Below are 57183 nucleotides of genomic sequence, written 5' to 3' on the forward strand. Positions count from 1 at the left end.
CGAAATCGTCGCATACCTCATCGTTCCGGTGAATGTCCGGTGGAAAACAACCTTGATCTCACCGATTTTGGGGAGTTTGATCCGGTTGCGCTCAAAATCCACGGCGTAGTGTTGCGGTACCTGAAAGGACTGTACCGGGTTCTTCTTAGATTTGAATCGCGGAAATCCTTTCTTCTCGCGGAAGAACCGGGTGAAGGCATTGTCGAGATTCTTGTTTGCACTCTGGAGCGACTGCGAGTTGACTTCCTTGAGCCACGGATATTCTTCCTTGAGAGCGGGAAGTTGATTGTTCAAGTCATAGCAGGAAAGTTTGCGTCCTTCTTGCTCGTATGCCCGGATCTTCTGCTCCAGAGAATGGTTATACACAAACCGACAGGCATGGATGTGCTTCATAAGGAGCGTAACCTGCTCTCTCGATGGATAGATCCGATACCTGTAGGCTTGAAGCATATAAGGATTGCGTCTTCTTATAATAATATATAGTCTCTGGTAATTGTGTGACGAGGGGCGGCTCTGCTTTCATCCCCACCCTGAAGGGTTGGGGTCTTCCAGCTCCGCCCCCTTCACCCCCGCAAGATAAATGCACCACCATTTCCGGTAGTATGGGCGAGAGACGATCAAACTTTTTCATCGGTGCTCTCGAGTCATTCGCATTAAACGTCCTTCATCGACCACCACCACCCCCCAGGGTGGCGGGCATTGCGTGACGATAGACCCTGAAGGCCATGGGAGTGGACTGGAATAAGACTGGCCGGAGACGTCCCCCCATGGCACTCTACCGGGTGAGAACCCCAGATCGGTGGAGGGACTGAGGGGGTTCGGGCTGAACGTCCCTCTCTCCCCTCCCCTCAACCGTCTCTTGCAAAAACCCCGGTTGCATCGGAAGCGTTTCATCAAACCAGGGCAAAGCAGCCAGACGGTGTTGTTCGATTGTCCCCTGTTAAGCCGCGTCTGGTTCGGAACGATCAAATTAAATAGATCTAACACCAAAAAACTTGTATTAACCCCCTCCGGCCTACTGCGACTCCGGAGGGGAATGCTCCGGCGTTCAGGGGGACCCGTGCGACCGTGGAATCTGTAACATCACCGGCAAAGACACAACCGCAGGTAAGGTGAAGAATGGCACGTTATTATGGATACTCCCCTAAAGGCACCGTAAAGAGTGCCGTGGAATCGTTTGAATCGAGAACCCAGATACTGGGCGCTGGCGGAATGCTGCTCGGGACAGTCTACGTGGACATCAGCGACGAAGAATGGGCTGTTGCGATCGCTTACGGCCGGGCGCACCACCCCGGACTGAGGGGTCCTGAACCGGTCTATGAAGTCAGATACGCCTATCGGCCGGAGGGAGAAGGCGGGATAAAGAGGCTCGACACGCGGGAGGAGACTCCGTGCGCCGTTTCGACCGACACTATCCCTTCAGCGGACGAGTTTGTGATTCGGGCTCTTAGCGACGAGAAAAAGCGGATTGGCGGCACCGGTTTGTAGGGGTATCTTCGGGATGGTCCAGGCCCCGACTTCCTCGCGGGTCAGGACGATCTCCCTGCCATCCTCTTTATCCTGGCAAGAGGCGATGCGCGGTCCAGGAACCGTGAGAGAAAGACGGCAAACTCCTCGTCCCAGCACTCAGCGCCGCTCCTCACGTTCCAGCCCTCTTCCATAGACCGCCGGACGTGCTTCCCGAGCGCGGTATCAAGGAGGGTGTTTGACCGCAGCAGGTCGACGGCGCGGGTAAACCTACGGGCTACCTCAACCACGTAGCGCCCTTCCTCGATGTATGGCCCGGCAAAGACCTCTTTCCTGACATACTTCTCCAGGAACTTCCGGGAGTTCTCACTCGACCAGAGCGGTGGGCCGATATGCCTGCGCATCACCGGCACGGTTTCGGCCATCAATTCAAAGAGCAGCATGCACCGCTTCTCCCCCATGAAGACGTCGCTCCGGTTCACCGGAAATCCGCTTCTCTCCAGGAGGTCGCGTATTGACTCGGCGGATTTCCGTAGTTGAGGCACCACCGTATCGGGGGTGAGATCGGGTGTTTTGAAGGTTATAGAATATAGGTACGTCCCCCTTGCAGAGAGGAGGCGGGAGAAGACCTCCGGGGTTAGCGCCGGTGCGGGCGGGCGGCAGAAGAACACCTCCGAGGGCTCCTCAAGGTAACCGCGTGCAAGTTCCACGAACTCAAACATCCGCGAGAGCGATAGCGCCGCCGCGACGTTCCTCTCTGGATCGACCGGATCGATCACCACAAGCGGGTCGTCGAACTCCTTCGTCCCGTGTCCCTCGATATCTATCACCTCCCCCGGTTTCCAGCGGGCTGCAGCCTCAAGGAGAGGGTGGAACCCGCCGTAGTAGATAGTCAGGACCTCGCAGAGATAACCGGAGAACCCGCAGGTCATATGGTCCGAACCATAGACGCCGCCGGACTTTGCGAACTGCTTTAATAAGAGGACGTCGTCGACGTATCCGTCGATATGAGCAAGGACATAACGGGTATGAAAAGGCGTCCGGTCAACGGCGCTCTTGATCTCGGTGGCGCTCGCCACCGCGTAACATGGGACGAGATCGATATCCAGAGAATCTATTGTGGCATTGACATATGGGTGCTCTGCGTACTTCTCGCGCCAGGTTGCGCCAAATTCATCGGCGATCCGGCGTGCGAGCGATAACCCCTCCTCCTGAAGTTCCTGGCGGGAGAGGGAGGTGTCAAAGAGAATGAAGATATCCAGGTCACGGTCACCCCGAACGAAGGTATCACGGGCGACCGAGCCAACCATCATCGCTTTCGCCTTCCCCGACCGCTCAACTGCCTCGATAAGGCGCTCTCCCATCGTCCGGATGTAAGTCCGCTCCTCAGGTGTTGGACGGATCCTCCTGAGCACCTCCTCTTCGCAGGGGAACCGCGTCAAAGCGCGACCTCCGCAAGATCCTCGTAGATCGGACCGCCGGGTGTCAGCGTGCTCTTCTTTAGTTTGATGGCGCTCACCAGACACCTTCCGAGCGGTTCGCGGCGTATACGACGCTCCACCTCCTTTATTAGTGCGGGGTGGAGATCTTTTACACGTGCAAGTGTAACATGGGGGTGGAACGGACGCTTCTCCCTCGGGAACCCGAGCGGTTCCAGGAGACCGTCCACCTGCCGGGCCAGGGCGGCGCTCTCTCCCGAGTCGGTGACGTCACACCAGATCACCCGCGGTCTCCGTGGGTGGTCGCAGACAGGATAACCGACCGTTATCTCAAAGGGTTCGGCTTTCGTCGCCTCGAGCGTCATGACGATCCCCTCGATCGCCGCCGGGTCGACCTCCCCAAGGAACTTGAGCGTGATATGCATATTTTCGGGCTCGACGATGGCGAGTCGGCCGGGCGCCTCTCTCAGGATCTCCTGTGACTCGCGGGCGCGCTCGCGGATCTCTTCCGTCAGATCGATTGCAACAAACGTCCTGACCATACTATATCGTATTATCTTGCCTCACCATACAAAAGGTGATTGTCTACTACGGAAAACCGGCTTGAAGGGGCGGGGGCTGCGAGTTCCCGGGCGTATCGCAACGATGGTTTGGTGTCCCTCCTGCTCTGCTCAGAAATGAATGATACCTGTTATAACGCCACAGAACGAGATCATAATAACCGAATGATCCGGGGGTATTGCCATTTCCGATACAACGCAATTCATCGTATATACGCTGGAATCCTGCCCGAATTGCGAGATCCTGAAAGAGTTTCTGGCCTCCAGGAGCGTGCCCTTCATCGAGTGCGACATGGCATCCGCTGAAGCGCTGACCGAGCTTCGCATGAACGGGGTATTCGTTCAGGAGGCGCCGGTGTTGCAGAAGGGCGACATATTCTATACGTCAGCCGACCTCTTTCCCGGGGGCGTCTTCCGGGAAGACCTGGTTGCCTGTCTGATCGTGGAGGCGTGAGGTTGAGCCGTAAGTCAACACAGACGACGCTGTTCGGGGAGTTTGTCCCCACATTTCCAAAGGTCAGGACTTCGCGGGGCTACCTCCTTGACTGGGACAGAAATCGGATCATCAGGCAGATCGTGGAGGAGACCCGGCTTGTTGAGGTCTTCTACGGCTACGAGGGGGCAGACGAGGAGACGGCAAAAGAGATTGCCAGGCTTGTCGAGAGAAAGATCCAGATGCTGGGGCTTCAGTCCCTTTCAGGGCCCCTGATCCGCGAGATCGTCAACATGACGCTCCTTGAGCGAGGGCTGATCCCGTACCGTAACGTCTGCACCAGGGTTGGAACCCCGGTCTTCGATGCCCATCTCATCGATGTGGGGCGGGGGTTTGAAGCGCACGACAACGCCAACCTCCAGGAGAATGCCGAGACCTCACACAAGAAGAAGGCCGACAAGATAAGCAAGGAGCAGTACCTCCTGCAGCTCCCCCCTGACCTTGCAGACCACCACCTCCGCGGGGATCTCCATATCCACGACCTGGAGTACTTCGGGACCCGTCCGTTTTGTATCGACGGGAGCACGGCCATACCCGTTCGGATGGGTAACCGGATCCGGAGCATCCGTCCAGACGAACTCCCGATCGATGGTGATGCGTGGCGACCGCTGGACCTCTCCGCGCTCACGCCAAAAGGCTGGAGACGTGTCCTAAAGGTGACCCGCCGGACGGTGAACCCGGGCGAGATGCTCAGGATCCGGACATCAGGCGGACGAACGCTGATGGTCACCCGGGAGCACCGTATCCCGGTGCGGACCGGCGAGGGGATGGCCATCCGCCGTGCCGACGAAGTACGCGCCGGGGACGCCCTCTACAGGATCAGCGGGGCCGGTGCCGTGCGCGGGGAGACGATCGAGGCGATCGATCTCGTCCGGGAACTGCCTGCATCGGTCCCGGCCCACCTCCTTGAGAACGTCTACGTCCGCGGTGCAGGAGAGATCTTTGCCCAAGTGGTCCGGAGCGGCCGGGCTTCTTCATACTCCGACATATCGCGGGCCCTCGGCATTGAGCACCAGAAGCAGTGGTATACGCGCGGAATTATGCCGGTCGCACTCTTCAGCACGTTCTGCAGTCGTTACGGCATCGAGGATTACGCCGGGGTCACCATCGGGGTCACGGGGAGCGAGCACGAGCTGCCTGCTCTATTGACGCTCACCCCCGAACTCATCCGCCTCCTCGGGCTCTTCGTTGCGGAAGGCAACTACAACGTTTCTCTAGAGGCCGGGCAGTACAACCTCGCGATCATCGAGAACCGCCAGGCACCCGCCATCCTGGCCCCGGCACGCACCGCCCTGAACACCTATGCAACGATCGCCGGCGGCGCTCCCGACACCACGACCATCTACGGGGCCGAGGTGGGGCGCAACCGGGCGCCGCAGGTCTACTTCGGCGGGAAGCCGGCATACCTGCTCTTCCGCTATGTCTTCGGCATCCCTGAGGGGGCAGCAAGGAAGCGCCTCCCCTGGATAGCCTACCATCTTGACGATGTGCTCCTCCACGAGTTTCTTTCCGCTCTCTTCACCGGAGACGGCTCGGCATACTACTGCCCGGAAAAATCGGACTGCATCGTCAACTACACCACCGAGTCACCGACCCTCCGGCAGGAACTCTCGCTCCTGCTCACATCGCTTGGGATGACACCCCACATCGTCGAACTCTACGGAGATAACGAAGAGCGGCGGACACTCTACCGCCTCCAGATCAACGGGCGGAAGGATATTGAGACATTTGCCCGGTACGCCACGTTCCTCGATGAGCGGCAGGACCACATCGACGGTTTCCTTTCTGCGGTGAAGGAGATGCAGGTTGGAGAGCAGGAGGAGACCGTCGTCGAGGTCTCTGTGGCAGAACCGACCGGAGCGTACGTCTACGACCTCTTCCTCGACGGCGACGGGAGCGAGGAGAGCCACACGTTCTTCGCCTCCGACGGCCTCCTCATCCACAACTGCCAGGATTGGGACCTTCGCTACTTCTTCTACTATGGTCTGATGCCCGACGGCAACGGTACAAAAGCCTCTGTTGCCGGCCCGGCGAAGCGGGCGGAGGTGGCGGTTCTCCATGCGGTCAAGGCGCTCGGTTCCGCCCAGACAAACTTTGCCGGTGGCCAGGGCTACTACAACTTCCTGACATTCATGGCACCATACTTTGAGGGGATGGACTATGACGGGATCAAGCAGTTGATGCAGATGTTCGTCTACGAGATGACCCAGATGATGGTCGCCAGAGGAGGTCAGGTAGTCTTCTCGTCGGTCCAGCTCTCACCCGGCGTCCCCACCCTCTGGAAGGACAAGCCCTGCGTCTTCCGCGGCAAGGTCTGGGACGGAAACCAGGCGCCGCTCCGGACATACGGCGAGTTCGAGCGGGAGGTCAGACTCCTTTTCAAGGCGCTGATGGAGGTGATGCTCGAGGGGGACTACTGGGGCAAACCATTCTCCTTCCCGAAACCCGAGATCAGCATCGAGCCCGATTTCCTCACCGAGGACGAGGAGTTCAACCGCAACCACCCAGACCTCCCGACCTACCACGACCTCTACCTGATGACGTTTGAACTCGCGTCCAAGTACGGCACCCCCTACTACGACAACCAGATACCGGCCTACCGTGGTGCCGGGGAGGGTATATCGTGTTACCAGTGCCTGGCAGGGGACGAACTGGTTCCGGTGGCCGATGATGAGGGCCGGATCAGTGTAAGGCATATCCAGGAGATATTCGATACTGCGGCAAAGAACGGGAGACGGATAGATACTTTCGGAACTGAGCTCGCCTACTATGATGGGAGAACACCGAGCGTCGATTTTGAAACCCAGGAAGCGTCACTCCGACCGTTCCACGGTGTTATGCGTAGACGGTATACTGGCCAACTCCTCCGGATCACCCTGGAGTCGGGTCGTGAGATCACGGTCACCCCCGATCATCCGGTCTACGTCCTCGATGGGGATGTGTTTGTCCGTGATGTTGCAGGCGAACTCGCCGTGGGTGACTGTCTCCCGGTGCTTAAAGCGACGGGGTTCTGCGAGCGGCCGGTTGAGGAGATCGAGGTTGCAGAGACCCTGGCTAAGGTTGGTTACGGCAGTTCGATCCGCGTCACCGGAGATGTTGTAACCCTCAGGACATCCGGGCGCGTCAGTCTGCCCCGTCTTCTGCCGGTCAGCAGCGAACTCGTCAGACTCCTTGGCTACTATCTTGCAGCAGGGCGCAGCGAGCGTTTGGCGCGGCGTTATACCGTCAGATTCACGTTTGAGGGAGGGGATGCGGACCTCGCGACGGATACCGCCACCTGCATCCGTGCGGTCCTGGGGGTCGAGCCGCAGGTCTGTGAGACGGCATCGGGAACGGCGGTGATCATCAGCAGCAAGCTCATCTACCTCCTCTTTGTCGCCCTGGGCTGCGCTTCAGCCGATGCCGATAAGTCTGTTCCGGATCTCGTCTTCAACCTCGATCGCTCTCTGGTGGCGGATTACCTTGGTGCGGTCTTCAGCGCAACCGATAAGAAGGCCTCCGGCCGCCCTGCCAGGAGCATCAGGCTGAATGTAGCCTCCAGGGAAGTCGCCCAGAAACTTGTCTGGCTGAGCGGCAGGATCGGTGTCCAGATGAGTTACGCCGAAAGGGACAGGCTTTTTGGTCTACCGCCAGACAGCGTCCCCCACAGGGTCTACACCTGCAGGATAACGGACAACGACCAGATAGAGAGGTTCCAGGCGGAGACCGGTTACCCTCCAATGATGCCCCGAGGACGGCAGAACGGCTGCCCGTTCGCGCTGATCCCCGAGACTCAGGTCACACCCGGATGCACCGGTCTTGCCTGTGCAAGCAGGTACAGTGGTGATGGGGTTGAGAAGGTCCAGGTGACCATCGTAATCCCACCAATCGCAGAAGAAGAGGAAGAAGTGTTTGCCGGTCTTCTTGAGTATGGGGATGTGCACCCGCTCCGTATTCGATCGATCGAGACGGTGGACCACGATGGTTACGTCTACGACCTTGTCGACGTCGCAGGCACCCACACCTTTGCAAACGCGCTCGGGATAGTGACCGGGAACTGCTGCGCCTACCAGTTCTCATCGCTTGCCGACGAAGACGACGAGTTTGAGGACAAACTCTACTTCCGCGAGGGGAAACACTTCTCGATGGGTTCATGGCAGGTTATGTCGATCAACTGTCCGCGGGCGGCTTACAAGGCCGATGGCGATCAGGAACGACTCTTTGCCGAGCTCAGGTCTCTCATGGATATCGCAGTCGACCTCTTCCGGATCAAGCGCCGGTGGATGTCCCTGATCCGGGGGAGCGGTCGGATGCCGTTTGCGATGCAGCGCCCGAAGGACCCGTACACTGGCGAACGCGGCGCGGTGGCCGTGGATCTGGAAGGTCTCGTCTATACCATAGGCGTCGTCGGTGTCAACGAGATGGTGCAGCACTTCACCGGCTACCAGCTCCACGAGTCGAAGGAAGCCTTCCGCCTGGCTGTCCGTGCGATGACCGAGCTCGAGTTCTACGCCCGTGAACTCTCAAAGAAACACAACATGACGATCGCCCTCGCTCGCACCCCTGCGGAGACGACCGGCCAGCGGTTTGCGGTTGCCGATCTCCTGGACGAACGGTTCCGCGATAATGCGATCAGGGTGGCCAAGGGCGATGTCGAACGAGCGCTCGATATGCTTGGCACGACGCTTGACCTCCCCATCTACTACACCAACGGGACACACGTAACGCCGGGAGCGGCAGTCCCGCTCACGAAACGGATCGAGATCGAGCATGTCTTCTTCCCTATAGTGGACGGCGGGAACATCTTTCACATATGGCTCGGGGAGGCCCGCCCTGACCCCCGTGGGCTGATGGAGATGGCGCTGAACCTCTGCCGGACAACCCAGATCGGTTACTTTGCATTCACCCGCGATCTGACGGTCTCCCTCAAAGAGTTCCGCGAATACAGGCCGGTGAGATCCGGGCAGATGGCTGAGCACCCGGTGACGACCCTGGAGGTTGACCGGGTGGATGCCTGAAGAAGGTTCATCCTTTTTTGGATACGGGAGGCGATTCTTATATAAATGGATCGTCGCGCTGGAGACAAACTGATTAGAATACGAGGCCATGCATGATCGATCTGATTAATCCACTCATCGCGATCGATGTCGGTCGGGGCACCCAGGATATCCTGGTCTACGAACCCGGCAGGGCGATCGAGAACAGCATCAAACTGGTTCTTCCCTCGCCGACCGTGATCGTTGCGGAGAAGGTCCGTGAGGCGACCAGGGCCGGTCGCCCTGTCTTCCTGGAGGGGTTTCTGATGGGCGGTGGTGCAAACGTCGGCGCTTTACGGGAGCACCTCTCACGCGGTTTCCCCGTCTATGTCACACCGGACGCGGGAGCGACCATCCACGACAACCCGGAGCGGGTGCGGGCGCTGGGCTTTGAGATCCGAAGTGATCCCCCCTCAGATGCGATGACCGTCCGCACCACCGATTACATGGAGCAGGAGATCGGACAGGCTCTCGCCCTTTTTGGTGTAGATTACCCCGATAACGTTGCGATAGCAGTCCAGGACCACGGTTACTCACCGCACCGGAGCAACCGCATACACAGGTTCGAATTTATGCGGGAACGGCTTGACGCCGGTGGATGGGAGATCCTCTCTCTAATCTCCGATCCCCCGCCTGAAGATATGACCCGGATGCAGGCCGTCCGACGTCAGGCGCCGGGGGCCCTTGTCACCGATACCGGCCCCGTCGCCCTCATCGGGGCGCTATGCGATCCCGTGGTCAGGCGGATGGCCCGGACCGGGGTGACTCTGGTCAATGTCGGGAACGGCCACACGCTCTGCTTTACCCTGAAGGGGGGCGAGATCCACGGCCTCTTCGAGCACCACACTGGCGCACTCAACCCGGGGAAACTTCGCCACTACATCCGGCGACTCGCTGACGGGACGCTGACATCGGAGGAGGTTTTTGAGGATGGCGGTCACGGGGCTGCTGTCAGGAAACCCCTTACAACCGATGCCGTTGTGGTAACCGGGCCAAACCGTCTCCGACTGCTGTCGGAGGCTTACCAGGCGGCGCCGTTTGGGGATATGATGCTCTCGGGATGCTTCGGGCTCGCCTATATCTGGAAGGTGTTTCGGGAGAGAAGTGAGGGGTAACGGCGTAAAAAAAGATGTTCAGGCGGTCTCGCTCTGCATCAGCACAACATCGTCGATGTCGTGCTGGCGCTGCGCGAGAACCTTCGCCTTGAAGATGTTCTTACCCGCCTTGCCGATGGCAAGGCCGCGGTCATCGTCCATGACCTCAATACGGGCGATCCGCCGACTCTCTTCGTCTGTATCGAACTCGATATCGGTGACCCTTGCAGGAAGGAAACAGTTCCGGATGAACTGTGCGGGGTCGGTGGAGTACTCCACAACCTCGATGCGTTTCCCCATTACCTCGGAAGCCTTTTTGATGCTCGATCCACCCTTGCCGATGGCAAGTCCCATATCCCCGGGATTGATCACGAAGATGAGCCGCTCGTTGCGGTTATCAACCACGCAATCGCGGCTACCTGCGCCGGTGAGGCTTTCAAACTGGGAGATCAGGCGCATACACTCCTCAGTCAGCGTGACCTGCGACATCATCTACACTCTCACGGCGTTCAGGATATCGGACTCGCCCGGTTCGACCACGGCAAGAGCACTGACAACATACGGCATGCCGCAGGCCTTTCCGAGCTGGATACTCGATCCTTCATAGACGTAGACAGGGATATCGATCCCATTCACCATATTTTTGACAGATTCGGGGCTGTTCTTGGCCACAACAACCAGTCTGGCCCTGCCCTCCTCGATGCATTCCTGGGTCTTGTTCCGGCCCAGGAACACTGTACCAGTCTTCACGGCTTTGCGGAGTGAAGCATTAAAGTCCATTACGATTTCTCCTAGGTTTTCAGGTTTAATGGTTTTGCGATTAGTTTGACATCACCGGTACCAAGCTGGATGGGCTGGCCCACGATAACGTTCTCGGTAACGCCGTTCAGTTCGTCCACCTCGTTCGCGATTGCCGCATCCAGCAGATGGTTGACTGTCACTTCGAATGCAGCCCGGGAAAGGACACTCTCCTTCTCACCGGCGATACCATGGCGGCCGATCTGCTTGACCTCGCCGTCCATGCACATCATATCCGCAACGAGCATGATATGACGGACATCGACGCTGATACCCTGTTCGTTCAGTGTTGCCAGGGCCTCCTGGATGATTGCATTCCGGCCGGCCTCGATGCCGAGAACATCTGCGATCTCGCTGATGTTATTGCTCCGGGTGCGGGAGGTGTCAACTCCTTCGACTTCGAAGACATCCTTTAGGTTGGAGCCCTCGGTATAAAGGATATACTCTCCCCCCTCCTTTCTGACAACGACTCTCTCGATATCATCGATGCCCTGGACAATGACGTTCCTGACGTGCTCTGCGAGCTGGAAGAGGTTCTGGTAACTCTCCTGGTTTTTCGGGGAGAACGTGATCGAAGGCTTTTTCGGGTCGGCATCAACCTCAAAGTCACGGTAATGCCGTCTTTCCCGGATCTTTCGCGGCGCTGCCTCGAGGATCTCATCCACCGTGATCTTTCGCCGATCACAGACCGCCCTGTTCAGCAGAACAAGAACCTGCATATTCTCCATATCGATGGTGATATCCCCGAACTCGTGGAGCGGCGCGGCCTCAATCTGCCAGCTCACCTCGCGGGCGCGGTCGCGATCGAACGCCCAGTCATCCAGCAGGTAGACCGCCATCGTCGGGGTGCTCGGTTCGCGCCTGGCGTCCATGATCTCGATGAGGCGGGGGAGACCGAGGGTGACGTTGATCTCGGCCACACCCGCGTAGTGGAATGTCCGCATCGTCATCTGGGTGCCAGGCTCGCCGATCGACTGCGCTGCCACAACACCTACCGCCTCGCAGGGCTCTATCCGGCTCTTCTGGTACTCTTTGGAGACCATCTCCACAATCCGCTCGAACTGTTCCCTTGTGATCTCCCGCCCCGCAAGACTTGCTTTCAGGTCCTCCCGCGTCCGGTATGGCAGATCAAGGGCGTCTATCTCCTGTTCCATCTCACTGTTCACTTGACCTCCTCCTTCAACACGCTCTCCACGATACCTTTCACGTCCACCGGAGCACCGTAACTGCTCCTTGCAGGGTCGGTACCGTCCTCGCCGTAGCGGAACTGTATGATTCGGCCGCCTGTAGTCCGAACAGTGCCGTCGTAGGCTACCTTGAGGTCCTGCAGCGCGTTGATCATCCGCCGCTGGAGATAACCGCTCTGTGAAGTCCTGACCGCGGTATCCACAAGACCTTCACGCCCTCCTATGGCGTGGAAGAAGAACTCGGTTGGGGAGAGACCGCTCTTGTAACTGTTGATGATGAACCCGTGCGCCTCTGCACCGCGCTCGCCGCGCCGGAAATGGGGCAGCGTCCGATCCTCGTAACCACGCATGATCCGCTCACCACGAACTGACTGCTGCCCGAGGCACCCGGCCATCTGGGTCAGGTTAAGCATCGACCCGCGTGCCCCGGAGACCGCCATCACGACGGCGCTGTTATCCATCCCCAGGTGCTGGCCGGCGATCTCACCGGTGCGGTCACGGGCCTTGCCGAGCACCTGCATGATCTGCATCTCAAGCGTCTCTTCAAGCGTCCGGCCTGGCATCGGTTCAAGTTGCCCCTCGTTGTAGATCCGTATCCGGCGCTCGACATCGGTGATGGCGTTGTTAAGCACCTCCGTGATCTGCCCGGTTTCTGTCTTGGAGAGGTCTTCATCATCGATGCCGAACGAGAACCCCACCAGCATGATCGCCTGGATCGAGAGTTTGGTCACGTCGTCAATGAACCTGGCCGCCCTTTTCATTCCGTGCTGCCTTATGATCCGGTGCAGGATCTGGCCGTCAAACGCGCCGATCGCCTTCTTATCGATGGTTCCTGAGAGCAGGTTACCATCGACGATCCGGACGTATGCATCATTCTCACAGAGTTCCCTCCGGCATGTCTCGCAGTTCTGGCATGACGAAGCCCGAAAGACCATGTTCAGATCGTCGGGAAGGATTAGCGAGAAGACCTGTTTGTTTGTCCAGAGTGCGTTCCCGTCCCCGTCCTTATCTGCAGGTTCGGGCAGGTGATCGAGGGGAAGGTTCCTTGTGAGGTAGAGCGTCGTTGCCCTGTCGAAGTGGCGGATTGTGTGGGTTAAGAGGAAGATGCCCGATATGTGGTCATGTATACCGCCGATGATCGGGCCGCCTGTTCGCGGTGAGAGAATGTTTGCCTGCACTGCGATCAGGATCTCGGCCTCGGCCCGCGCTTCTTCGGTCTGCGGTATATGCAGGTTCATCTCGTCGCCGTCGAAGTCGGCGTTGTATGGTGGGCAGACGGCCGGGTTAAGCCTGAACGTCTTCCCATCCATCACGACAACCCGGTGCGCCATGATGCTCATCCTGTGCAGCGAAGGCTGTCGATTGAAGAGGACTATATCTCCGTCCTTGATCTGCCGCTCCACTGTCCAGCCTGGCTCGAGCATCTCTGCGACCGTCTCCAGATTTGCCTCTGAGAGTCGTAGCCGCCGGTTGTCCGGTCTTATGACGTAGTTTGCGCCACATGGCGACCCGATTTTTGGGCGCTCTGGCCCGTTCAGGACATACTGCCGCATCTCCTCGATGTTGAACGGTGTTACCCGGACAGGGATGGTCATCTCGTTTGCGATGGCAAGCGGGATTCCGACCTCGGTGATCGATAGGTTCGGATCAGGTGAGATCACGGTACGGGCCGAGAAGTTGACACGTTTTCCTGAGAGGGACCCGCGGAACCGCCCTTCTTTTCCCTTGAGTCGCTGCGAAAGGGTCTTTAAGGGCCGGCCGCTCCGGTGCCGTGCAGGCGGGCAACCAGCCACCTCGTTGTCGAGGTAGGTGGTGACATGGTACTGCAGGAGTTCCCAGAGGTCCTCGATGATCAGCTGGGGTGCGCCGGCATCCTGGTTCTCTTTGAACCGCTGGTTGATCCTTATGATATCCACGAGTTTGTGGGTCAGGTCATCCTCCGACCGCTGTCCGTTCTCAAGAATGATCGAGGGACGCATTGTTACTGGCGGAACGGGGAGAACGGTAAGGATAGTCCACTCAGGCCGCGCGACGTCCGGGTTGATCCCGAGAGCGCGCAGGTCTTCGTCCGGGATCTTCTCCAGGCGTGCGCGGATGTCGGCCGGGGTCAGTTTGTGCTCGATCTTTCTGCCGTCTTCCACAAAGACCTCGGAGAAGGTGGTGGGTTTCTCAAAGTTGATCTTGAGCTGCTGTTCGCCGCAGTGGGGACAGACCCGCTCTTTCTTGATGTCTTTCTCGGAGACTACCTCTGATGTGAGGTCGCTCTCCTCGGTGCCGACGATCTTCTCGACATCTTCGGCGGTCATCAGCAGCCTTGAACACGACCTGCAGGTCACACGGAGTAGTTTACGGATCAACCGGGTGTAGCCTACATGAATAACGGGTTTTGCAAGCTCGATATGACCGAAATGGCCCGGACAGTCGGCTGCCTTCTGGTCGCAGGTCTTGCAACGGAGACCCGGGTCGATGACACCAAGGCTGAGGTCCATAAGCCCCTGCGGATAGGGAAACCCATCATCGTCATAGGTGTCTGCCCAGATGATCTTTCGCACGCTCATCTTTCGGATCTCCTTCGGCGAGAGGAGCCCGAACTCGATCTTTCCAACACGTTTAGGACTGGTCATTTTTTGAAACTGCCCCCTCTCTCATACCATATCTTCGAGCCTCAGGCGGGGAGCGATGCCCATGCTCTTCATCTCATCGAGGAGTAACTTGAACGCGTAACTCATCTCGACAGGGTATATGTCGGTCTCGCTACCGCAGGTAAGGCAACGGGTAACTTTCCTCTTCCGGTCGACCATAGCCACCATACCACATTTCGCACAGACCCACTGTGTCACCTTATCCGACTCATCGAGGAGTCTTTCTTTTAGCGCCATGGCCGCACCGTGGCCGATCATCACATCGCGCTCCATCTCACCGAACCTGAGCCCTCCCTCACGGGCACGGCCTTCGGTAGGCTGGCGGGTGAGGACCTGCACCGGGCCGCGCGAACGTGCATGCATCTTGCTCGAGACCATGTGATAGAGTTTCTGGTAGTAGATGACACCTATGTAGATATCGGCCGCAAACTGCCGTCCGCTGACACCGTCATACATAACTTCGCGACCGTTGTGCGCAAACCCGAGTTCCTGGAGGGATTTCCGAAGTTCTGTCTCCCGCTCACCCCGAAACGCCGTCGCGTCGATGCGGCGCCCTTCGAGCGAACCCACCTTTCCACCCAGCATCTCGAGCATGTGTCCGATGGTCATACGGCTCGGAATGGCGTGGGGGTTGATGATAAGATCAGGCGTCATGCCAGACTCGGTGAACGGCATATCCGCTGCGGGCTGGATGAGCCCTATGACACCCTTCTGCCCGTGCCGGGACGCAAACTTGTCGCCGACCTCCGGTATCCGGAGGTCGCGAGTCCTGACCTTTACCAGGCGTGAGGAGTTCTCCCCTTCCGTGATGATGACCGTATCCACGATCCCGTGCTCGTTGCTCCGCATAGTGACCGATGTATCGCGCCGTTTTTCGACGGCGATCAGCTCGCTCGTAGGCTCCTCCAGGAATCTGGGGGGGGATGTCTTGCCGATCAGGACATCTTTCTCGCGCACAACTGTCTCGGGGTTGATTATACCATCGATGTCCAGATTCGCGTAGTACTCCGAACCGTGTGCTCCTGAGACCTCTTCGTCCGGGATCTCGATCCGGTCCACCTGACCACCGGGGTAACGCCGTTCTTCACCCTCGTAAGTGCGGAAGAAGTGCGAGCGCCCCAGACCACGGTCGATGGATGCCTGGTTGATGATCAGGGCGTCCTCAATGTTGAACCCCTCGTAGGAGATGATGGCGACGACGAAGTTCTGGCCAGCCGGCCGATCGTCGGATCCGATGACATCGGAGGTCTGGGTGTAGATGAGCGGTTTCTGGGCGTAGTGAAGCATGTGCCCCCGGGTGTCGGGACGAAGTTTCATGTTTGCTGCGCCGAACCCGAGCGCCTGTTTGACCATCCCAGCTCCCATTGTGACACGGGGACTGGCGTTGTGCTCAGGGAACGGAACGTGCGCCGCACCTATGCCCAGGATTAGCGAGGGGTCGATCTCCAGGTGCGTGTGCTCCGGGGTGAGATCCGTTTCGTTTATGGCGATGAAGAGATCCTCCTCCTCTTCGGCATCGACAAACTCGATCGCGCCCTTCTGCACAAGGTAGTCAAAGGCGATCTCACCGTTCCGAAGGTTTTCGATATCCTCTTCAGTTACCTGGGGAACACTTTCTCGAACCACGATCAGCGGCCGGCGTGCCCTGCCCCGGTCGGTGTGGACGATGACGTCGTTGTTGAACTCTTTGTAGGATATGTTTATCTCAGACGGGATCTTGCCGCAGCGGCGCATCTCGCGCAACCGGTTGACAAGATCCGCCGGATCGTTGATAAGTCCGATCAGGGCCCCGTCAACAAAGACACGCGACTGTCTCATACTGTCTCTCTCCTGAGGGGGATAACGCCCATTTCGTATAGAATGTTCTTCACGTCCACTTCGTTGCTGACGCCGTTACTGATCTCGACCATCTGGGCGAAGTTCTTCACCAGCCCACAGTTTGGCCCTTCTGGCGTCTCGCTAGGACAGATCCGTCCCCACTGGGTAGGGTGCAGGTCACGGGCCTCAAAATGGGGCTGTGAACGTGAGAGCGGGGAGATCACACGGCGGAGGTGCGAAAGAACTGCCATGTGGTCGACCCTGTCCAGGAGTTGGGATACGCCGGTTCGGCCCCCCACCCAGTTGCCGGTGGCAAGCGGGTGGAGCAGCCTCTCGGTCAGGACGTCCGCGCGCACCGCGGTGCCGATCGAGAGGTCGCGGTGGCGCATGCTGGCCCTTTCAAGCTGGTACTTAACATCTCGCGTCAGGCGGTTGAGCGAGATCCTGAATAGGTCTTCCATAAGGTCGCCCGCAAGTTTCAGCCGCTTGTTAGCGTAGTGGTCCTTATCATCTATTCTGCGTCGCTCAAGTACGAGATCGAAACAGGCCTCGGCCATCCTCCCCAGGAAATGTGCTTTTGCCAGACGGACACTCTCTACCGCCGGTCTGTAACCCGGGTCATCCTCTTTCAAGCCAGCCGGCATCAGGTGGTTTAAGTGGGGAAGCAGGTAGTTATCAAGAACAAACTCGGCTCGTTTGCGCTGGTAGTCACGGGTCTGGTTTGGCGCGAGTTTCTTGCCGACGTACATGATCCCTTCGTCGACGGTGTCGCACTCGCTCTCCTCCAGGTTCTGCATCATGAAGGTCAGGATATCCTCATCGGTTGAGACCGCCTCGACGATGTCATGGTCACCCTGGAGCCCCAGCGCCCGCATCAGGTCAACGAACCGGAGGTGCCCGGCGACTGAGGGGAACGAGACTTCCAGCAGGTTTTTGCGGTTCCGCTCAACGATCACCAGCGCGCGGTAGCCCCGGTACTGCGAGAAGACCTTCGCAACGTATATCCGTTCGTTGTAGCGTTCGGTAAATTCGGTCATGATCTTGTTTGAGGCAAGATCCTCGAGCGTCATCAGCACCCGCTCTGTGCCGTTGACGATGAAGTAGCCGCCTGGATCGAGGGGGTCTTCGCCATGCTCGATCCTTTCGGTATCTTTCATGTCGTAGAGGTTGCAGGCGGCCGAACCCACCATCACCGGCAGCTGCCCGATGGTGGTGACGATCGGATCCTGCGCTTCTCCTCCCTGGATAAGCTTCATCTCGAGTTGTATGGGCGCGGCGTAGGTGAGGTTCCGTAGGCGTGCCTCGCTCGGGAAGAGCTCGGACTGAGATCCGTCCGCTTCACGGACGAGGGGTTTCTTCACCTCTATCCTTCCCAGTTCAACCCATACCGCCTCTTTTCCTTTACCGCGGGACTCGATATCGGTCTCGATGACTCTCTGTTCATCGACAACTTCCTGAAGGTTGTGCAGGAGAAAGTTGTTATAAGAGTCTAACTGGTGGCGCGCAACATGTTCCCGCGCAAAATATGCCCTGGACAAAACACTTCTGTCTAACAGATGGATCAGCTCCCGGCCTCTGAATTTATTTCTTTGGTCTTTTCACGACTATTCGGTAGGCTTCGGCCCTGCCAGCGGTTCGGCTTTCACGAATGATGCGGATGACGTTTCCTACCTCGCCATTGATGGTCTTCACTGCAGGATCGTCGTGGTAGATTTTCGGTAATTGTTCTAAGGATATTCGGTAAGTTGCAAGAAGTTCCGCAACCTCATCCTCGCTCATGATCTGATGGTCAGGTACCATCTCGTGTTTGAGTACGTTCAATGAAGTGCCCATCTCCTTACACCTCATCAACGAAAAAGTTGCATATCAGATGAATCACCTTGCTAAAACCCATAGACATCGCCCATGGCAACGGGCCCAAGGGGATTTGAACCCCCGACCACCTGGTTAAAAGCCAGGCGCTCTACCTAACTGAGCTATAGGCCCCACGCGTACTGCCATCTAGCATTATTACAATGCGAGAAGAGTATAAATAATTTACCTGGAGACGTAGAACATGGTTAGCGGTCTGATGTTATAAACCTTTCAATCTTCTTCCGGCTCCACGAGTCATATCGGAATATTTTAATGTTCCCGGGCATCTGTTTTGTACATACGTCGCCGAACCGGGTGAATCCATGATTCCTTCACGATACTATGCCGAAAATGCAGTACCCGCTATATCGTGGGTTGCCCAGGGCATCTACCTTCTCATTGCTGTCGCACTATCCGCGCTTGCGCTCGTCTCGTTGTATGATGTTGCTCTCCAGATGGTGGCGCTTATCCACGTTGACGAGATGACACAGGGTGTCCTGCAGGTGCTGCATGCGATCCTTTTGACCCTCATCCTGGTGGAGATCCTGGAGACGGTGACAGCGTATTTCAGGACAAAAAAGGTGCTGGTAACGCCGATCCTGATTGCGGGTATCACCGCGATGGTGCGACGGGTGTTGGTCTTCGGGATAGAGGTCCACGAACCCACCGAGATTGGCGTGACACTCGCGGCGATTCTCGTGCTGACGATCGCGGTTGTCTTTATCGGGAGGCAGGAACGTCAGGAAACATACCTGGATGCAGTTTAGTTCTGTACGTGAGAGAGGAGAAATCTCTACCGCAAAGGAGGATGGAGAGTGACCACGTTTCAGGCTTCCTGGCTCCCGGATAGTGACTCTATCCGGGTGCGTATCTGATTCAGTCGTTCTTCCTGGATCTTGATGCTTGTGGCCATACTCTTTATGGCTCTTGTTATCTCCTCGCTCATTCCGGCACGATCATCTTTGATGTTGTAGGTTGTCTCCAGGATCTTTAAGAGGCGGCGGTTGATATCGACGCTCTTTGAGAGGCGTTCGTACTCCTCAATGAGCTTCGGATCCGCACCGGCATTGCGTGCTCGTTCGATATCGGCGGAGATCGAATGCCGGCGTGTCAGCACGCGCTCGATGGCCTCGTAGAGTTGATGGTGGGTGGTGGGTTTGAGTATGTAGTCCTCGATGTAGGGGCCGTACTCGTTTGCCTCTTCAGGGGTAAGGGGTTTTGCGGTCAGCATGAGAACCGGGATGTTACTTGTCGCAGGGCTGGCTTTGATCTTCTCAAGTGTCTCCCACCCGTCCATCGGTTCCATCATGATATCAAGGAGGATCAGATCCGGTTGGTCTGTCTTCAGAACCTCAAGACACTCTTCGCCGCTCAAGGCGGTTATCGGCCGATAACCCCCACGCTCAAGCATGGTAGCGAAAACGTCGACGATCATTGGACTGTCGTCGACTATCAGTATCGTATACATCATGCCACCTCCTCTCTGATCCTGGCCGCTATATCAAGCAGTTGTCTCTCCAATCCCTGGAGGTCTCCAGGCTTATCGATCACTGCTGCTATCAGAGCGACCTCCCCGATACTCACGATGAGGATTGCAGCTCCGTTTGAGGAGATGGTAATCAGGGAGGGCCGATCTATAGCCACAGTTGCGCAGACCGCTTCCGCCGATGCAAGGACTGTTGCACTCATTGCTGCAAAAATGGAAGACGTAATGCTCCCATCGGGGAAGTGCTTGCCAATAATAGTTCCCTCGCAGGACACAAGAGCGAACGCGGCAACGCCGGTGACTGACCGGATCTCATCGATATACCTTTGAACGTTCCCCTCTGCAAAGGGATGACTGCTCATCTGATTTTACCCCTGCTATTAACGCATTGAAATATCTGCGTCGCACCATATATGAATATCGAATCACCACAGCACCTGGTTTTATCTGTCATGGTCGATTTTAACTTACGGGGGTGGGGGGCGGAGCTGGAAGTCCCCGGTCAACCGGTGCGGGGATGAAAGCAGAGTCCCCTCCCTGCGGTAGATAATATCCTGTTTGGTATGCTAATGTGATGCACCGAACGTACTGGTCTCGGCGTGGCGGTACAAATCGCATCAACAACTTGGGATGGAACAGCCCTTTGGGCCTGTGGAGACAACACCCCTACATCACACCTCTGTGATGCAAGCGTTGTCCATGATAGCAGGAAGGTCCCGTCCGAGAGGCGCGGGGTAGTTCACAAGAGTGTTTGGTGAGACCGAAAAGTGACGGCCTACTCCCGGGGCATTGTGTCAATGGAGCGTTGCAAGCAGGGGATGATGTTGAATGGGCAGAACCTACCTCCCCCCTCTCGCTCTCCGGAAAGAATTGCCTCTTGCAGAAAATCAGGCCCCCCGCGCTCCAGGACAGGCAGGCGGTCTGCGAAGATGCAGATCGGGCGGGGCATCCGCGCATGCAGGGTTTCAGCGGGGATCCGGGCACAGCCTGAAGGAACAGGAAGAAACTGCTATATGGTAGCGTGCAATTTACATTTAAGTTCTTCGGCGCGAAGACTCAAACAAATAGGTTTAAGTCTGGCAATTACTATTTTTATCCCTGGGACGGTTTTGGATGATCAGGGCCTATACAATCACCTCCGGAAAAGGTGGAACTGGAAAGACGATCGTCACCGCCAACCTGGGCGTGGCGCTGGCCCAGCATGGGAGGGAGACATGTGTCGTCGATACAGATATAGGTCTGGCAAACCTGGGGCTTGTGCTGGGTCTCTCCGAGGCTCCGGTCACACTGAATGATGTCCTGGCGGGGGAGGCACCGATCCTGGACGCAATCTACGAGGGGCCCTACGGCCTCAGGGTCGTACCGGGTGGTCTCTCGCTCGAGGGGTTCCGGAACGTGGATCCAGAACGGCTCATCGACGTAGTCCGGGATCTCACCGACCGCTGTGACTACCTGCTACTTGATGCTCCAGCCGGAATCGGCCCTGATGCGGTTGTAACTCTCACTGTGGCGGATGAGGTCCTGCTGGTTGTGAACCCTGAGATTGCCTCGATCGTGGATGCCGTCAAGGTCAGGGTTCTGGCAGAGACCATTGGAGGCACGGTAGGTTGGGCCATCCTGAACCGGGCGACACCGGAGAAGAACGACAGAATCAGGCAAAGGGTCGAGAGAGCGCTCGGCGTCTCGATCATAGGTAGCATCCCGGAAGATCCCTGCGTCCGAGAGGCCTCGGCGGCCAGAATGCCGGTTGTCGTCAGATCTCCAGCGTCAAAATCATCAAAAGCTTTCAGAAGGATTGCAGCATCACTGGCGGGTATACCTATTGAGGAAAACCCTGAAGAGGTGCAGGAAAGATTCGTTGAGCGGCTTGCCCGCGTATTATTCAGGAGAGAAACTTGAATGACTGTGGACACTAATGCAATCATGATAGTCCTGCTCTCGGCGATCATCATATGCCTGCTGTTTATAATGTACGTGATGTACGTGCGTATTCAGCAGCTCCTCAAAGAGGTAGAGGATCTGGCCGGCAGGATGGAGATAACCGGGAGCGAACTGGAACAACTGACACGAAGCGTGGAGGAGTACACGAAAATCCGGAGATAGAGATCTCCCCTTTATTCAGGGGTATGAGATTGAAGTCTCAGGGGCGAGGTGACGGTCTGAAAGCGAAGATATATCTGTAATTTAACCCTATATTCTTGGGAAGGGGCCATAGGGTAGCCTGGCCATCCTAGGAGACTGGGGGTCTTCTGACCTGCGTTCAAATCGCAGTGGCCCCATTACACTACTATTTTCAGTCCGCCCGTCTAATTATCCTGCAGCATGAGGTTCTATCCGGGCTGTACGGACTGTCTGATCAGCCGGGTCGAGTACGAGAGCCGGCTATGCATCGATGATCCGGCGCATGTCGCTGAGATTGTCGGTGCCTGCCGCGATCTTCTCCGGCGCATCGCCACGGTGCCCCTACCCGCCCCGGTAATCGCGAGCCAGGTGCACAGGCTCGCCTACCGGTTGATCGGCGACGATGATCCCTATCGCTCGCTCAAGAAGGAGAACTATACGGTGGCCCTGGCCGTCTGCAGGGTGGTGAGAGATAATCTTGTGACGTTCCGCGATCTGGTACTTGCGTCGGTGATCGCCAACACGCTTGACTACGGTTCGATGGCGCACAGCGTCACCGAGAACTTCGTTGAGTTTTTCGGTGATGAGTTTGCGGCCGGGTTGACCGTTGATGATACCGATGCCATGAAGCCTCTCACATCCCGTGTGGTTTACCTTGCTGACAACTGCGGCGAGATCGTCTTTGACTCTCTATTTGTCGATCACCTCAAGAAGAGCGGGTCGCACGTCACATTTGCCGTCCGCGGTGCGCCTATCTTGAACGACGCAACCCTTGAGGATGCTCTGGCGCTCGGGCTTGACCGCCGGGTTGACCTGCTAACCCCCACAACAGAGGGGGTTGCCGAACTCGGTCTCAACCGGGACCTCATCCCGGCGGTGCTCGCCGATGCTCTCGACCGTGCGACGCTTGTTATCGCCAAGGGCATGGCCAACTATGAGTCTCTCTCAGAAGATCGCGATCTTCCGGCAGTAGCCTATCTGATGTCGGTCAAGTGCGGTCCAATCGGGGCCGATGTAGGCATCCCGGTCGGTTCCAGGGTCGCTCTCCTTCGTGATTGAGGGGGTAAGGGGACGCCACTGACGAATGGTCGGCGTGTTATCTGCAAGCCACATCTACTTGGTGCGCCGGAAAAATAGATCGGGGCGTTCGTCCCGGGTCTGCCTCCATCACCAGAAGATCTTCCGGGACATCTCCAGTGCTTCGATTGCGGGCAGTTTCTTCCCTGTCAGAAACTCTATCGCCGCCCCACCACCGGTGGAGATGTGAGTGAACCGATCTTCGATCCCGAGTCGCTCTACGGCCGCGCCGGAGTGCCCCCCACCAACAATCGAGAACTCCACACCGGATGCTGCCCTCAAGATCTCGTATGTCCCGAGGGCGAACGGTTCCTCCTCAAATAACCCGGCCGGGCCGTTAACAACAACTGTCCCTGAAGTGGCTATTACCTCTGCAACCCTCTGGATAGCCTCTGTTCCGATGTCAAGCACCTGGGCGTCTTCGGGGATGGCGTTCAGCGGGTAATCGACCCGCTCTCCATCTTCGCGCACAGCGACTGAATCGGGTAGAACTATTCTGTCTCCGTAGACTTCAAGGAGCGTTTTAGCCCTCTCGATCTCGGCCATGTAACCCAGGTCTTCGATCAGCCGCTCAGACGGCCGTCCTATACGGTAACCCGCGGCGAGCAGAAAGACGTTTCCGACCACGCCGACCATGACCACCCTGTCGGCAGGCCCATGTGCAAGGACGTTCTGTGCGACCGCAATCGAGTCGTCCACCTTGGTTCCGCCGAGCACAAACGTCACCGGCCTTGGAGCATCTGAAAAGACGCGCGAGAGGTTTGTGATCTCTTTCTCCATCAGGAGGCCGGCCACCGAGGGGAGCGCAAGCGGCAGCCCCACTATCGATGGTTGCGAACGGTGAGCCGTTCCGAAAGCGTCGTTGACGTAGAACTCTGCCATTGACGCCAGTCTCCTGACAAGGACTGTCTTCTTTGCCTCCTCCGGTTTCAGGGTCAGGTTTTCCTCGGCGGCAAACCGCAGGTTCTCAAGCATAAGGACATCCCCCCGCTTTGCACCTCTGATCGCCTCCCGGGCACATCTGCCGAAGATATCGTCGACATAGGTCACGGGGCGGCCGAGCAGTCGCTCCAGTTTTGCGGCGTGGGCCTCAAGCGTCGTGAAGTCCTTCTTACCGGGCCTGCTCTGGTGCGTGATGACGACAAGTCGTGTGTCCTCGAGTGCCTGTACCGTCGGCAGGTGTTCCCGAAACCGTTTGTCGTCCAGGATCTGGTTCGTTGAAGGATCGATGGGTGAGTTAAAGTCAACCCTCAGCATCACCGTTCCCGTCAACTTTCCAGCATCTGCAAGGGTAGCGATCTCCACCGGGTATCACCACTCTCCCTGATCAGGCGCTCCGTGCCTTAATCTTTTTCAGGCGGAAGAGTTCCTCACGCTCCATCTCATCGAGTCGCATCTTGATGAAGTTCCGGGCCTCGGTGAGTTCCGGGATCACCTTGAACTCGAGGGCGTTCACCCGGCGCTTGGTGCTCTCGATCTCGTCGAGCAGTCGTTTCATCGTCGTCTCTATCTCTGCGGCCTCGATGATCGCCTCGAGAAGTTCCTCGAACGCCTCTGCGGCCTCGTCGATGACGGCGGAAGTCCCGAGAACTCCGTAGCCGCGATCGAGCACGCTCTTTCGAACGGATGATGCCTCGATCTCCGGGACGACCACGCCCATGATGTTCTTGCTCTTGAGCGAGATCTCCGGGACATCTGCTACTGAGAAGGCCGCGGCCTTCACTCCGATCGCGCCCTCGACGGTCTCTGCGAGGGCGATCATCTCCATAGCATGTGTATACCTCTCTGTCACGACCCCCCGGGTATCTTTTGCCTGCTGCAGCACCTTGAAGAACTCCAGGATCAGCCCATCGCGCTTCATCTTAAGGATGTTATAGCCGCGCTCCGAGAGTTTGATCCGCCGCTTGATGCTGATCAGTTCAGAACGGGTCGGCTTGATATCTCGCAGCGCCATGGATGCTTACCCCTCTGCCTTCTTCCGGTATTTCGGGTGGTACTTCTGGATCAGTGCGCGGTCGATACGCACGAGCTGCTCTTCGGGCAGTGTTGCGAGGAGTTCCCAGCCGAGATCGAGTGTCTCCTCGATCGAGCGGTCTTCGTAGAGACCCTGCCGGACGAACCGGTCCTCAAAGAGATCTGCAAACTCAAGGAACATCCTATCGCGCTCCGAGAGTGCGTCTTTTCCGACGATGGCAACAAGCCCGCGGAGATCGTTACCTTCAGCATACGCGGCATACAGCTGGTCAGAGACCTTCTTGTGGTCCTCGCGCGTGTGGCCCTCGCCAATGCCAAGGTTCATCAGACGGGATAGCGAAGGCAGGACGTTGATCGGCGGGTAGATGCCCTTCCGGTGCAGGTCACGGCTGACCACGATCTGACCTTCAGTGATGTAGCCGGTCAGATCCGGGATCGGGTGGGTGATATCGTCGCCAGGCATCGTCAGGATCGGGATCTGGGTCACCGAGCCCCTGACACCCTTGATGATACCGGCACGCTCGTAGATGCTCGCAAGGTCGGTGTACATGTAGCCGGGGTAACCGCGTCGGCCAGGCACCTCCTCACGGGCTGCACCGATCTGGCGGAGCGCCTCGCAGTAATTGGTCATATCCGTCAGTATGACAAGCACATGATAACCGAGATCGAAGGCGAGGTACTCGGCGGTTGTGAGCGCAAGGCGCGGCGTGATAGTCCGCTCGACGGCCGGGTCGTCGGCGAGGTTCAGGAAGACGACCGAACGCTCGAGAGCGCCGGTCTTCTCGAAATCGGCCATGAAGTAGTTTGCCTCTTCCCGGGTGATTCCCATGGCCGCAAAGACCACGGCGAACTCTTCCTTCGATCCGGGCACCTTTGCCTGTCTGGCGATCTGGAGCGCCACATCGTTGTGGGGCAGACCGGATGCCGAGAAGATCGGGAGTTTCTGACCACGGACAAGGGTATTCATACCGTCGATGGTCGAGATACCTGTCTGGATGAAGTCCTCGGGTGACGAGCGGGCGTAGGGGTTGATGGCCGCGCCGGTGATATCGAGCCTCTTCTCTGGCACGATCTCGGGGCCGCCGTCGATGGGTTTGCCGCCACCGGAGAGGATACGCCCGAGCATATCCCTGCCGACCGGCATCTTGATGGTCTCACCGGTAAAGCGGATGCCCGAATCCCTGCCAATCCCGGCCGTGGCCTCGAAGACCTGGACAACAACGATCTCATCGCTTGTATCCAGTACCTGGCCACGCTTGATCGTGCCATCAGCGGTGATGATGTTGACGAGTTCGCCGTAACCCACAGGTTCTGTCTTCTCGACAAAGACCAGGGGGCCTGCAATCTGCGTAACCGTTCTGTACTCCTTCATTCTCACACCGCCCTCAGCGCTTCAAATTCAGCTTCCATATCCTTCAAGATCTTCTCAAGTTCAGGCTTGTAGTCCCTGATGAACTTGATCTGGGGAAGTTCGTTCTTGCTCTTCATGCTGATGATCTGCTGGGGGGTCGCGCCGGCTGCCTGTGCACTACGAGCAAGGTCAGCGTAGTGCTTGATCGCCCTCATCATGTCGTACTGCTTGTCCATCGGACAGAACGTATCCACCGGGTCGTAGGCGTTCTGCTGCAGGAAGACCTCGCGGATCATCCTGGCCACCTCGATCGTGATCTGTTCTTCGTCCGGCAGCGCATCTGAACCTACCAGCTGTACAATCTCCTGGAGTTCGGCCTCCTTCTGGAGGATGCCCATCGCCCAGGTTCTGAGCGGGTTCCATTCGGGTGAGACCTCCTGGTCATACCACTCGCTGAGTCTGTCCAGGTAGAGCGAGTAAGAGTCCAGCCAGTTGATCGCCGGGAAGTGCCGGCGCTGGGAGAGTTTCGCGTCCAGCGCCCAGAAGACCTTGACGATACGCAGGGTGTTCTGAGTGACCGGTTCGGAGAAATCTCCACCGGGCGGTGAGACTGCTCCGATGACAGAGACAGAACCATCTGTCCCGTTCAGGTTGATGACGCGGCCTGCGCGCTCATAGAACTCAGAGAGGCGTGCCGCAAGGTAGGCAGGATACCCCTCTTCGCCCGGCATCTCCTCGAGACGGCTTGAGATCTCACGCATAGCCTCTGCCCATCGGGATGTGGAGTCGGCCATCAGGGAGACATCGTAGCCCATGTCACGGAAGTACTCGGCGATCGTGATGCCTGTATACACGGATGCTTCACGGGCCGCAACGGGCATGTTTGAGGTGTTCGCGATGAGCACCGTCCGCTCCATCAACGGTTTACCGGTCTTTGGGTCTTCAAGCTCAGGGAACTCGGTCAGAACTTCGGTCATCTCATTGCCGCGTTCGCCGCAACCGATGTAGACGACGATCTCGGCATCCGACCACTTAGCCAGTTGCTGCTGCGTGACAGTCTTGCCGCTCCCAAATGGCCCAGGGATGGCCGCCGTTCCGCCTTTTGCGATCGGGAAGAGACCGTCCAGGATCCGCTGGCCGGTGATCAGTGGAACGTCCGGGTTCAGTTTCTCTTTCACGGGGCGGGGCACACGAACCGGCCAGCGCTGGAGCATCGTGATCTCGCTACCGTCCTCCAGGACACAGATGGTCTCATCGATCGTGAATTTTCCGGCCCTTATCTCCCTGACCTTGCCGCCCTTCATGGTTGGCGGGACCATGACCTTGTGGACGATGTTCGTCTCCTGAACGGTGCCGATGATGTCACCGCCTCTGACCTCGTCGCCCTTCTTCACCGTGGGCGCAAACTCCCATTTCTTCTCGTGTGATAGGCCGGGAGCCGAGACGCCGCGCTCGATAAAGTTGCCCATCGTGTTCACGAGCACCTCAAGCGGCCGCTGGATCCCATCGTAGATACTGGTCAGCAATCCGGGGCCGAGTTCAACCGAGAGTGAGAGACCGGTGTTCTCCACCGGTTCACCCGGCCTGATGCCGGCGGTATCCTCGTAGACCTGGATGATGACGTTCTCACCCTGGATCTTGATGACCTCCCCCATCAGTTCCTCATTGCCGACCTTCACCACGTCGTACATGTGTGCATCAAGACCGACAGCGGTTACGACCGGCCCAGAAATCCGTTTCAGGGCTCCGCGAGTCCTGTTTTCTTTTCTTTTCTCCATTACTTCCACAGATCAACACCCACCGATCTCTTGATTCTCTCTCTCATCGAGAGGCCACTCTCTTCTCCGCCGATCGCGATCACCGTCGGCCTGACAGAATTCTCCAGGGTGATGCGAAGCCGCAGGGGAATTCGTTCCATGTCGCTGCCCTTCAGCACGAGGATGCCGACGTCCCTGTCGTCCAGCACCTGGTTGATCCGTTCGACCAACCGCGCGTCGGTATCGGCCACATAGGTCTTCCTGACACCAGCAAGCCGGAAACCCAGGATGAATTCCTCACTACCTATAACTGCGATCTCCATTCTACATCACCAGGTAGCCCTTCAACCGCTCACCGGGAATGCCAGCCTCTTTGCCCCGGGCGAGGGCGCGAAGGTTCGCGACCTCGTACTTCTTCTCCTCCAGATAGACTATGACAGGCAGAACAGAAAACGGATAACGCTTTGATATCCGCTCCATCTGGTCGAGTTGAACCCGGGTAAGTGCAACCTCGATCTCGTGGAGAGCACTCAGTCTCCGGATCTCTTCGAGCGCGTTCAGGAGCGGAACCATCTTTACCCGCCTCTTTAAGGCGTCGATAAACTCGTCCCTGTCATCAAGCCCGAAGATCTGCTGAAGTTCGTCCACACTGAAGGTACCGCCCGGGATCATCATATCCCGAACGTCCTCCTGGACATGCCCGGTTCTGAGACGGAAGAGAGTCTGAATGTTCCGCATATCTATCTCGAGCTGGATGTACTTTAGAAAGATATTCCCTCCCTTCACACCCCCTTTTGCATCCTCGATGAGTCGAGCGTAGTAACCCTTGTAGAGCTCGTTCTCCATGTGAGCAAACGATCCAGTCTCCATTGCACCGCCAATCTCCTTCTCCAGGGTCGGATAAAATCTTTCGCTCTTCAGCGCCTCAACAACCCTTTCTGGCGATTCCTCGGTGAGAAGACGATCGAGGGCAACCTTGTCCAGTTTGCCTGCCGGGACCTGAACCTCTTTGATCTTGCCTGGATATACCCCCTGCATCTTGCCGCGCAGGATGGCGACAACGTTCTGGATATCCCACCGCCGGAGGTAACTCAAGCTGAAGTATTTCAGATCCCCGGGCACAAGTTCCAGAATCTTCTGGTATTCCTTGGCTAGGTTCCAGCTTAAGGCCTCCTCGACCAGGTCGATACCGGAAAAGGAGGTTCCAAGTTCATCAATCTCTGGGCGGTAGCTGGTATCGCCGATGAACCGGATGATCTCAGGAAGACTCATATTCAGCATCCGGAGATAATCCTCTCGCGGAATCAACCGCGATCTACGGACCCGCATGCGGGTGCAGGCGTAGATATAGTTGGTTGCAAATCCGCTGCTTAACCCTGCCATATACGGATCCTCCTTCATTTGAACAGTATCTCTGACACGTCCTTCAGGCAGGATTCCCAGACCTCTTCAAGGAGTGTGCGGTAACTGTAATCGATCTGCAGATCGCCGTCTTTGCTCTCGACGATGATGCCGCCGGGGATCTCGACCGGGCTACCTACAGTGTAGCCCGAGAAGTCCTTGTGCCTGGAGATGATCTCCCTGACAAGCTGCAGATCCCGTTCGTTTGCGTGGACGACACCCTCCCTGACCTCTTTTGCCGCTCTCTTCAGCAGAGATGTGAGCGCCTTCTCCTGGAACTCGGCTGGCAGTTCACCGACAGCGGCAAGCGAGGTCGAGTAGACCTGATCGAGGACATCCTTCTGGGCGTTTAAGAGCAGCCGCTTGACTGCCAGGTTTGCCGCGGAGGTCTCCTGGTTGACGATGTGGCTGGCCGTCCGTTCCACTTCTTCCTGTGCTGCGATCTTGATCGCAGCAGCGTGGTCCTGTGCCTCTTTCAGGATCTTCTCTACTTCAACCCGTGTCTCTGCCCGGATTGATTCGACCTCCCTTCGCCCTTTCTCCCGGATCTCGTTCACAACCGCTTCGAGTCCCATGGTTCACTCCATCAGAACATAAGCAGCAGTGCAACCACAAGACCAAAGATAACAATGGTTTCGGGAATAACCGTCAATAGCAGTACCAGACCGAATACGTCACGATTCTCTGCCGTTGCGCCGACGGCTGCAGAGCCGATCGTCATCTCCGCAATAGCGGATGCGAGGCCGGTCAGACCGACTGCAAGAGCTGCGCTGAACGCCTTCATTCCCAACTGCGATGCCTGAACCATTTCAAGAGTTACTTCAGCTGTGCCAAAATCTACCATTTCTTTATTCCTCCGTAAACTTTGATCTCTTTCCAAAGGGTTTGTACTTTATGCCTCCACCTTTGTAGAACTTGGTGAAGAACTCGACATAATGGAGACGAAGCGAGTGCAGGCCGCCTCCAAGGATACCAAGTGCTGTGTTCAACAGGTGACCCAGCACGAATAGAAGAACGCCAAAGATGATGGCAATCACACCGATTGGTGTGATCGCTTCAAGCTGGGGTTCTATAATCATTCCAATCGCGAGGTAATTGACCATCATCGCGATTGCGACTGACGATAAGCCCACCGCCACAAGACGGGCGTAGGAGAGTACATGACTGATGATCGTTGGAAGTTCGACGATCTCGAGTATGTTCTCCTGCGCGATCCCGATGACGCCCATCAGTATGAGAATAGCCCCCACCACCGCGCTGGTGTTCAATCCCATGAAAAGAACTGGAAGCCCTGTAAGGTTGGGCATCAGCGGTATGGGAAAGAGCGACCAGATCATGAGCAGGATACCCCACATCACTCCAATCCAACCGGCGTTTGCGATGACCGCCTTTGTTGCGTGTTTGCCGTGGTAAAGTCTACGCGCGTTGGCCATGCCAAGAACACGCCCGAGTGTGACGTGCAGGATACCGATCCAGATCGCAAGGAGCAACAGTTCGACTACCTGGGGTCCATGAGCTGTTGCATGCCCCCCTATGTTGAGGTGCCGGGAGAAGATAAGCGCCTCCCACGGGAGCGAGTAGCCCAGAAATTCGCTGTAGAGTACGCCAAAGACGATGCTTGAGACGCTTGCATAGGAGAGTACCTTGAGCAGACTCCTCATCCCCTCGCCCTTCAGGAACTTGCGAAGGCCAAGACTCATCGCAAGCAGGATCGCTCCGTAACCCACGTCACCCAGGATCAGCCCGAAGAAGATGGGAAAAACGATGGTCACCAGCAGCGTAGGGTCAAGTTCAGAGTAGCGAGGTCTTGCATAGAGGTCCACGAGCAACTGCGTGGGTGTGGCGAACGAGGGGTTATCGTACTCCACCGGTACCCTTGAGTCGTCCTCGATCTCCAGTTCCTCGATGTAGATCCTGCCGTTGGTCACCCTCTCCAGTGCCTCCCGGATCTCGTCAGCCCGGTCATCGGGCACCCATCCTTCGCTTATGAAGGTCTCCTCCGTGGTAGCAAACCGCAACGGGGCCTCGGCCCGCTCTACGTCAGCCGTGAGTAGTTCATCGCATGCTACCAGGAGTTCGGCGTGCTTCTCCCGGATCTCCGCAAGTTTTTGGTTGATCGCAGCAATCTCATCATCGATCCGCCTGATCTCATCCAGGTGGGCCTGGAGACGGTCGGTAGGTGCTCCGTTCTCCTCAGGGATTGCAAGCGCCTGGAACCCGGCGTTGAGGAGAATCCGCTCGACCTCTTCCTGGTGTTCGTTCTGAACCACAACAACGATCATATTGCCGGTAACTTTGTCGGAGAAGTACTTCTCATGAGGAACGTCGATCTTGACATCATGTGAAATGTGCCCGGCAAAGACGGTAAAACCTCTGTAACCCCGATAAAATTCAAGGTCCAGGGGGATCGCAGTAAATGGTTCAAGTTCTCGTGCGCGCTGTTCGTGCTCTTTCTTCAGGGTCTCAAGTTTTGAGCGTGAATTGACGAGATCTTCCACCTCCTTCTGGATGGCAGATAGATCCGTCCGGATTATCTCCCTGACCCTGGATGCAGGGATCTTCATCCTGGCCTCAAATCTGGCCGGGTCTATCCCGCATGCATTCTCGATTGCTCTGACCTTGATTAGCGTCTCAGCCGCACTGCTTGCCTCCGGGAGCGGATGGCCGATCGATAGTCCCCCTGATTCACTCTCCGGCACAAAATCCTCGATGTGATAGACCTTGTGGCGGTAGAGTTCCTTGATGATAGTCTCGATCTCGCTTTTCGGGGCCGCGATGAGCAGCCGGCGCATCCGTTCAGGCCACAACATGCAGCTGCTCCTTGAACCGTGTAACCACGAAATCTACAGCTTTGGTGAGGTTCTTGCTCCCGGATGCTTTCAGTGCTTCTGCGCGCGCTTCACCCTCTCTAACGATCTCCGCATACCTCCTCCGTGCTTCGGCCTTTGCCTCAGCAAGGCGCTGATTCCTGTAATCTTCGGCATCCTTCTGTGCCTTCGTGATCAGGTTTTCAGCCTCAAGCTGAGCATCGGAGAGGCTTTTCTTCCTCTCAGCCTGCGCATCACGGATCATTGCCTGATACTCTTCTTCTGCTTCCCTGATGCTTTTCAGGACATCGGTCTTCATCAAACCCTCCTTCTCACGGCGTATGAATATTTGATGAAAATGAGCATATATTTATTGTTGTTTGTTTTCTGCGGATTTTTTCGCATCCAGACGCACCAACTCCACGCTGGAAGGGAGGTTCTTTATCACAACGCCGCCGGGAATCCCGGTAAGCGAAACTCCGGAGAACTCTTCTGACGAGCAGAGGAGGTGCTGCTCCGGGTGTGTCCCGCGCTGAATGCTACATGATAGATGAATCTGTGGGCCAACCGAGACGACCATCGAGAGGCGCTTTGACCCTGGATGGTCTTTAGGGAGGACTACGAGGGGGATATGGTAGCGCCTGACAAGTTCGAGCATCATCTCTGCCTGCTCGATGGGGCCGCCTTCCGGCATTGAGATAGCGACAAGGTCATCCGCGTCGACCGCCTGGCAGTACTCGTCGTCCGGCGTCTCGATGCAGAGCACAAACCTGGAGGCGGCCTTCGCCACCAGAAGAAGGGAGCGCTCACCTTGCAGAAGGAGGGTCTCGCCGTCGAGGGGTAGTACAATTATCTCCTCCCGCCTGGCGGGCAACCCCCTCGAAAAGTCTTTTTCAGACTTCTTCGACATTTTCAGACTGGCAGCTCGGGCACATGGGCCGCTTCCCTATGCCCTTGAACCGCTCACCACAATCTTTGCAGCGGTAGTTCTTGCCCTTCACCCGATCATTGAACTCTATATCTACAGGTCCACCAACCGTACACATCTCTCATCACCAGGAATGGAGAGGAAGTCAAAGCATAAAACTCTATCGCGCGGGGTTGCATCGATCCTACAGGATGACCGCGAAGACCAGAAGTGCGATTATAAGCATCACGGCTGCGTGTTTGACGCCCGCCCTGATCGACGCCTCCCCCATCTGCCCCGCGATAAGACCGGAGAATAGGGCCTGGATGATTACACCGTGGAAGAGGAGACGTTCAAACGTTGCGAGGGGTGTGGTGCCGACGGAGATCGTGCTCATGGCTGCTCCGGCGGTAGAGACCGTCTCGACACCGGCCAGAACGGTGAGGAACTGGGAGTCGATGACGGCCACGACAAAGAGGAAGACGATAAAGACCAGGTAGACGATGACGGTGTAGATGGACATCTCGGCACCTCTCTCCCGCTTGAGGTTCTCTGAGATCGCTGCGTCTCTGGCCGCAATGTTGAGTACCTCACCTATGCTGCCAGTCATCCGGCTTGCCGTTGTGATCAGGGTGACCGCCCTGGCGATGGCCGGGGTGCGTATCCGCACCTCAAACCTGATAAGCGCCTCCTGAACGCTCGCTCCCCATTCGATATCACGCTGGATCTTTCTGATCTCGTACGTTAGAATGCCGAGATCTGCGGATGCCAGGATCGAGATCGCCTGTGCAAGCGTCAGTCCCACCTGGTTGATCCCTGAGAGGCGACTCAAGAACTCCGGGATGCTCGCCTCGATCCTCATAACCTTCGTTCGCCAGACCTGGTAGCAGATGCCGAAAGGAATGAGTATGATCAGCAGTGCCACGATCAGGTGGTCGTCCAGGACATCGATCAGGACCTCGATATCGGGGTAGGCGGGCGTCATCATGAGTACAAGAAGGACATAGACCATCGCAATCGGGACGGTAAGGTAAAACGTCCTGTTTGGATCGATGAGAAACTCGCGGAGCGGATGTCTGAGGAATGACCGGATATTACGGATCCTGTCGTAGTGGCGCAGTTTCTGGAAGAATGACTCTTCGCCGGCGCGCTTCTCGACCCGGACGTCTTCGAACTCGTGGAGCCATTTTTCGGAGGTGTACCTCTCCACAGTTTCGGTCTTGATCGAGATGATATCTATAAAGAGGATGAAGAAGAGCGAACCGACCGGGATGAGGAGGTAGATAACGACCGAGAGCTGCATAATCGGTGTGCTGCTCATAAACCCCATCACGATCATAACGATGATCAGAAAGAGCGGCCCGGCGACAAAGAGCGCCACATAGGATTCGGCGGCCATCTGAAGCGTGGAGAGGAAGTTCTGCTGCTCGAACTTTGCATCCTCCTGGTAGAGTCTAACCCGCGTCTCCAGGTATTCAAGGACATCCCCACCGCTCTCGATCACCGAGATCAGGTCCTGGATGAAATCCTGTAGTTTATCCGATGGAGTTGTCTCCTGCAGATTCTGGAGCGCCGTTATGAGGTCGCAGCCGAAGTAGTCCGTGTCCCGGACGACCCGGCGGAACTCGTGTGCAACTTCACCGTAAATCCCTGTGTTCTCGCTGAGGGAACGGAATATATCCACCATCTCCGCACCGCCCTGTCGCATGGCATACATGTAAGAGACGGCGTTATGGAGCAGGAGGTTGATCCGGGTTGCCCGGTTCGTCTTATGGATGGCAGGGTAACGCAGGGCAAGCGTCCATGACGCATAGGCTGTGAGAACTAATATGACCGCACTGATGACAAGGTGCAGTGCCGTAAAAACCTGTTCCCTCAGGACATAGTCCGGCAGGCCGATTTGAAAGACGTTGTAGATTCCAAGGCTGAACTGAGGAAGAGAGAGGAGATGCATCGCAAGGAATGCCGCTGTGGCACAGGTGACGCCGATGAGCAGCGAGACCAGGAGTGCCAGCAGGAGGTAGTGCTCCATCGTCACGCCGATGCATGCCGCAACCAGGTCTTTACGGAGGTCGCGGTAGCGCACGGGGTTGCGCTCCACCCTCCTGTGGATGAAACGGCGGAGGCGCACGCGCAGAGATGACATCAGCGGATCAACTCACCAAGGTTGTCGATTGAGGAGAGCACCGCCTCAGGGCTGATCGCCCAGGCCTGAATGATCCTGGCGACCGACCTGTAATCCTTTATGCCCTGATCGAGCATAGCAAGGAGGATGTTCCGCCGGGTCTGCAGTTCTTCTTCAAGCTGTTTAAGCCCCCAGCCGCGGTACTCCATGATCTCGTTAAATATCTTCGATCTTCCGGTGTAGGAGAAGGTGTCAGCCACGGGATTGTACTCGAATACGGTGTTTACCTGAACGTTCCCCGTGATCGGGTCAACCCCGGCGATCTCGACGATCTCGCGGCACCTTCTCACGCGGTCGCCTCCACGGTGGGTGAGAGCCTGGACGGCTATGATGTCAAGAGCTTGGAGCATGTTCCTCGGTACATTGAGTGGCGCGCTCTCCAGACGGTGGATCGCTGCATCGACGTCGCTTGCGTGCATTGTGGAAAACGTCGTGTGGCCGGTGTTCATCGCCTGAAATAGAGTCTGCGCCTCACTCCCTCTGACCTCTCCGACCAGGATGTACTCGGGCCTCTGCCGCATCGCGGCTTTCAGGAGTTCAAACATCCCTATGGGGGTTGCGCCAGGCCCACCCGCGACCGTCTCGCGTGTGACGGTCGCAACCCAGTTCTCGTGATATAGTGTGATCTCACGTGTGTCCTCGATGGAGACGATCTTTGAGAGTGGCGGGATGAAGAGGGCGACCGCGTTTAATGATGTGGTCTTACCCGACGCCGTCCCACCGACGAAGAGAAGGCTTTTGTTGTTCTCGATCGCCAGCCAGATGTAGACGAGCTGGTTTATGTCGAAGGTGTTCGTCTCTATCAGTTCTACTGGCGTAAACGGCGACTCGCGGAACTTGCGGATGGTAAACGATGTCCCACGACTGGTAACCTCCCGGCCGAGTGTAACCTGTAGCCGTGAACCGTCAGGGAGGGTTGCGTCAACGAGCGGGCTACCTATGGAAACGTGCTTTCCGGAACGTTGGGCAAGCGTGATAGCAAGCGAGTTCAACGCGGGTTCATCGAACATGATCTGCGTCTTGATGTTCTGGTGTTTGCGGTGGTAGAGGAATATTGGGATGTTTGTGCCGTTGCAGGAGATGTCCTCGATTCCGGGGTCCTTCATCAACGCGTCGATCCGCGACCAGCCCAGGTAGTTTCGTTCAAGGTAGTAGCGGATCCGGTAGAAAGAGTCGTCAGGTAAGGATATGCCGTACTCCGCGAGCAGGTCATCTGTTCTTCGCGCGAGAACAATCCTTCTGTCGGTGACGAGGTCACGGTCTTCCAGGATCAGGACATCTCGTAGGTCTGTATATAACCTTTCCAGGAGTTCGTACTCAAATTCGGAGAGCACCGGTTCGAACAGGAGGTACTCGTTCTGGTTCGTCTGGAGGTTTCGGGCTATAACGACGAGTGCAAGACCTTCAGTGACCCAGTAACGGTCTATCTCTCTGTAGCCGGGCGGGATCACAGCATCGGTGAGGGGGCCGAATTTTACTGGATCATACCCGGCAGTTCTCCGAATCTCTTCTCCTGACCGGAGAAAGCGGTTGATGAGGCGGTGCTGTTTGGGGGATCCCGCGCCAGGTATTGCGGCGCCCACGGTGGGATCTTGTTCCTTTACACTTCCAGTATCATGTGATTCCTGCATATCCTCTGACCCGCCTCACCTGGCTCTCCGATTCCCCGGTGCACCACCCCTGGTTCAATAGGGGATGTGGAGCAGCATGCATATATATTTGCGGGTTTTCTAGCCAGAGTATTACTTTTGTAGCAGCAATGTTTGTCGTAACCGACCAACCAGAACGTTTTAATGTTCCACATGTAAGGAATGTACCATGGAAGACCGCCTCCTGATGCGGATGCCGACTGGAATCCCGTCTCTCGATCCCGTCCTGGACGGAGGTGTTCCGCCTGGCTCTGTGGTGCTCCTCCTCGGGGAGCACGGTGCCGGCAACGTCGAGTTCGTGCAGACCTCTCTCATGCATCTGACCCGGATGAAAAGAGCGGGTCAGGCGAGAGGTAAGGGGGTGCTCATTCCGGAGAGTATCTCCTATGTGACGATCACCCGGATGCGGGAGGATATACTGAGAGAGGTGGCTCTCTCCTTTAACCCGGATCTCTATGACCAGCTCGGGGAGGGTATCCGCTTTTATGACCTCTCGGAGTTCTACTTCGATGCCAGTCTCGTCCCGACGGGCTGGTATGGTGCAGGCAGCGTCATGGAACGCCTGCAGAAGAAACAGCGGAGGGAGGGTGACGGTATCCTTTCAGAGATTGCGGGTGTGCTCAAAGTGCTTCCTCAGGATGGCCTGGTAGTCCTGGACTCCCTGACCGATATTGCGCCGTCGCTTGAGGTGGGAGAACCGTGGCATGCGTTCATAGCTTTCATGCGCGGACTGCAGCGTGCGGCGAAACAGTGGAACTGCACGATCTTCCTTTTGCTCGCTTCCGGTATACTTGGTAGGTCGCAGGAACTTGAGATTGCCGATTGCGTTGACGCTACATTTCTTTTCCACTGGGAGGAGAGCGGCGCACAGCGCCGGCAGCGGGTCATGTATTTCGGGAAGTTTCGGGGGGTCATGACCTGGCTTGAGGATAAGAACCTGGTAAAGTTTGCGGTCTCTATCTCGGCGAAGGGGGGCTTTGAGGTCAGAAACATCAGGATGGTGGTATAGTGGCCAGGGCGAAGTTCGGGGTTGTTGGGCTCGACACGATGCTCTCGGGAGGGCTTATCGAGAAGAGCATATGTGCGCTTGTCGGGACATACGGCACCGGAAAGACAATGCTTGCACTTCAGTTCGCCTACGAGGGTCTATCCCGGGGCGAGAAGGTTATCTACATAAGTCTTGAAGAGCGGGAGGAACTCCTCCGCACCACGATGACACAGAAAGGCTGGGATCTGGCTGTGTTCGGCGACCGGTTCTACCTTCTCAAACTAGATCCGACTGACTTCAACCTTGCGATCAACAGCATCAAGAGCGAGCTTCCCGCTCTCATCGAGAGCACAGGGGCCTCAAGAGTGGTCATCGACCCGATCTCTCTCTTTGAGGGGCTTTTTGAGGATGAATCTGACCGGCGGCGGGAGATGTTCAGGTTTGTGGAGGTGATGCGGGATGAGGCCTGCACCCTGGTGCTGGCGAGCGAGACCTGTCCGGGAAACCCGGAGGAGAGCAGGTACGGTATAATTGAGTACCTGGCCGATACGGTGATCCTTCTGCGCTACATCCGCTCTCCGGGACTCACCGAGGTGCACCTGGCCCTCGAGGTCGTGAAGATGCGCCGGTCAGCCCATTCGCGTGAGATCAAACCGTTTGAGATCTTCCAGGACGGCATCATGGTCCACTCGGAGGCAAGCCTGTTTTAACTTGCGGTGTGGAGGGTCGTAGAAAAGCCGACCTCAGATCGTGATCCCGATCAGGTGCAGGAGCACCAGGATTAGGGCGCCTGGTAGCCCTCCAAGGGCACATATGAGGATTGTGACAAGCGAGATCTGGATATCGGGCGCACCGAACCAGGCGAGGACGCTAAAGTAGTTCAGAACCCAGAGCGTGACGAGTCCGGCGATGGCGTTGATGACAAGTGTCAGTGCCTTCTTCATCAGGTAGTAAATGGCTGCGGCTATCGCAACTGCAAGAAGGATGGCGAGGATCTCTTCCATCATCTATTTACCAATGATCTGCTGGTTATTTAACCGTATTGATGGAACAGTGAGCCGTCCGACGCGTCTTACGTCGTTCCCGAACCCCCCGATCTCACCGAGCATCTCAAAGACGTTCCCTGAAAGCATCGCTGCCCGGATCGGTTCGACCAGTTCTCCATCCTCCATCCAGAATGGGTTTGCGACCTCAACCGAGAAGTCGCCGGAGAAGGGGTTTGCGGTGTGGGCCCCGACAACATCGTGGACCCAGACTGCACGCCCGTAACCAGGTTCTTTCTCGGGGGTTCCGTCGATGAAGAGGTTGTGCACCCCGATCACCGGGGGTTCGCTTCCGGTTCGAACAGCGCTTCCGGTGCTCTCCTCCCCGTAGCGGTAGCCGGTCTTGAGGTCGTAGGCAAACCTGCGGACCACCCCCTGATCGATGAAGACCAGACGTCGGGTGGGAACGCCTTCAGCGTCCCAGGCGGTGCTTCCCGGCCCCGGCGCAAAGGGGTCGTCGTAGATGGATAGCGATTCATCAAAGACCTGCTCTTCGACACTGTCTGCGAGGGGCGATCGACCGGCCTTCACGTTCCGCCCGGAGAGTGCCGGTATGAGAACCTGGCCGATGAGGCTTGCGACCGCAACCGGGGAGAGGACTATGTCGTATCGCCCGGTCTCTATATCGCGCCCACCAAGAGAGCGGGCGGCAAGCATCGCAGCCCGTTCCCCGACTGCGTGGGGGTTGATATCGTTACGGAACGGTGAGACGTCGAACTCGTAGCCGGTGGACTGCTCCCGGATCGTCTCCATAGAAACTCCCACAACCGTCCGTTCTATCTCGTAGGTGATGCCATTTGAGTTCGAGATCGAGAGGTGAGACCGCCCGAGGTCCGCAGACCCGCCGATGACCTCCACAGGGTACTCCGCGGCGCCGGCGAGGAGGTCGTCGACCAGTCTTGCTGCGTCTTCGACCGCGACTGTAAGGCTTTCGTCTGCGGTTAGAGGGGCGCCTGTGAGAGCAGCCGGCCCAGGGAACCCGCCCCATCGCTGTGGTGTGGCGAGCCTGCCACTTGCGAGCGCTGCATCCAGACAGTCCTTCCAGCGGTCAGGGTCGCCTGTGGACGAAAACCCGATCTGCCCGTTCCTGACCGTCCGGATAGCCATGCTCCAGGCCTCTGATTCCTCGGCGACCCCGATGATCCCTTTCTTGATCTCGGTGATGACGCTCCGCCCACGGGCGGAGAAGACCTCAACCTCGTCTGCCAGGCGCTCCCCTTCCCGGAGAACCTTTTCGATCAGGTCTTCGCCGTTCATGTTCATTCGCCACGCCCCCCGATGATCGCGTCTTTCAGCAGGAGGTGGGGCGCACCATCACTCACGGGTACAACCTGCCCGCCTTTGCCGCAGTAGCCTGGATTCATCCTTCGGTCATCCCCGATCAGGGCGATGTTGTGGAGCGTTGTGAGGATCTCGCCCGAAAGCGAGACGTCACGGAGCATACCGGTCGTCTCACCACCCTCGATAAGGTATCCGTACTCCGCGTTGAACTGGAATACCCCACGACCCGGGTCGACCTGGCCGCCCCTGGATCCTATCAGCAGGATACCCTGCCGGCACTCCGCCAGGATCTCCTCTCGCGTGGCGTCGCCGTTCTCGATGAAGGTGTTGCTCATCCTGACGATCGGCGGCGCCCCGTGCTCGGCACGTGCGTGCCCGGCTATGCCGTCCCCGACCGCTGCCAGGGTCTCGCGGTTGTGGAGATAGGAGGTGAGGATACCGTCACGGATTATCTCTGTCCGATGCACCGCCACCCCCTCGGCGTCAACCGGCATGAACCCGAACTCGTGCAGCGTCGGATCGTCGACTATCACAAGCCCTTTGCAACCTATACGCTCGCCGATCCTCCCACCGAGAACCGATGCCCCTTCACGGACAAGGTCACCCTCGCTCGCGTGACCGACAGCCTCGTGGGTGAAGACCCCGGCAAGTTCAGGGTCGAGGACGGCACGTTGCATTCCGCCTTTCGGGATTTTCGCATCGAGCAGCGAGACCGCAACCTCGCCAGCCTTTCTACCGAGGTCATGCCTCCCCCGGAGGTTAAACCCCCTGATGGTGTGCTCGCGTTCACTGCCCATCTGCATCACCCCATTTCTGGATGCTATCGCGACGACCGAGAACCCGGAGCGGATGGATTCGTAGGTGTTTTCATTCCCTTCAGAGTCCAGGAACCTGACCGTGTCGACCCCTTCGGTGTAGTTCGCCCGTGTGTTCGTCACCCCCGGTATCCGTGCCGCTCCCTCGATCTCAGCAAGCAATCGCGTCTTCTCCTCGAGGTCGATCTCCCGTGGATCCTCCCCCGGTGGTGGAACGGGGAGCGTGCCACGCGGGGCGTCGGCAAGGTCGAGGTGATCTTTAGTGACGGCGGCAAGACGGGCTGCCTCCCTGACGAGGGTATCGATCTCATGCTTTGAGTCGAGGTCGACGTGATCCCGGATGAGGATGCCCCAGCCATTCGAGGCAAGCGCCCTGACAACCGTTCTGTCAAAAAAAGAGGTACCTGCGGACTCGACCACCCTGTTTTCGATATCGATCCGGGTGACCTCGCCCCGTACGCACCGTATATCGTAGTAGCGCACTTCAGACATGGGGTATCAGGCCGCCGGGTGTCCGAGGTTCGGGTCAAAGATGCCGCCTGTCGAGCTGGCCGCCAGTTTTCGTAGTTTCGAGAGGAACCCCTCGCGGTTCTCGGGCACGAGCGCGTTCTGGAGAACCTCCTCTATGTGATCAACCGGCACGATCTCGATCATCGAGCGGTATCGGTCCTCAATAAGAACATCGTCCAGGTTCGACCGCGGTATGATCACCTTCTTGATCCCGGCCTTTGCGGCCGCCTCGATCTTGTAGGTGACGCCTCCTATAGGGAGGACGTCGCCCCTGACCGAGAGCGAACCTGTCATCGCGACGTCCTGGCGCACCGGGATGTTCTCTATCGCGCTGATCACCGCTGTCGCCACGGTTACGGAGGCCGAATCCCCCTCGACACCGCCGTAGGTGCCGATGAACTGGATGTGGATATCCATGTTCCGGATATCCCTGCCGGTGAACTTCTTGATCAGGGCACTGACGTTCTTGATAGACTCCTGAGCGATCTCCTTGAGCATCCCGGTTGCGATGACCGTCCCGTTCGCCCCCTGACTTGTCGTCACCTCGGCCATCACAGGGAGCACGGTGCCGGAGTCGCTTCCCATCACCGCAAGCCCGTTCACGCGGCCAACCCGTGTACCCTCAACGACCGTGATATCGTAATCACGGCTTCTTCGGATGTATTCGTCGGAGATCTGGTCCTCGATTGAGCGAGCGGCCGCTTTCGCTGCGAGGACGTGTTTTGCCGTGGTGAACTCTACCCCCTCCTGCCGGGCGAGGTCACCCGCGACGCGGATGAGACCGCCCATATCCCGGAGTTTAAGGGTCAGGTGCCCCTTCCGGTTCGAGCGACGGCGGGCCTCGCGGAGAACCTCAAGCATGGCGCTCCGGTCAAAGTGAGGGATCTTGCCGTCGTTCTTTACCTCCTGGGCGATGAACCGGAGGAACTTCTTCCGGTTCTCGGTGGTATCTTCCATCGTCTCGCGCATGTAGACCTCGTAGCCGTAACCACGTATACGTGACCGGAGTGCGGGGTGCATTCCCTGGATGGCATCGACGTTTCCTGCTGCAACCATCACAAACCGGCATGGGACAGGCTCGGTTCTGACCATAGCACCGCTTGAGCGCTCACTCTGACCGGTGATCGGGAAGGATCCCTCCTGGAGCGCGGTCAACAGGTTCTGCTGCGAGTGAGGGGTAAGGGTGTTGATCTCGTCTATGAAGAGAACGCCGCCATGTGCCCGGTGGATTGCCCCGGCCTCGACACGGTCGTGTGCTGGTGTCTCAAGCCCCCCGCTCTGGAAAGGGTCATGCCGGACGTCGCCGAGCAGAGCGCCAGCGTGTGACCCGGTGGCATCGACGAATGGCGCCGTGTTATTCGAGTCATGAGATACCAGGAGTTTTGGGACCATCGCATCTTCGCGAGGCATCGAGTATCTCAACGCCATGAAGATGAATGCGGCGGCTATTATGCCCATAAGCCACTGGTAGGTGATTATCGCGTAGCCGATGATCCCGATGATCAGAAGCATGATCAGAGTGCTCCGCATCTGGATCTTCTTCCTGGCCTCGGCCTTGTGGGCGTTGACTATCTGCTTACCGCGGCCAGCGGGCACGGTTCGTATGATCGGGTTGTTGCTGTCTTCGGAGTTAGGGTAGACCAGTATGTCCTGGAGTTCCTCTTTTGGGAGGAGTTCGGCCATCGCCTTTGCCAGCATCGATTTGCCGGTTCCTGGTGTACCGATCATCATAACGTGTCTGCGCTGAACCGCAGCCTTCCGGATCACCTCAACGGCGTGTTCCTGGCCGATGACCTGATCTATCAGTTTCGGGGGTACATCGATATCTGAAGATGTGCTCACCTCAAGACCGGAGAAGAGATCCGTCTCTTCAATCTCCTCGTCGGTGAGGTCTATGTCTGGAATTTCTGTTAGTCCTGTTGAATCCATTGCCGAGTTTACCTCTTTGATGCAGTGGTAGTTATATAATTTATTCATCCTCGTTCAAATACTTTCTAGCAAAGGTGACCCATGAGAATCATCAGCACAGAGCGGTCCCAGGTTCTCGCAGCCCGCGTTGCCGAAAAACTGGGGGTACCGCTGGTCGAGACTATATTTCGCCGGTTTCCCGATGGGGAACTGTATATGAGGTGTGGAGAGCTGGACGATGAGACCCTGATCATCAGCAGCATCGTCGACAACGATATGTTTGTGCAGACCCTCCTTGCGATCGATGCCGCCGACAGGTCAGCGAACACACTGGTGATACCTTACATGGGGTATTCCAGACAGGATAAGCGTTTCTCTCCGGGCGAACCGATCAGTGCCCGGGCGGTCGCGCGGGCTCTCTCTACCGGTATCGGGCGTGTCTATGTGATCAACATCCATGATCGAAGCGTGCTGGAACACTTCAGCGTCCCGGCGAAGGAGATCACAATCACCCCGGCCATCGGGAGTTATGTTGGCGATCTGCGCCTGAAAAACCCCCTGATCCTCGCCCCGGATGAGGGTGCGATCGATCTCGCCTCTGGGGTTGCAGCGGTTGGGGGATGGGACTGCGATCACCTTGTGAAGACCCGATTCTCCGGCGAGGAGGTCAGGATTGCTCCAAAGACCATAGATGCGGCAGGACGGGACGTCGTGATTGTGGACGATATCATATCGACCGGCGGGACTCTGGCAACCGCTGCCCGGATGCTCAGGGATCAGGGGGCTATATCCATCCATGCCGCCTGTGTCCACGGGGTGCTCACGAGCGGTGCCTATACCCGTCTGCGGGCGGCAGGGCTCTCATCGGTGGTCTCCAGTGATACCTGCGAGAGCGCTTCCAGTCTCATATCGGCCGCCAATGCCATCGCCACCACTATCAGGGAAGATGCTCACTGTTGACGGATCCCGCCTTGAAGGAGGTGGAGGAACAGTCCGCATGGCCGTGGCCCTCTCGGCCATATCCGCCACGCCGGTTAGAGTGACCGGGATACGTCAGAACCGGCCGAATCACGGGCTTGCCCCGCAACATATCGCTGCGGTAATGGCGGTTGCTGGAACCTGCGATGCTGAGTGCACGGGTCTCTCTCCGGGGAGTGGCGAGATCACATTCACCCCACAGCGGGTCAGGCGGACGGATCTCTTGATAAAGACCGGGACTGCCGGGAGCATCCCGCTGGTCATCCAGGCATGGCTCCCGGCCGCTCTTATCTGCGGCGGAAGCATCAGGGTCTCCGGTGGGACAGAGGTGGCCTGGAGCCCGACCATCGATTATCTCGATCGTGTCTTTGCGCCGGTGCTACGCCGGGCAGGTGTCTCTCTGGAGGTTGAGGTGCTGGAGCGGGGTTACTATCCGGAGGGAGGAGGAATGGCGCGCGTACGGGTGGATGCATCCCACCCACGTCCGATTGCGATCCCGGAAGAGGAGTCCTGCGGGCTGGTTTCCTGTTCGGTGGGTCTTCCTTCACACGTTGCGGAGCGCCAGGCTGCATCCGCCCGGGAACTCCTGGAGGCCCGGGAGGGTCTATCCTGCACGGCGGAGATCGATTCTCGTGGGCGCGGGGCAAGCGTCGGGAGTTCTATAACAGTATGGAAGGGTGCTAAAGGCGGTATCGCTCTTGGGAGACGGGGTCTTCCCGCTGAGGAGGTTGGTCGGGCGGCTGCCTGCGCCCTCATGGAGGAGTGCGGCAGGCCGGGTGTTGTTGACGCCCACCTGGCCGACCAGCTCCTGATCTACCTTGCCTGCTACGGGGGTGAGTATACGACGCACACCCTATCGATGCATGCGAAGACTGCCTGCTGGTTGCTTGAATCGTTCGGCTACCCTGTCCGTTGCCGGGAGAACGAGGTATTGGAGCTCTCGGCATGACGCTCGTGCTCGATGCATCGGCCTTCTTTGCGGATCTGCCTGTAGACGGCCCCGCCTGGACAACGCCCACGGTGGTAGATGAACTTGTCGATTTTCATGCGAAGTGCCGCTTCACGGCTCTCTCTGCCGCCGGGCTCAGGGTCAGGGAGCCGCGCAGGGATGACCTGATACGGGTGGATGAGGCTGCACGTCTGACGGGGGATGCAGGAGAGCTCTCCTTAACCGATCGCGAGATCCTGGCACTTGCACTGGAACTCGGCGCAGTCCTCGTCACAGACGATTTTGCGGTCCAGAATGTTGCTCATCATCTCGGCATCGAAACGCGGAGCATACTGCAACGCCCGGCCAGGCCACGCCGGTGGCGCTACCGCTGTACAGGGTGCGGGCGTTACTGGCGAGAACCGGGGGACTGCCCTGTCTGTGGCGCGCCTGTCAAAAGAAAACTTAAATAAATCGCCCGGAGATCTATTCTCCATGTCCGCGCTCGAAGACCTGATCACGAAGGCAAAGGCGCTCCAGGCAGAAGGACACACACCCGGCCAGATCTCCGACGAGCTTGGTCTCTCGATGGAGACGGTCACCTGGTTGCTCACCCAGCAGAAAGGTGCTGAAGCCCCAAAGGATGTTCACATTGACTGGACGGCGGTGGCAAGTCACGGCACGCTTCTCTCCGATATGGCGAGGATGATGCTCGAACGCTTCCTTTACCTGACAGACGATGGAAGCCTGGACCGCGAAGAGGAGAGAGCCGGGACGGTCGTGGGTATCGCTCAGTCAGGTGTCCCGCTTGCAACCCTTATTGCTGCGGAGGAGGGGCTGAGACTTGCAATCTACCTCCCTGCGAAACACAGTCGCGGTGAGACGCCCACAGGGTCCATCTGGGGTACCTTCTCCACTATTGCCGGACAGCGCTGTATCGTCGTCGACGATGTCGTCACGACCGGGGCGACACTCTCCGAGACGATCACATTCCTCCGGCGTCATGGAGCCACCCCTGTGGCGGTCTGGTCGCTCTTTGATAAACGGGGTATCAGAGAGGTTGAAGGCGTTCCGGTACACTCGCTATTTGTTATATCCAGGCTCGGTTGAGGTGACCTGGAGACCGGTTGAATAGACCCCTTCTGCGGGTGTCCGGCCAGTTATGATCTGCGTCATACGCAGAGACCTCTATCGACTAATTTATATAGAACTTCTGAACAAACCTAACGGACAAAGGAGGATTATACAATGCTTTCTGGACAGCCCATCATTATTTTGCGGGAAAACGTTGAGCGCACCCAGGGATTTGAGGCGCAAAGATCGAATATCATGGCCGCAAAGGCAATTGCTGCCGCAGTTCGGACAACGCTTGGTCCCCGTGGGATGGATAAGATGCTGGTCAGCTCAACCGGGGACGTCGTGATAACAAACGACGGCGCAACCATCCTGCACGAGATGTCCGTACAGCATCCCGGTGCCAAGCTGGCCGTCGAGGTTGCCGAGGCCCAGGACGACGAGGTCGGCGACGGTACCACGACCGCAACCGTGCTCCTCGGATCCCTTATGGAAGAGGCGGAGGATCTGCTGGCTCAGGACGTCCATCCCACCACCATCGCACAGGGTTACAGGCTTGGTATGGAGAAGGCGAGTGAGATCCTGGATGAACTGGCAATCCCCGTTGGCGCTGACGATCGGGAGGATCTTCTCAAGCTTGCCGGGACGGCCATGACCGGTAAGTCAATTGAGGGGATAAAGGACAAGGTATCCGCGATAGTGGTGGACGCGGTGCGGCAGGTCGCCACCAGGACGGAACAGGGCACCTACGTCGTGGATGAGGATGACATCAAGATAAAGAAACAGGTCGGGGATTCGATGGACGACATCCAGCTGGTTCGGGGTGTCGTCATCGACAAGAAGCGTGTCTTTGAGCAGATGCCTGAGAAGGTCACGAACGTGAAGGTAGCCCTCCTTGCCCAACCGCTTGAGATCACAAAGACCCAGGTGAAGTCCAAGATCAAGATCACCTCCTCCGATCAGGTCAGGGCGTTCTCCGAGCAGGAGCGCGAGTCGCTCAAGAAACTTGCTGACCAGATCGTTGCCGCCGGCGCAAACGTTGTACTCTGCCAGAAGGGGATCGCCGACGCGGTTCAGTATTACCTGGCAAAGCACGGTGTCTACGCTGTAGAGGACGTGAAAGAGGAAGATATGAAGTTCGCCGCAAGGGCGCTCGGAGGGAACATCGTCAACAAGCCCGATGAACTCACCGAAGAGGCGCTCGGCCACGCTGAGATGGTCGAGGAGGTTCCCGATGCCGACCTGACGATCATTTCTGGCTGTGAGAACCCGAAAGCGGTCACGATCCTCCTGCACGGCACCTCTCAGCTGCTTCTGGACGAACTTGAGCGCGGGGTCTATGACGGCACCCGGGTCATTCAGGACGCAATCGAGGATGGCAAGTTTGTTACCGGCGGGGGGTCGGTTGAGACCGAGCTCCAGCTGCGCATCCGTGACTACGCCTCAACCATCGGCGGGCGCGTCCAGCTTGCTATCGAGGCGTTTGCAAACGCGTTTGAGGTCATACCGAGGACACTTGCGGAGAACTCCGGGTTTGATACGATCGATAAGGTCGTTGCCCTGAGGAAGGCACACGCCGAGGGCGCCAGGCACGCCGGACTGGATGTCTACACCGGTGAGGTTGTCGACATGCTGGAGGTCGGAGTACTCGAGCCTCTCAGGGTGAAGGCCCAGGCGATCAAGAGCGCGACGGAGACGGCAGTCCTCCTCATACGTGTTGACGACATGATGATCACCCGGTCCGAGAAACCGGGCGGAGCGGGCGCTGAGTAACTCAACCCCTTGAGGAGGTCTGGAACAGCACTACCTCCTCCTCCTCGATCTTTTTGTCCTGTGGAAGGCTTCTTTTGTTGTGGAACAGCAGTGCGGTGTCGGGGTTGATCCCGAAATACAGGAGGGAGGTCTCATAAGTATCTCCGGGCCTGCCGCTGTAAATCAGCACACCGCCGTCGGGGATTGTGGTGAACCGGCAGAGCATATCTCGATAATATTATAGTAAAAGAACCTAAATACTATGCGCCATCTCTGTGCCGAGGTAGTCTAGTCCGGGAAGGCGGTGGCCTCGAAAGCCACTGGTGCCTGGCACCTCGGGAGTTCAAATCTCCCCCTCGGCGTTTTTGCTGTAAAACCTGGCGCAACACGTGGACATCTCCCCGTCCGGTGTTGCTACATCTCAGGAAATCTTGTCTGCCCATGCCGGGTTTTCATACGCAGGATCCATCCGAACGGCAGAGCCTGATTTATGCAATTGATGCATACCTCTACTGCAGTAGTTATGCCTGGCAGAATGACTGAAGTTTCATCCAGACGTCCTGTGGATGGCGGGATCCCTGCCGGGATGCTCGCCGCCGTGCGCCAAGAGCGGCCGCTAATCCACCACATCACAAACAGTGTCACAATCAACGACTGCGCGAACATAACCGTCTGCGCTGGGGCCGCCCCTGTGATGGCAGATGCGCCTGAGGAGGTGGCCGATATGGTTGAAGCCGCCTCCGCGCTCGTCCTGAATATCGGCACACTCTCTGTCGCGCAGGTCGAGGCGATGTTGATTGCCGGTCGCCGGGCAAACGATCTCGGGATTCCGGTCGTCCTTGACCCTGTTGGCGCCGGGGCAACAGAGTTTCGGACCGCATCCGCAAGACGACTCCTGGAGGCTCTTGATATCGCTGTCCTGAAAGGTAACGCCGGGGAGATCGGGGTCATCGCCGGAACCGGTGGAAGCGTCAGAGGAGTAGATTCGGCCGGTATCGCGGCCGACCCTCTGGCGACGGTCCGGGAGTGCGCCCGCTCGACCGGGGCGGTGGTGGCGATGACAGGGGAGACAGATCTGGTCACTGATGGGGGGAGGGTATACGCCGTCAGAAACGGCAGTCCCCTGATGGAGAGGTTATCCGGGACCGGGTGCATGGCCGCATCGGTCACCGGGGCGTTTGCGGCGGTTGCGGACGATCTTCTTGCTTCGTCGGCGGCAGCACTCGCGGCTTTTGGGCTGGCCGGTGAGCGGGCAGAGGCGGGGGCACGAGGGCCTTACTCGTTTCGGACGGGGCTCTTTGACGAATTTGCCGCGCTCACTCCTGATGACCTTGCCAGGTATGCACGGATAGAGGAGTTGTGATGGGATATGACCTCTATGTGATCACGGACGAGACGGTCGGGCGCGGGCGTTCACATGCCGAACTCGCCGCTCAGGCAGTTGCCGGGGGTGCGGACGTGATCCAGCTACGTGAGAAACGGTTGCCGGCGCGGGACCTCCTCCATGTTGCTACTGCCGTCCGAAAGATCACCCGCGATTTCGGTGCCCTCTTCATCGTGAATGACCACCTTGATCTGGCGCTCAGGGCCGGTGCCGACGGTGTCCATCTCGGCGCAACCGACCTCCCCGTATCTGAGGCACGGAGCCTCGCCCCTCCCGGTTTCATCATCGGCGCGTCGGTGGACTCGGCTGCCGGGGCGGTAAGGGCAGAAGCGGCTGGTGCCGATTATGTGGCACTCAGCCCGACGTTTGCTACCGGTTCAAAGGCTGATGCGGGGCCTGGCCTCGGGCTTTCCCTGCTCTCGGTGGTCAGGGCAGCCGTCTCCATCCCGCTAATCGCGATCGGTGGGATCAACGCCGGGAACGTTGCTGATGTCATCGCTGCAGGGGCTGACGGTGTTGCGGTGATCTCGGCGGTCGTCGGGGCGGATGATGTCACGGCCGCTGCCCGTGACCTCCGCGCCCGGATCGCCGCCGTGAAACAGGATCGTTGAGATCTCTTATCCATGGCCCACACCGTCTCGTTCTAGAGATCCTGCATGACCACCTGGAGGTCATCTGTGGGTATTGTTAAAGGAGAAGACGTGCCGACACACAAAACCTCATCGTCCTGATTGTAGAACCGTTTCTGTGTGATCACCCATGACCCGGATCGAGTTCACTCCAATCGGCACCGTCCACTCCCCATTCCACGACCCGCGTGATATGCCCATCCAGCCAGTCGGAGCCAGGGGTGTCCGGGGAACGGTTGAACTCAACCCCGGTTGCACCCAGGGTTTAAAGGACATTGAGGGTTTCTCCCGGATCATCCTCCTCTATCACTTCCACCGCTCTGAGGGCTATTCGCTTGAGGTGGTGCCATTCCTGGATACAAGGCCTCATGGTGTCTTTTCGACCAGGGCACCCCGTCGCCCGAACGCGATCGGTCTCTCGATCCTGCGGCTTGTTGCCGTCGATGGCGCGACGCTCATCGTCGAGGATGTCGATATCCTGGACGGCACCCCGGTTCTGGACATAAAGCCTTACGTCCCGGAGTTTGATGCCTACCCTGACGAGCGTTCCGGATGGATGGAAGAGATTACAAAAGATCCACGCAATGTACGCTCGGATGATAGGTTTTGTTGAGTGCAGGGATCAAAACGTTTAATATGGCAGGTGTAAAGTAAACTAACTTGATATAATCATAAAGTAAATGATACATCTTTAATATCCGGAACGCCGGTACTGAATGGTATCATGTCAAAAAAACGCATTGCATTGATTACGGCTTTTCTACTTGCCATCTTTCTCTGCACGGCAGGGTGCAGTAACACAGTCAGCGAGAATGAGACTCACACCGCGGGCAACACGACGCTGTTCGTCTACTCCGGCGCCGGGCTAAAGGCGGCGATGACCGAGGTGGGGGAGGTCTTTACCGAGAAATACGGCATCGGCATCGATTACAACTTTGCCGGTTCCGGCACGCTCATCACGCAGATGGAGTTAACCCGGAAAGGCGACGTCTTCATCCCTGGTGGAACGCCAGACTATCGGATCGCCCAGGATAAGGGGCTGGTCGGAGTTCCCGGATACGTTGCCTATCATGTCCCGGTGATCGTTGTTGCCCCTGGAAACCCGAAGAATATCACCTCGATTGAGGACTTTGCCCGGCCTGGACTGAAGATCGCCCTCGGCGACGCGAAGACCACCGCAATCGGCAGGGCCGGCGATAACCTCTTCCAGCAGCACGGCATCCTTGACGCCGTTGAGGCAAACGTCGTCCTCCGGGCGCCGACGGTCAACGAGGTGGCCGTGGCGATGAACATGGGCACCGCTGACGCCGCCCTCATCACGCTTGATATGGTCAACCCCGAGACCATGGAGGTCATCGAACTACCGCCAGAAAATGGTGTGGTCCTGATAGTGCCGATAGGGGTGACCACGTTCACAGAGCATCCGGATGCCGCCCGTCTCTTCGTTGAGTTTGTCACCTCCGATGAGGGGAAGGCTATCTTTGTAAAGCACGGGTTCCCGGCATATCCTGATCCGGCTTACGCCGGTATAGAACCGTGATCGGCATGGAGTACTCCTGCAGGGCGATCGGCGTTGCCCGGACAGCCTTCACCGATCCGGCCGCCACCCCCATTCAGGCGGCCTTCTCCGCCGCCCGCGGGACGGTGGAGGTCTACCCCGCCTACAGGGAGGGGTTGTCGATGCTCGCCGGGTTCTCCCACATCATCCTCATCTACCGGTTCCACCGGGCTCCCGCCGAAGAACTTGCCGAACGGCCGCTTATCGATGGCGCTGAGCCGCACGGCATCTTCGCCACCCGGCACTTCAACCGCCCGAACCAGCTTGGTATATCTGTAGTCAGGCTCGCCGGGATCGAGGAGGGGAGCATCGTCATTGAGGGTGTCGACCTCCTGGACGGTACTCCGATCCTCGATATCAAGCCGTATATACCGGCATTTGACTGCATTGAGAGCGCGAACTCTGGTTGGGTTACGCCTCAGCACATCGAGCAGATCCGGAGACAGTGTGCATCATTCAGGTCAGGTTAAACGTGTTCCAGGATCGGGCCACTCTCCCACGCCCCACACCCTTCAGGGTGATCTTTCTTGCCGTATCGTTCTGTCTGATTGCGTATTTTCTCGTGGTCATTGTTGGCCTGGTGTTCTATCCGCCTTTTCCGGCTCTGGTTGAGAGCCTGCGATCCCGGGAGATCCTGTTTGCTGTTGAACTCTCGCTCGTTACGTCGGTGGTCTCCACCGCCCTTTGCGTTGTCGCCGCCGTGCCTGTCGCCTATTCGTTAGCCCGGTTCTCGTTCCCTGGCAGAGGGTTAGTAAACACCCTCTTTAACGTCCCGCTTGCCCTGCCGCCGCTCGTCGCGGGTGTGGCGTTGCTCATCTTCTACGGCCCATCGACGTTCGGCAAGACGCTCTCGGCTTTCGGTCTCGATATAGTCTACACCCCGGTCGGGATCGTTGTTGCCCAGTTCTTTGTCAATCTCCCCTACTTGGTCAGGGTCGCTCGTTCGGCCTTCGAGACGATCAACCCGCGTTTCGAGCACGTTGCCCGGACGCTCGGGTGCACCGAGTGGGGCGCGTTCTGTCAGGTAACTCTCCCCCTCGCCAGAAACGGTCTGATCGCCGGGCTGGTCATTACCTGGTCGAAGGCTATCGGTGAGTTTGGAGCTGTCATGATGCTTGGGGGAGCTACCCGGATGAAGACCGAGACCCTGCCCATCGCGCTCTTCCTGAACATGTCAACGGGCGACCTCGATCTTGCCATAGCCGCGTCTGTCATCCTGATAATCATATCGGTGATCTCGTTTGCGGTCTTCGAACACTACAGCGGTGGACGGGGGTTGTTCTAGGTGCTCAGGATCACGGGGCTCACCAAACGTCTTGGGGACTTTGTCCTCGACGGTGTGGACCTGACAGTTGCCGACGGAGAATACTTCATCATCCTTGGGCCTACCGGCGCAGGAAAGACCATACTCCTCGAGACGCTGGCGGGGATATACACAGCGGACGACGGAACGATAGCGCTGGATGGCCGTGACATCACCCGCACCGACCCGAAAGATCGGGGGATTGGCATGGTTTACCAGGATTATATGCTCTTTCCCCACCTTACCGTCGGGGAGAATATCGGGTTTGGTCTCCGGCAGCGGAAGGTCGATCCCGCCCGTATAAGGGGGAAGGTGCAGGAGATCGCCGCCCTTCTCGGGATCGAGCATCTCATTTCCCGCGCTCCGGGGACGCTCTCAGGCGGGGAGCAGCAGCGGGCGGCGATCGCCCGGGCGCTCGTTCTCAGGCCTCACGTTCTCCTCCTGGATGAACCACTCTCGGCGCTCGATACCTCCACCCGGGACAGACTCCGGAGGGAACTGAGGTCGATCTGCCGGGCGACGAGAACAACGGTCATCCACATAACCCATCACTTTGAGGATATATTCGCCCTCGCCGACCGCGTGGCGGTGATGGAGGAGGGGAGGGTTGTCCAGGTTGGTACCCCCGATGAGGTATTCCGGAAACCTGCCACCGAATTTGTTGCCGCCTTCACCGGGATGGAGAACGTATATTGCGGGGTTTCAAAAGTTCTGAACGGCGAGGCGACGATCGATCTCGGCGGGATCACCGTCCGGACGGTCAGCGAGATCGAGGGTGAAGTCTGTGTCGGTATCCGGCCGGAGGAGGTGATCTTATCCCGTGAACCCTTTGAGTCAAGCGCCTCAAACACCTTCCCCGGCACGGTGACCGAGATCCAGAGAAACGGCACTTTTTCAAGGGTCTTCGTCGATGCAGGGGTTCCTTTCGTTGCCGTCCTGGCACCGCAGAGCGTCGAGCGTCTGCGACTGGCCGAGCGGGGACTGGTTCATGTCACATTCAAGGCCTCGGCTGTTCATGTATTTCTGCGGTAAGAGCAGATGTCCCGTCCCGACCACAGGAGTGACCAAATGGAAAAATCCGATGAGATAACCGATGAACTACCCTGTCGCGTGAGGAGCCATAGGAGGTATCCGCCGGGATTATGCCTGGCATCCCGGTGGACGGCGTCGAGATGCTATCACCTCCCATGCGGCCGTCCGTGATGAAGCCCCTGGCCAGGGTGCACAGGGTGAAAAAGCAGAGTGAAGGCGGGATGAGCCCGCCACACTTATAACTTCTTGAACCGGCTCTTTGGCGCGCCGCACCTGGGACATTTCCAGGTCTCGGGCAGGTCTTCAAAGGCTGTGCCGGGTTTAACACCGTGTTCAGGGTCGCCGAGAGCGGGGTTGTAGACGTAGCCGCACTGTGTGCACTTGTATGAATCCATCGCTTCATCACCTCACTCCCCGCCGACCGGCCGGACGGCAGGGTATAAGATCTCGTTTACTTCCGCATCAGGATAAGTGCTCCGGTCATGATAGTGGGAAGGGAAGTTCCTTTCCCGTGCAGCCGTCGAGGACGATCGAACGCTCACCGCGCTCTGATGCAAATCTGATCACGTAGACCGGGTAATAGATCGTCTCAAACTCGATGATCTCGGCCGTTGGTTCAAGCCCTTTCAGGATCGTCCGGAGCGACGACTCCGTGACTCTTGCCTCCAGGCTCTCACCCCGTAGAGGCTCCATAGGGAGGTTACAGGCTCCGGCCTGGAGGGATGAGAGTAGTGGGACGTCCTCTGCCAGCAGTGGTACGTAGACCGTGGTCTCGCCAACTGTCTTCACCTCTGTTATGAGTTTCGCATCCGAAAGGCTCTTTATCGCTTTCTTCACTGCGGCTGGCGGAAGATGGGTCTCGGCCTCGATCTCGACGAGCGTCGAGCCTCCGTTTGCAAGCCCGGTAACAACCCTGACTGCGGCCTCATCGAGCCCCAGGAGTTCTGAGAACCCTCGCCTGACCTTCAATCCGCGGTCAATCTCGACGATGCAGCCGGTGTAGCCATCGATGACAAAAGACGCTGTCTTTGTGGTCTTCCGCAGAAGTCCACCGATGTAGCGGACATTTACCAGATGTAGCGGCCGGTAGACCTGCTCCGCCGAGACTATCCTTTCTTCGGGTTCCAGAATCCTGAATCGGCGTTTCCTTTTCTCCCTGGCGATATCGAGCGCCTCCTCCCGAATCAGCACAGGTATAACCGCGTTCCTGGCGATGGGGTGCTCCACTACCGGTGGCACCGCTGGCTCCTGCCGCGGGTTGCCGCCACAGGGCTCGGCTCTGGGCCGTTCTCCCGGCCGAAGCGGCTGCGCCGGCATCAGTCTTGGCGTCTGCCCTCCGTGCCTGCAGATCCGATCCCGAAATCGCATCTTCACCTTTCTGTGAGAGATCCCGCCCATCACAAAAAACTCTCCTGGCTCGAGTTCTGCGAGTTCTGCGACCTCCCTGTGGGACGAGAAGAAGAGGCTGACCGCTTTCAGATCGTTTTCTATCGAGAGTTTCCCGATGATCTGGTTGTTGCACTGGGAAAGGACGTTTTTTGTCACGAGCGACGGTCGCTGGGTTGCGACCAGCAACCCGAGCCCCCTCTTCCTCCCACGGCGGGAGATCTCCTCGATCTGCTTGATGGCATCCCCTGACTGCGGGATGAATTTGTCTGCTTCCTCCAGGATCAGAAGGAACGGTTTCCTCAGCGTGCTCTCCAGGTCGTAGAGAACCTCCGCGAGTCTGGCCACGTTCTCTCGCATATCGCTCTCCGAGACATCGAAGATCACCGCAGTTCTGGAACAGATCGCCTGCTGCATAACGTCCCGGAGGTTCGCCCGCTCGATATCCACGTCACAACCCTCGCCCGAACCGATCCGGATGATGGAGAACCGTTCCGCAAGCGAGGAGTACTCCCCCTCCGTGTCTACGAGGCAGAACCCGATCCTCGCCTGCAGGAGCTGTTCGCAGATCACCGCAATGCCCCAGCTCTTCCCGGCACCAGACTGCGCTATGATGCACGTCCTGCCAGTGACGAGTTCCTGGGCGTCGACGGCGACGTCACGGTCGCCGTCATTACCGATCACCAGCTCCATCCGTTCAAAGAACTAACAGGGTGGCCGGTGCTTTAACGCTTCCTCTTCGGATCAGGGGGTCGGTTCAGGCAAATTTGAGGAACTTCTTTCAAGTTCTGTTCCTGGAGAGCGAGAGAAAGACCCCGAAGACCGATAGGGCCGTAAACGCCAGGAAGATCAGCCGCAGACTTGCCAGGAACTCCGGAAACACTTCCGGAGTGACCGTCGTCGACCCCATGAGAACCGCAAAGACAACCAGGACGGCCCCCATGCTCAGCATCATCCCGAGCGAACGCATCGTCGCCACCATCGCTGATGCGCTCCCGTAGAACTGCTTCTCCACGCTCCCCATGATAGCGGTGGTGTTGGGGGAAGAGAACAACCCGACCCCGGTCCCCACCAGGAACAGGAGGACGAGGACGGCTGTGATCTGTGTCGTCTCGCTGAGCAGCGAGAGCCCGAAGAGCCCAACGGCAGCAACCGCCATCCCAGCTGAGGCTATAAGCCCTGGCTCCACCCGGTCGGCCAGTCGTCCTGCTACAGGGGCGACGAAGACCTGGACGATTGGTTGTATCAGGAGGAGCATGCCTGCGGCGGCGGGTTCGTAGCCCCGGATATACTGGAGGTAAAGGGAGAGGAGGAACGCGACCGCATACGTTGCGCTGTAGTTGATCAGGGCGGCAGTGTTCGAGGCTGCAAAGACCCGGTTCTTCTGGAGCAGCGAGACCGGCAAAAGGGGATCCGGCCGGTGCTGCTCCACCCGGAAGAAGACCACGCCGAGCACCAGCGATACCGTAAGGAGTACCAGACCGGAGGGGGTGGTGATCCAGGCCAGGCCCAGGAAGAGGCAGAGGATCAGG

55 protein-coding genes and 3 tRNA genes (1 of these 58 only partly in view) are annotated in these 57183 nt (G+C 57.8%); 24 read left to right on the top strand and 34 right to left on the bottom strand.

Translation table 11 applies throughout. The annotated features are described in order from the left end of the window. Window positions 1–450, bottom strand: a 450-nt coding sequence (locus tag QMC91_RS05040; RefSeq protein WP_300236283.1) for an RNA-guided endonuclease TnpB family protein, incomplete at its 3' end; no start/stop codon positions are given. A gap of 669 nt (window positions 451–1119) precedes the next feature. Here QMC91_RS05040 and QMC91_RS05045 point away from each other — a divergent pair. Beyond that, window positions 1120–1488, top strand: a complete 369-nt coding sequence (locus tag QMC91_RS05045) for a hypothetical protein (RefSeq protein ID WP_300236286.1) — start codon at window positions 1120–1122, stop codon at window positions 1486–1488. A gap of 41 nt (window positions 1489–1529) precedes the next feature. Here the strand turns inward: QMC91_RS05045 and cca are convergent, their stop codons facing one another. Both cca and thpR read right to left on the bottom strand, forming a co-directional pair. Beyond that, window positions 1530–2909, bottom strand: coding sequence for a CCA tRNA nucleotidyltransferase (gene cca / locus QMC91_RS05050; RefSeq protein ID WP_300236289.1), 1380 nt, complete (start codon window positions 2907–2909; stop codon window positions 1530–1532). After that, a complete protein-coding gene (thpR, locus tag QMC91_RS05055) occupies window positions 2906–3448 on the bottom strand; it encodes an RNA 2',3'-cyclic phosphodiesterase (RefSeq protein ID WP_300236292.1) in 543 nt (180 codons plus the stop codon). The genes cca and thpR overlap by 4 nt, the downstream gene beginning before the upstream one ends. A gap of 310 nt (window positions 3449–3758) precedes the next feature. On the opposite strand from thpR, the gene QMC91_RS09980 reads away from it, so the two are divergent. The 3 genes from QMC91_RS09980 to QMC91_RS05070 all read left to right on the top strand — a co-directional run bounded on the left by QMC91_RS09980 (window position 3759) and on the right by QMC91_RS05070 (window position 10089). Further along, window positions 3759–3920 (top strand): hypothetical protein, encoded by a 162-nt coding sequence (locus QMC91_RS09980; RefSeq protein WP_366944377.1) that lies wholly within the window; start codon window positions 3759–3761, stop codon window positions 3918–3920. A 2-nt stretch (window positions 3921–3922) separates the two neighbouring features. Beyond that, window positions 3923–8956: an anaerobic ribonucleoside-triphosphate reductase gene (gene nrdD, locus QMC91_RS05065; protein ID WP_300236295.1), complete on the top strand. Its 5034-nt coding sequence runs from the start codon at window positions 3923–3925 to the stop codon at window positions 8954–8956. 92 nt (window positions 8957–9048) lie between these two features. Beyond that, the gene (locus tag QMC91_RS05070; RefSeq protein ID WP_300236297.1) at window positions 9049–10089 is read left to right on the top strand and encodes a DUF1786 domain-containing protein; all 1041 of its coding nucleotides are present in this window, start codon (window positions 9049–9051) and stop codon (window positions 10087–10089) included. Window positions 10090–10107: 18 nt separating this feature from the next. Here the strand turns inward: QMC91_RS05070 and QMC91_RS05075 are convergent, their stop codons facing one another. The 8 genes from QMC91_RS05075 to QMC91_RS05110 form a co-directional block, all read right to left on the bottom strand. Beyond that, window positions 10108–10557: a NusA-like transcription termination signal-binding factor gene (locus QMC91_RS05075; RefSeq protein ID WP_300236460.1), complete on the bottom strand. Its 450-nt coding sequence runs from the start codon at window positions 10555–10557 to the stop codon at window positions 10108–10110. Window positions 10558–10560: 3 nt separating this feature from the next. After that, entirely contained in the window at window positions 10561–10848 is a 288-nt protein-coding gene (locus tag QMC91_RS05080; protein WP_300236300.1) for a 50S ribosomal protein L30e, read from the bottom strand. Window positions 10849–10859: 11 nt separating this feature from the next. After that, window positions 10860–12032 (bottom strand): DNA-directed RNA polymerase subunit A'', encoded by a 1173-nt coding sequence (rpoA2, locus tag QMC91_RS05085; protein ID WP_300236303.1) that lies wholly within the window; start codon window positions 12030–12032, stop codon window positions 10860–10862. Beyond that, window positions 12029–14677, bottom strand: a complete 2649-nt coding sequence (locus QMC91_RS05090) for a DNA-directed RNA polymerase subunit A' (RefSeq protein ID WP_300236305.1) — start codon at window positions 14675–14677, stop codon at window positions 12029–12031. Before QMC91_RS05090 ends, rpoA2 begins: the two co-directional genes overlap by 4 nt. Before the next feature lie 21 nt (window positions 14678–14698). Then, window positions 14699–16513 (bottom strand): DNA-directed RNA polymerase subunit B, encoded by a 1815-nt coding sequence (gene rpoB, locus QMC91_RS05095; RefSeq protein WP_300236308.1) that lies wholly within the window; start codon window positions 16511–16513, stop codon window positions 14699–14701. After that, window positions 16510–18051: a DNA-directed RNA polymerase subunit B'' gene (locus tag QMC91_RS05100; protein WP_300236310.1), complete on the bottom strand. Its 1542-nt coding sequence runs from the start codon at window positions 18049–18051 to the stop codon at window positions 16510–16512. The genes rpoB and QMC91_RS05100 overlap by 4 nt, the downstream gene beginning before the upstream one ends. Before the next feature lie 43 nt (window positions 18052–18094). Beyond that, a complete protein-coding gene (locus QMC91_RS05105; protein ID WP_300236463.1) occupies window positions 18095–18346 on the bottom strand; it encodes a DNA-directed RNA polymerase subunit H in 252 nt (83 codons plus the stop codon). A 79-nt stretch (window positions 18347–18425) separates the two neighbouring features. Beyond that, window positions 18426–18499: transfer RNA gene (locus tag QMC91_RS05110), tRNA-Lys, on the bottom strand. A 191-nt stretch (window positions 18500–18690) separates the two neighbouring features. On the opposite strand from QMC91_RS05110, the gene QMC91_RS05115 reads away from it, so the two are divergent. After that, a complete protein-coding gene (locus tag QMC91_RS05115) occupies window positions 18691–19134 on the top strand; it encodes a phosphate-starvation-inducible PsiE family protein (RefSeq protein WP_300236313.1) in 444 nt (147 codons plus the stop codon). Window positions 19135–19193: 59 nt separating this feature from the next. Here the strand turns inward: QMC91_RS05115 and QMC91_RS05120 are convergent, their stop codons facing one another. Continuing rightward, a complete protein-coding gene (locus QMC91_RS05120; RefSeq protein ID WP_300236466.1) occupies window positions 19194–19835 on the bottom strand; it encodes a response regulator in 642 nt (213 codons plus the stop codon). Further along, a complete protein-coding gene (locus tag QMC91_RS05125) occupies window positions 19835–20215 on the bottom strand; it encodes a roadblock/LC7 domain-containing protein (protein WP_300236317.1) in 381 nt (126 codons plus the stop codon). The genes QMC91_RS05120 and QMC91_RS05125 overlap by 1 nt, the downstream gene beginning before the upstream one ends. Before the next feature lie 751 nt (window positions 20216–20966). Here QMC91_RS05125 and minD point away from each other — a divergent pair. The 4 genes from minD (at window position 20967) to QMC91_RS05145 (ending at window position 23033) form a co-directional block, all read left to right on the top strand. Beyond that, complete coding sequence (gene minD, locus QMC91_RS05130) at window positions 20967–21752, top strand: cell division ATPase MinD (protein ID WP_300236320.1); 786 nt, start codon at window positions 20967–20969, stop codon at window positions 21750–21752. Next, on the top strand, window positions 21753–21956 hold the full coding sequence (locus QMC91_RS05135) for a hypothetical protein (protein WP_300236323.1): 204 nt from the start codon (window positions 21753–21755) through the stop codon (window positions 21954–21956). Between the two features lie 102 nt (window positions 21957–22058). Then, window positions 22059–22132: transfer RNA gene (locus QMC91_RS05140), tRNA-Pro, on the top strand. A 43-nt stretch (window positions 22133–22175) separates the two neighbouring features. Then, entirely contained in the window at window positions 22176–23033 is an 858-nt protein-coding gene (locus QMC91_RS05145) for an ARMT1-like domain-containing protein (RefSeq protein ID WP_300236326.1), read from the top strand. A gap of 108 nt (window positions 23034–23141) precedes the next feature. On the opposite strand, the gene QMC91_RS05150 is transcribed toward QMC91_RS05145, so the two are convergent. The 13 genes from QMC91_RS05150 to QMC91_RS05210 form a co-directional block, all read right to left on the bottom strand. Beyond that, the gene (locus tag QMC91_RS05150) at window positions 23142–24308 is read right to left on the bottom strand and encodes a phosphoglycerate kinase (protein ID WP_300236469.1); all 1167 of its coding nucleotides are present in this window, start codon (window positions 24306–24308) and stop codon (window positions 23142–23144) included. A 70-nt stretch (window positions 24309–24378) separates the two neighbouring features. Further along, the gene (locus QMC91_RS05155; protein WP_300236329.1) at window positions 24379–25005 is read right to left on the bottom strand and encodes a V-type ATP synthase subunit D; all 627 of its coding nucleotides are present in this window, start codon (window positions 25003–25005) and stop codon (window positions 24379–24381) included. Window positions 25006–25011: 6 nt separating this feature from the next. Beyond that, on the bottom strand, window positions 25012–26397 hold the full coding sequence (locus QMC91_RS05160) for an ATP synthase subunit B (protein ID WP_300236332.1): 1386 nt from the start codon (window positions 26395–26397) through the stop codon (window positions 25012–25014). A gap of 2 nt (window positions 26398–26399) precedes the next feature. Further along, window positions 26400–28154 (bottom strand): ATP synthase subunit A, encoded by a 1755-nt coding sequence (locus QMC91_RS05165; protein WP_300236335.1) that lies wholly within the window; start codon window positions 28152–28154, stop codon window positions 26400–26402. Next, on the bottom strand, window positions 28154–28456 hold the full coding sequence (locus tag QMC91_RS05170) for a V-type ATP synthase subunit F (protein WP_300236338.1): 303 nt from the start codon (window positions 28454–28456) through the stop codon (window positions 28154–28156). Before QMC91_RS05170 ends, QMC91_RS05165 begins: the two co-directional genes overlap by 1 nt. A 1-nt stretch (window position 28457) precedes the next feature. Then, on the bottom strand, window positions 28458–29516 hold the full coding sequence (locus QMC91_RS05175; protein WP_300236340.1) for a V-type ATP synthase subunit C: 1059 nt from the start codon (window positions 29514–29516) through the stop codon (window positions 28458–28460). Window positions 29517–29530: 14 nt separating this feature from the next. Next, window positions 29531–30109, bottom strand: a complete 579-nt coding sequence (locus tag QMC91_RS05180; protein WP_300236342.1) for a V-type ATP synthase subunit E family protein — start codon at window positions 30107–30109, stop codon at window positions 29531–29533. Window positions 30110–30120: 11 nt separating this feature from the next. After that, on the bottom strand, window positions 30121–30378 hold the full coding sequence (locus QMC91_RS05185) for an ATPase (protein WP_300236345.1): 258 nt from the start codon (window positions 30376–30378) through the stop codon (window positions 30121–30123). A 4-nt stretch (window positions 30379–30382) separates the two neighbouring features. After that, window positions 30383–32344, bottom strand: coding sequence for a V-type ATP synthase subunit I (locus QMC91_RS05190; protein ID WP_300236347.1), 1962 nt, complete (start codon window positions 32342–32344; stop codon window positions 30383–30385). Continuing rightward, window positions 32331–32660, bottom strand: coding sequence for a V-type ATPase subunit subunit G family protein (locus QMC91_RS05195; protein ID WP_300236349.1), 330 nt, complete (start codon window positions 32658–32660; stop codon window positions 32331–32333). The genes QMC91_RS05190 and QMC91_RS05195 overlap by 14 nt, the downstream gene beginning before the upstream one ends. Before the next feature lie 51 nt (window positions 32661–32711). Further along, the gene (locus QMC91_RS05200; protein ID WP_300236352.1) at window positions 32712–33251 is read right to left on the bottom strand and encodes an alpha/beta hydrolase; all 540 of its coding nucleotides are present in this window, start codon (window positions 33249–33251) and stop codon (window positions 32712–32714) included. Between the two features lie 202 nt (window positions 33252–33453). Beyond that, window positions 33454–35394, bottom strand: a complete 1941-nt coding sequence (locus QMC91_RS05205) for a type II secretion system F family protein (protein WP_300236355.1) — start codon at window positions 35392–35394, stop codon at window positions 33454–33456. Then, window positions 35394–37016, bottom strand: coding sequence for a type II/IV secretion system ATPase subunit (locus QMC91_RS05210; protein ID WP_300236357.1), 1623 nt, complete (start codon window positions 37014–37016; stop codon window positions 35394–35396). Before QMC91_RS05210 ends, QMC91_RS05205 begins: the two co-directional genes overlap by 1 nt. A gap of 235 nt (window positions 37017–37251) precedes the next feature. Between QMC91_RS05210 and QMC91_RS05215 the strand changes: the two genes are divergently transcribed. Beyond that, complete coding sequence (locus QMC91_RS05215; RefSeq protein ID WP_300236359.1) at window positions 37252–38091, top strand: hypothetical protein; 840 nt, start codon at window positions 37252–37254, stop codon at window positions 38089–38091. Next, window positions 38091–38780, top strand: a complete 690-nt coding sequence (locus QMC91_RS05220) for a KaiC domain-containing protein (protein ID WP_300236362.1) — start codon at window positions 38091–38093, stop codon at window positions 38778–38780. The genes QMC91_RS05215 and QMC91_RS05220 overlap by 1 nt, the downstream gene beginning before the upstream one ends. A gap of 33 nt (window positions 38781–38813) precedes the next feature. On the opposite strand, the gene QMC91_RS05225 is transcribed toward QMC91_RS05220, so the two are convergent. The 4 genes from QMC91_RS05225 to lonB are packed head-to-tail and all read right to left on the bottom strand — an operon-like array spanning window position 38814 to window position 43648. Further along, window positions 38814–39077 (bottom strand): pro-sigmaK processing inhibitor BofA family protein, encoded by a 264-nt coding sequence (locus tag QMC91_RS05225; protein WP_300236365.1) that lies wholly within the window; start codon window positions 39075–39077, stop codon window positions 38814–38816. Beyond that, complete coding sequence (locus QMC91_RS05230) at window positions 39078–40376, bottom strand: metallopeptidase TldD-related protein (RefSeq protein WP_366944378.1); 1299 nt, start codon at window positions 40374–40376, stop codon at window positions 39078–39080. Further along, the gene (locus QMC91_RS05235) at window positions 40373–41701 is read right to left on the bottom strand and encodes a TldD/PmbA family protein (RefSeq protein ID WP_300236368.1); all 1329 of its coding nucleotides are present in this window, start codon (window positions 41699–41701) and stop codon (window positions 40373–40375) included. Before QMC91_RS05235 ends, QMC91_RS05230 begins: the two co-directional genes overlap by 4 nt. A 6-nt stretch (window positions 41702–41707) precedes the next feature. Next, window positions 41708–43648, bottom strand: a complete 1941-nt coding sequence (lonB, locus tag QMC91_RS05240; RefSeq protein WP_300236371.1) for an ATP-dependent protease LonB — start codon at window positions 43646–43648, stop codon at window positions 41708–41710. Between the two features lie 81 nt (window positions 43649–43729). Between lonB and QMC91_RS05245 the strand changes: the two genes are divergently transcribed. From QMC91_RS05245 to thsA, 5 genes are all read left to right on the top strand, one after another. Continuing rightward, complete coding sequence (locus QMC91_RS05245; protein WP_300236374.1) at window positions 43730–44587, top strand: ribose-phosphate diphosphokinase; 858 nt, start codon at window positions 43730–43732, stop codon at window positions 44585–44587. Then, window positions 44574–45554, top strand: coding sequence for an RNA 3'-terminal phosphate cyclase (rtcA, locus tag QMC91_RS05250; protein ID WP_300236377.1), 981 nt, complete (start codon window positions 44574–44576; stop codon window positions 45552–45554). The genes QMC91_RS05245 and rtcA overlap by 14 nt, the downstream gene beginning before the upstream one ends. After that, window positions 45551–46006 carry a nucleotide-binding protein gene (locus QMC91_RS05255; protein ID WP_300236380.1) on the top strand — a complete coding sequence of 152 codons (456 nt, stop codon included), beginning with the start codon at window positions 45551–45553 and terminating at the stop codon, window positions 46004–46006. Before rtcA ends, QMC91_RS05255 begins: the two co-directional genes overlap by 4 nt. A 22-nt stretch (window positions 46007–46028) precedes the next feature. Next, the gene (locus tag QMC91_RS05260; protein WP_300236383.1) at window positions 46029–46643 is read left to right on the top strand and encodes an orotate phosphoribosyltransferase-like protein; all 615 of its coding nucleotides are present in this window, start codon (window positions 46029–46031) and stop codon (window positions 46641–46643) included. 138 nt (window positions 46644–46781) lie between these two features. Beyond that, on the top strand, window positions 46782–48380 hold the full coding sequence (gene thsA / locus QMC91_RS05265; protein WP_300236386.1) for a thermosome subunit alpha: 1599 nt from the start codon (window positions 46782–46784) through the stop codon (window positions 48378–48380). Window position 48381: 1 nt separating this feature from the next. On the opposite strand, the gene QMC91_RS05270 is transcribed toward thsA, so the two are convergent. Then, window positions 48382–48585 (bottom strand): thiamine S protein, encoded by a 204-nt coding sequence (locus QMC91_RS05270; RefSeq protein WP_300236389.1) that lies wholly within the window; start codon window positions 48583–48585, stop codon window positions 48382–48384. Window positions 48586–48636: 51 nt separating this feature from the next. Here QMC91_RS05270 and QMC91_RS05275 point away from each other — a divergent pair. The 8 genes from QMC91_RS05275 (at window position 48637) to QMC91_RS05310 (ending at window position 54265) form a co-directional block, all read left to right on the top strand. Next, a tRNA-Ser gene (locus QMC91_RS05275) sits at window positions 48637–48721 on the top strand. A 173-nt stretch (window positions 48722–48894) separates the two neighbouring features. Further along, window positions 48895–49722, top strand: coding sequence for a hydroxyethylthiazole kinase (gene thiM, locus QMC91_RS05280; protein ID WP_300236392.1), 828 nt, complete (start codon window positions 48895–48897; stop codon window positions 49720–49722). After that, on the top strand, window positions 49722–50354 hold the full coding sequence (gene thiE, locus QMC91_RS05285; RefSeq protein ID WP_300236395.1) for a thiamine phosphate synthase: 633 nt from the start codon (window positions 49722–49724) through the stop codon (window positions 50352–50354). Before thiM ends, thiE begins: the two co-directional genes overlap by 1 nt. A gap of 148 nt (window positions 50355–50502) precedes the next feature. Continuing rightward, entirely contained in the window at window positions 50503–50985 is a 483-nt protein-coding gene (gene tsaA / locus QMC91_RS05290; protein ID WP_300236398.1) for a tRNA (N6-threonylcarbamoyladenosine(37)-N6)-methyltransferase TrmO, read from the top strand. 111 nt (window positions 50986–51096) lie between these two features. Next, window positions 51097–51912, top strand: coding sequence for a molybdate ABC transporter substrate-binding protein (gene modA / locus QMC91_RS05295; RefSeq protein ID WP_300236401.1), 816 nt, complete (start codon window positions 51097–51099; stop codon window positions 51910–51912). Window positions 51913–51917: 5 nt separating this feature from the next. Next, window positions 51918–52400: a tRNA (N6-threonylcarbamoyladenosine(37)-N6)-methyltransferase TrmO gene (gene tsaA / locus QMC91_RS05300; RefSeq protein WP_300236404.1), complete on the top strand. Its 483-nt coding sequence runs from the start codon at window positions 51918–51920 to the stop codon at window positions 52398–52400. A gap of 2 nt (window positions 52401–52402) precedes the next feature. Further along, a complete protein-coding gene (locus tag QMC91_RS05305; protein ID WP_300236407.1) occupies window positions 52403–53215 on the top strand; it encodes an ABC transporter permease in 813 nt (270 codons plus the stop codon). Further along, complete coding sequence (locus QMC91_RS05310; RefSeq protein ID WP_300236410.1) at window positions 53216–54265, top strand: ABC transporter ATP-binding protein; 1050 nt, start codon at window positions 53216–53218, stop codon at window positions 54263–54265. Window positions 54266–54501: 236 nt separating this feature from the next. Here QMC91_RS05310 and QMC91_RS05315 read toward each other — a convergent pair whose 3' ends face one another. The 3 genes from QMC91_RS05315 to QMC91_RS05325 form a co-directional block, all read right to left on the bottom strand. Then, window positions 54502–54660, bottom strand: a complete 159-nt coding sequence (locus QMC91_RS05315; RefSeq protein ID WP_300236413.1) for a rubredoxin — start codon at window positions 54658–54660, stop codon at window positions 54502–54504. An 85-nt stretch (window positions 54661–54745) separates the two neighbouring features. Beyond that, on the bottom strand, window positions 54746–56344 hold the full coding sequence (locus QMC91_RS05320) for a DUF87 domain-containing protein (RefSeq protein WP_300236416.1): 1599 nt from the start codon (window positions 56342–56344) through the stop codon (window positions 54746–54748). A gap of 88 nt (window positions 56345–56432) precedes the next feature. After that, on the bottom strand, window positions 56433–57183 hold the 3' portion of the coding sequence (locus tag QMC91_RS05325; RefSeq protein ID WP_300236419.1) for an MFS transporter. The gene runs 626 nt beyond the window's last position; 751 of the gene's 1377 nt are visible here — the last part of the coding sequence; its start codon lies off the right edge, out of view; its stop codon occupies window positions 56433–56435.

Source organism: Methanoculleus sp. (genome assembly GCF_030019085.1).
Classification (GTDB): Archaea; Halobacteriota; Methanomicrobia; order Methanomicrobiales; family Methanoculleaceae; genus Methanoculleus.

Bases quoted from the DNA above. Each gene is read 5' to 3' on its own strand.
- modA (WP_300236401.1), top strand. From the start codon at position 51,097: ATGTCAAAAAAACGCATTGCATTGATTACGGCTTTTCTACTTGCCATC.
- QMC91_RS05115 (WP_300236313.1), top strand. From the start codon at position 18,691: ATGATTCCTTCACGATACTATGCCGAAAATGCAGTACCCGCTATATCG.
- tsaA (WP_300236398.1), top strand. From the start codon at position 50,503: ATGACCCGGATCGAGTTCACTCCAATCGGCACCGTCCACTCCCCATTC.
- QMC91_RS05080 (WP_300236300.1), bottom strand. From the start codon at position 10,848: ATGGACTTTAATGCTTCACTCCGCAAAGCCGTGAAGACTGGTACAGTG.
- QMC91_RS05225 (WP_300236365.1), bottom strand. From the start codon at position 39,077: ATGATGGAAGAGATCCTCGCCATCCTTCTTGCAGTTGCGATAGCCGCA.
- QMC91_RS05075 (WP_300236460.1), bottom strand. From the start codon at position 10,557: ATGTCGCAGGTCACGCTGACTGAGGAGTGTATGCGCCTGATCTCCCAG.
- QMC91_RS05315 (WP_300236413.1), bottom strand. From the start codon at position 54,660: ATGGATTCATACAAGTGCACACAGTGCGGCTACGTCTACAACCCCGCT.
- QMC91_RS05150 (WP_300236469.1), bottom strand. From the start codon at position 24,308: ATGCTGAGGGTTGACTTTAACTCACCCATCGATCCTTCAACGAACCAG.
- QMC91_RS05260 (WP_300236383.1), top strand. From the start codon at position 46,029: ATGTCCGCGCTCGAAGACCTGATCACGAAGGCAAAGGCGCTCCAGGCA.
- QMC91_RS05180 (WP_300236342.1), bottom strand. From the start codon at position 30,109: ATGGGACTCGAAGCGGTTGTGAACGAGATCCGGGAGAAAGGGCGAAGG.
- QMC91_RS09980 (WP_366944377.1), top strand. From the start codon at position 3,759: ATGGCATCCGCTGAAGCGCTGACCGAGCTTCGCATGAACGGGGTATTC.
- QMC91_RS05235 (WP_300236368.1), bottom strand. From the start codon at position 41,701: ATGTCTGAAGTGCGCTACTACGATATACGGTGCGTACGGGGCGAGGTC.
- QMC91_RS05200 (WP_300236352.1), bottom strand. From the start codon at position 33,251: ATGTCGAAGAAGTCTGAAAAAGACTTTTCGAGGGGGTTGCCCGCCAGG.
- QMC91_RS05205 (WP_300236355.1), bottom strand. From the start codon at position 35,394: ATGTCATCTCTGCGCGTGCGCCTCCGCCGTTTCATCCACAGGAGGGTG.
- QMC91_RS05215 (WP_300236359.1), top strand. From the start codon at position 37,252: ATGGAAGACCGCCTCCTGATGCGGATGCCGACTGGAATCCCGTCTCTC.
- QMC91_RS05045 (WP_300236286.1), top strand. From the start codon at position 1,120: ATGGCACGTTATTATGGATACTCCCCTAAAGGCACCGTAAAGAGTGCC.
- QMC91_RS05185 (WP_300236345.1), bottom strand. From the start codon at position 30,378: ATGGTAGATTTTGGCACAGCTGAAGTAACTCTTGAAATGGTTCAGGCA.
- QMC91_RS05155 (WP_300236329.1), bottom strand. From the start codon at position 25,005: ATGGCGCTGCGAGATATCAAGCCGACCCGTTCTGAACTGATCAGCATC.
- QMC91_RS05255 (WP_300236380.1), top strand. From the start codon at position 45,551: ATGACGCTCGTGCTCGATGCATCGGCCTTCTTTGCGGATCTGCCTGTA.
- QMC91_RS05170 (WP_300236338.1), bottom strand. From the start codon at position 28,456: ATGGAGATCGCAGTTATAGGTAGTGAGGAATTCATCCTGGGTTTCCGG.
- QMC91_RS05190 (WP_300236347.1), bottom strand. From the start codon at position 32,344: ATGTTGTGGCCTGAACGGATGCGCCGGCTGCTCATCGCGGCCCCGAAA.
- thiE (WP_300236395.1), top strand. From the start codon at position 49,722: ATGGGATATGACCTCTATGTGATCACGGACGAGACGGTCGGGCGCGGG.
- tsaA (WP_300236404.1), top strand. From the start codon at position 51,918: ATGGAGTACTCCTGCAGGGCGATCGGCGTTGCCCGGACAGCCTTCACC.
- rtcA (WP_300236377.1), top strand. From the start codon at position 44,574: ATGCTCACTGTTGACGGATCCCGCCTTGAAGGAGGTGGAGGAACAGTC.
- QMC91_RS05120 (WP_300236466.1), bottom strand. From the start codon at position 19,835: ATGTATACGATACTGATAGTCGACGACAGTCCAATGATCGTCGACGTT.
- thsA (WP_300236386.1), top strand. From the start codon at position 46,782: ATGCTTTCTGGACAGCCCATCATTATTTTGCGGGAAAACGTTGAGCGC.
- QMC91_RS05125 (WP_300236317.1), bottom strand. From the start codon at position 20,215: ATGAGCAGTCATCCCTTTGCAGAGGGGAACGTTCAAAGGTATATCGAT.
- QMC91_RS05160 (WP_300236332.1), bottom strand. From the start codon at position 26,397: ATGAAGGAGTACAGAACGGTTACGCAGATTGCAGGCCCCCTGGTCTTT.
- QMC91_RS05175 (WP_300236340.1), bottom strand. From the start codon at position 29,516: ATGGCAGGGTTAAGCAGCGGATTTGCAACCAACTATATCTACGCCTGC.
- QMC91_RS05070 (WP_300236297.1), top strand. From the start codon at position 9,049: ATGATCGATCTGATTAATCCACTCATCGCGATCGATGTCGGTCGGGGC.
- QMC91_RS05245 (WP_300236374.1), top strand. From the start codon at position 43,730: ATGAGAATCATCAGCACAGAGCGGTCCCAGGTTCTCGCAGCCCGCGTT.
- QMC91_RS05105 (WP_300236463.1), bottom strand. From the start codon at position 18,346: ATGGGCACTTCATTGAACGTACTCAAACACGAGATGGTACCTGACCAT.
- thpR (WP_300236292.1), bottom strand. From the start codon at position 3,448: ATGGTCAGGACGTTTGTTGCAATCGATCTGACGGAAGAGATCCGCGAG.
- QMC91_RS05195 (WP_300236349.1), bottom strand. From the start codon at position 32,660: ATGAAGACCGATGTCCTGAAAAGCATCAGGGAAGCAGAAGAAGAGTAT.
- QMC91_RS05165 (WP_300236335.1), bottom strand. From the start codon at position 28,154: ATGGAGAAAAGAAAAGAAAACAGGACTCGCGGAGCCCTGAAACGGATT.
- QMC91_RS05090 (WP_300236305.1), bottom strand. From the start codon at position 14,677: ATGACCAGTCCTAAACGTGTTGGAAAGATCGAGTTCGGGCTCCTCTCG.
- minD (WP_300236320.1), top strand. From the start codon at position 20,967: ATGATCAGGGCCTATACAATCACCTCCGGAAAAGGTGGAACTGGAAAG.
- thiM (WP_300236392.1), top strand. From the start codon at position 48,895: ATGACTGAAGTTTCATCCAGACGTCCTGTGGATGGCGGGATCCCTGCC.
- QMC91_RS05230 (WP_366944378.1), bottom strand. From the start codon at position 40,376: ATGAACATGAACGGCGAAGACCTGATCGAAAAGGTTCTCCGGGAAGGG.
- QMC91_RS05270 (WP_300236389.1), bottom strand. From the start codon at position 48,585: ATGCTCTGCCGGTTCACCACAATCCCCGACGGCGGTGTGCTGATTTAC.
- QMC91_RS05145 (WP_300236326.1), top strand. From the start codon at position 22,176: ATGAGGTTCTATCCGGGCTGTACGGACTGTCTGATCAGCCGGGTCGAG.
- lonB (WP_300236371.1), bottom strand. From the start codon at position 43,648: ATGGATTCAACAGGACTAACAGAAATTCCAGACATAGACCTCACCGAC.
- QMC91_RS05135 (WP_300236323.1), top strand. From the start codon at position 21,753: ATGACTGTGGACACTAATGCAATCATGATAGTCCTGCTCTCGGCGATC.
- QMC91_RS05320 (WP_300236416.1), bottom strand. From the start codon at position 56,344: ATGGAGCTGGTGATCGGTAATGACGGCGACCGTGACGTCGCCGTCGAC.
- rpoB (WP_300236308.1), bottom strand. From the start codon at position 16,513: ATGAGACAGTCGCGTGTCTTTGTTGACGGGGCCCTGATCGGACTTATC.